At 58.6% G+C, this 54,706-nt stretch carries 59 protein-coding genes and 1 tRNA gene (1 of these 60 cut by a window edge); 31 read left to right on the top strand and 29 right to left on the bottom strand.

Translation table 11 applies throughout. From position 1 onward, the window contains the following. The 8 genes from ACM6JQ_RS12110 to ACM6JQ_RS12145 all read left to right on the top strand — a co-directional run. A partial coding sequence (locus ACM6JQ_RS12110; RefSeq protein WP_414893882.1) for a carboxyltransferase domain-containing protein occupies positions 1-1,307 on the top strand: 1,307 nt, incomplete at its 5' end. 24 nt (positions 1,308-1,331) lie between these two features. Further along, entirely contained in the window at positions 1,332-3,104 is a 1,773-nt protein-coding gene (atzF, locus tag ACM6JQ_RS12115; protein ID WP_414893883.1) for an allophanate hydrolase, read from the top strand. A gap of 384 nt (positions 3,105-3,488) precedes the next feature. Continuing rightward, positions 3,489-4,976 (top strand): diguanylate cyclase, encoded by a 1,488-nt coding sequence (locus ACM6JQ_RS12120; RefSeq protein WP_414893884.1) that lies wholly within the window; start codon positions 3,489-3,491, stop codon positions 4,974-4,976. Continuing rightward, positions 4,969-5,199, top strand: a complete 231-nt coding sequence (locus ACM6JQ_RS12125) for a cysteine-rich CWC family protein (RefSeq protein WP_007911468.1) — start codon at positions 4,969-4,971, stop codon at positions 5,197-5,199. The genes ACM6JQ_RS12120 and ACM6JQ_RS12125 overlap by 8 nt, the downstream gene beginning before the upstream one ends. Positions 5,200-5,232: 33 nt before the next feature. Further along, positions 5,233-5,925 (top strand): pseudouridine synthase, encoded by a 693-nt coding sequence (locus tag ACM6JQ_RS12130; protein ID WP_414893886.1) that lies wholly within the window; start codon positions 5,233-5,235, stop codon positions 5,923-5,925. Between the two features lie 316 nt (positions 5,926-6,241). Next, positions 6,242-7,126: an alpha/beta fold hydrolase gene (locus ACM6JQ_RS12135; RefSeq protein WP_007911470.1), complete on the top strand. Its 885-nt coding sequence runs from the start codon at positions 6,242-6,244 to the stop codon at positions 7,124-7,126. A gap of 157 nt (positions 7,127-7,283) precedes the next feature. Further along, a tRNA-Gly gene (locus ACM6JQ_RS12140) sits at positions 7,284-7,357 on the top strand. Between the two features lie 255 nt (positions 7,358-7,612). Next, a complete protein-coding gene (locus ACM6JQ_RS12145) occupies positions 7,613-7,858 on the top strand; it encodes a hypothetical protein (RefSeq protein WP_007911471.1) in 246 nt (81 codons plus the stop codon). Here the strand turns inward: ACM6JQ_RS12145 and ACM6JQ_RS12150 are convergent. Further along, on the bottom strand, positions 7,814-8,332 hold the full coding sequence (locus ACM6JQ_RS12150) for a BRCT domain-containing protein (RefSeq protein WP_042704881.1): 519 nt from the start codon (positions 8,330-8,332) through the stop codon (positions 7,814-7,816). The genes ACM6JQ_RS12145 and ACM6JQ_RS12150 overlap by 45 nt on opposite strands. Before the next feature lie 366 nt (positions 8,333-8,698). Here ACM6JQ_RS12150 and ACM6JQ_RS12155 point away from each other — a divergent pair, with 366 nt between their 5' ends. The 4 genes from ACM6JQ_RS12155 to ACM6JQ_RS12170 all read left to right on the top strand — a co-directional run bounded on the left by ACM6JQ_RS12155 (position 8,699) and on the right by ACM6JQ_RS12170 (position 11,053). After that, positions 8,699-8,878 carry a type II toxin-antitoxin system HicA family toxin gene (locus tag ACM6JQ_RS12155; protein WP_007911472.1) on the top strand — a complete coding sequence of 60 codons (180 nt, stop codon included), beginning with the start codon at positions 8,699-8,701 and terminating at the stop codon, positions 8,876-8,878. A gap of 36 nt (positions 8,879-8,914) precedes the next feature. Continuing rightward, positions 8,915-9,322, top strand: a complete 408-nt coding sequence (locus ACM6JQ_RS12160) for a type II toxin-antitoxin system HicB family antitoxin (RefSeq protein WP_007911473.1) — start codon at positions 8,915-8,917, stop codon at positions 9,320-9,322. 143 nt (positions 9,323-9,465) lie between these two features. Next, positions 9,466-9,783 (top strand): helix-turn-helix domain-containing protein, encoded by a 318-nt coding sequence (locus ACM6JQ_RS12165; RefSeq protein WP_007911474.1) that lies wholly within the window; start codon positions 9,466-9,468, stop codon positions 9,781-9,783. Continuing rightward, positions 9,776-11,053: a type II toxin-antitoxin system HipA family toxin gene (locus ACM6JQ_RS12170; RefSeq protein WP_007911475.1), complete on the top strand. Its 1,278-nt coding sequence runs from the start codon at positions 9,776-9,778 to the stop codon at positions 11,051-11,053. The genes ACM6JQ_RS12165 and ACM6JQ_RS12170 overlap by 8 nt, the downstream gene beginning before the upstream one ends. A 58-nt stretch (positions 11,054-11,111) precedes the next feature. Here ACM6JQ_RS12170 and ACM6JQ_RS12175 read toward each other — a convergent pair whose 3' ends face one another. Beyond that, positions 11,112-11,474, bottom strand: coding sequence for a DUF6124 family protein (locus ACM6JQ_RS12175; RefSeq protein ID WP_414893887.1), 363 nt, complete (start codon positions 11,472-11,474; stop codon positions 11,112-11,114). Between the two features lie 572 nt (positions 11,475-12,046). Between ACM6JQ_RS12175 and ACM6JQ_RS12180 the strand changes: the two genes are divergently transcribed. Further along, the gene (locus ACM6JQ_RS12180; RefSeq protein ID WP_095113805.1) at positions 12,047-12,775 is read left to right on the top strand and encodes a class I SAM-dependent methyltransferase; all 729 of its coding nucleotides are present in this window, start codon (positions 12,047-12,049) and stop codon (positions 12,773-12,775) included. 160 nt (positions 12,776-12,935) lie between these two features. Here ACM6JQ_RS12180 and tam read toward each other — a convergent pair whose 3' ends face one another. Then, a complete protein-coding gene (gene tam / locus ACM6JQ_RS12185; protein ID WP_095113806.1) occupies positions 12,936-13,706 on the bottom strand; it encodes a trans-aconitate 2-methyltransferase in 771 nt (256 codons plus the stop codon). A 378-nt stretch (positions 13,707-14,084) separates the two neighbouring features. On the opposite strand from tam, the gene ACM6JQ_RS12190 reads away from it, so the two are divergent. Further along, on the top strand, positions 14,085-14,588 hold the full coding sequence (locus tag ACM6JQ_RS12190) for an inclusion body family protein (RefSeq protein ID WP_007911481.1): 504 nt from the start codon (positions 14,085-14,087) through the stop codon (positions 14,586-14,588). Positions 14,589-14,713: 125 nt separating this feature from the next. Next, positions 14,714-15,253 (top strand): AidA/PixA family protein, encoded by a 540-nt coding sequence (locus ACM6JQ_RS12195; RefSeq protein WP_414893889.1) that lies wholly within the window; start codon positions 14,714-14,716, stop codon positions 15,251-15,253. Positions 15,254-15,289: 36 nt separating this feature from the next. Here ACM6JQ_RS12195 and ACM6JQ_RS12200 read toward each other — a convergent pair whose 3' ends face one another. Then, on the bottom strand, positions 15,290-16,375 hold the full coding sequence (locus ACM6JQ_RS12200; RefSeq protein WP_414893890.1) for a type I restriction endonuclease: 1,086 nt from the start codon (positions 16,373-16,375) through the stop codon (positions 15,290-15,292). 213 nt (positions 16,376-16,588) lie between these two features. On the opposite strand from ACM6JQ_RS12200, the gene ACM6JQ_RS12205 reads away from it, so the two are divergent. After that, positions 16,589-16,999, top strand: a complete 411-nt coding sequence (locus tag ACM6JQ_RS12205) for a low affinity iron permease family protein (protein ID WP_095113808.1) — start codon at positions 16,589-16,591, stop codon at positions 16,997-16,999. An 86-nt stretch (positions 17,000-17,085) separates the two neighbouring features. Here ACM6JQ_RS12205 and ACM6JQ_RS12210 read toward each other — a convergent pair whose 3' ends face one another. The 8 genes from ACM6JQ_RS12210 to ACM6JQ_RS12245 form a co-directional block, all read right to left on the bottom strand. After that, entirely contained in the window at positions 17,086-17,589 is a 504-nt protein-coding gene (locus tag ACM6JQ_RS12210) for a DUF4142 domain-containing protein (protein WP_007911484.1), read from the bottom strand. Positions 17,590-17,665: 76 nt separating this feature from the next. Continuing rightward, a complete protein-coding gene (locus tag ACM6JQ_RS12215; protein ID WP_007911485.1) occupies positions 17,666-17,821 on the bottom strand; it encodes a KGG domain-containing protein in 156 nt (51 codons plus the stop codon). A gap of 116 nt (positions 17,822-17,937) precedes the next feature. After that, positions 17,938-19,287, bottom strand: coding sequence for a bifunctional diguanylate cyclase/phosphodiesterase (locus tag ACM6JQ_RS12220; protein WP_007911486.1), 1,350 nt, complete (start codon positions 19,285-19,287; stop codon positions 17,938-17,940). A gap of 79 nt (positions 19,288-19,366) precedes the next feature. Continuing rightward, the gene (locus ACM6JQ_RS12225) at positions 19,367-20,005 is read right to left on the bottom strand and encodes a LysE family translocator (RefSeq protein ID WP_095113810.1); all 639 of its coding nucleotides are present in this window, start codon (positions 20,003-20,005) and stop codon (positions 19,367-19,369) included. A gap of 60 nt (positions 20,006-20,065) precedes the next feature. Continuing rightward, positions 20,066-20,482: a fosfomycin resistance glutathione transferase gene (fos, locus tag ACM6JQ_RS12230; protein WP_414893891.1), complete on the bottom strand. Its 417-nt coding sequence runs from the start codon at positions 20,480-20,482 to the stop codon at positions 20,066-20,068. Between the two features lie 4 nt (positions 20,483-20,486). Next, positions 20,487-21,212, bottom strand: coding sequence for a hypothetical protein (locus ACM6JQ_RS12235; protein ID WP_414893892.1), 726 nt, complete (start codon positions 21,210-21,212; stop codon positions 20,487-20,489). Between the two features lie 29 nt (positions 21,213-21,241). After that, on the bottom strand, positions 21,242-21,976 hold the full coding sequence (locus ACM6JQ_RS12240) for a hypothetical protein (RefSeq protein ID WP_414893893.1): 735 nt from the start codon (positions 21,974-21,976) through the stop codon (positions 21,242-21,244). 20 nt (positions 21,977-21,996) lie between these two features. After that, positions 21,997-22,908 (bottom strand): LysR substrate-binding domain-containing protein, encoded by a 912-nt coding sequence (locus ACM6JQ_RS12245; protein ID WP_176472357.1) that lies wholly within the window; start codon positions 22,906-22,908, stop codon positions 21,997-21,999. 78 nt (positions 22,909-22,986) lie between these two features. Here ACM6JQ_RS12245 and ACM6JQ_RS12250 point away from each other — a divergent pair, with 78 nt between their 5' ends. After that, positions 22,987-23,475, top strand: coding sequence for a DMT family transporter (locus ACM6JQ_RS12250; protein ID WP_414893894.1), 489 nt, complete (start codon positions 22,987-22,989; stop codon positions 23,473-23,475). 167 nt (positions 23,476-23,642) lie between these two features. Here ACM6JQ_RS12250 and ACM6JQ_RS12255 read toward each other — a convergent pair whose 3' ends face one another. Further along, a complete protein-coding gene (locus tag ACM6JQ_RS12255) occupies positions 23,643-24,971 on the bottom strand; it encodes a hypothetical protein (RefSeq protein ID WP_414893895.1) in 1,329 nt (442 codons plus the stop codon). 219 nt (positions 24,972-25,190) lie between these two features. Here ACM6JQ_RS12255 and ACM6JQ_RS12260 point away from each other — a divergent pair, with 219 nt between their 5' ends. Next, positions 25,191-25,796, top strand: coding sequence for a hypothetical protein (locus tag ACM6JQ_RS12260; RefSeq protein WP_007911502.1), 606 nt, complete (start codon positions 25,191-25,193; stop codon positions 25,794-25,796). A gap of 15 nt (positions 25,797-25,811) precedes the next feature. Here the strand turns inward: ACM6JQ_RS12260 and yiaY are convergent, their stop codons facing one another. After that, on the bottom strand, positions 25,812-26,960 hold the full coding sequence (gene yiaY / locus ACM6JQ_RS12265; protein WP_007911504.1) for an L-threonine dehydrogenase: 1,149 nt from the start codon (positions 26,958-26,960) through the stop codon (positions 25,812-25,814). Between the two features lie 156 nt (positions 26,961-27,116). Here yiaY and ACM6JQ_RS12270 point away from each other — a divergent pair, with 156 nt between their 5' ends. Then, a complete protein-coding gene (locus ACM6JQ_RS12270; protein WP_414893897.1) occupies positions 27,117-28,136 on the top strand; it encodes a DUF4917 family protein in 1,020 nt (339 codons plus the stop codon). Positions 28,137-28,199: 63 nt separating this feature from the next. Here the strand turns inward: ACM6JQ_RS12270 and ACM6JQ_RS12275 are convergent, their stop codons facing one another. After that, positions 28,200-28,742 (bottom strand): helix-turn-helix domain-containing protein, encoded by a 543-nt coding sequence (locus tag ACM6JQ_RS12275; protein ID WP_201227620.1) that lies wholly within the window; start codon positions 28,740-28,742, stop codon positions 28,200-28,202. 106 nt (positions 28,743-28,848) lie between these two features. On the opposite strand from ACM6JQ_RS12275, the gene ACM6JQ_RS12280 reads away from it, so the two are divergent. Beyond that, positions 28,849-29,631, top strand: coding sequence for an aldolase (locus tag ACM6JQ_RS12280; RefSeq protein WP_414893898.1), 783 nt, complete (start codon positions 28,849-28,851; stop codon positions 29,629-29,631). Between the two features lie 22 nt (positions 29,632-29,653). Next, the gene (locus ACM6JQ_RS12285) at positions 29,654-30,535 is read left to right on the top strand and encodes a dihydrodipicolinate synthase family protein (RefSeq protein ID WP_414893900.1); all 882 of its coding nucleotides are present in this window, start codon (positions 29,654-29,656) and stop codon (positions 30,533-30,535) included. Between the two features lie 138 nt (positions 30,536-30,673). On the opposite strand, the gene ACM6JQ_RS12290 is transcribed toward ACM6JQ_RS12285, so the two are convergent. The 3 genes from ACM6JQ_RS12290 to ACM6JQ_RS12300 all read right to left on the bottom strand — a co-directional run bounded on the left by ACM6JQ_RS12290 (position 30,674) and on the right by ACM6JQ_RS12300 (position 32,109). Then, positions 30,674-31,018, bottom strand: a complete 345-nt coding sequence (locus ACM6JQ_RS12290; RefSeq protein ID WP_007916316.1) for a YegP family protein — start codon at positions 31,016-31,018, stop codon at positions 30,674-30,676. A gap of 190 nt (positions 31,019-31,208) precedes the next feature. Then, positions 31,209-31,514 carry a ribbon-helix-helix domain-containing protein gene (locus ACM6JQ_RS12295; RefSeq protein ID WP_007916314.1) on the bottom strand — a complete coding sequence of 102 codons (306 nt, stop codon included), beginning with the start codon at positions 31,512-31,514 and terminating at the stop codon, positions 31,209-31,211. Positions 31,515-31,527: 13 nt separating this feature from the next. After that, a complete protein-coding gene (locus ACM6JQ_RS12300) occupies positions 31,528-32,109 on the bottom strand; it encodes a DJ-1/PfpI family protein (RefSeq protein WP_007916312.1) in 582 nt (193 codons plus the stop codon). A gap of 269 nt (positions 32,110-32,378) precedes the next feature. Here ACM6JQ_RS12300 and ACM6JQ_RS12305 point away from each other — a divergent pair, with 269 nt between their 5' ends. Further along, complete coding sequence (locus ACM6JQ_RS12305) at positions 32,379-33,269, top strand: DMT family transporter (protein WP_414893901.1); 891 nt, start codon at positions 32,379-32,381, stop codon at positions 33,267-33,269. 24 nt (positions 33,270-33,293) lie between these two features. Here the strand turns inward: ACM6JQ_RS12305 and ACM6JQ_RS12310 are convergent, their stop codons facing one another. The 4 genes from ACM6JQ_RS12310 to ACM6JQ_RS12325 all read right to left on the bottom strand — a co-directional run bounded on the left by ACM6JQ_RS12310 (position 33,294) and on the right by ACM6JQ_RS12325 (position 36,869). After that, positions 33,294-34,511, bottom strand: a complete 1,218-nt coding sequence (locus ACM6JQ_RS12310) for a class I SAM-dependent methyltransferase (protein ID WP_095113821.1) — start codon at positions 34,509-34,511, stop codon at positions 33,294-33,296. A 329-nt stretch (positions 34,512-34,840) separates the two neighbouring features. Next, positions 34,841-35,458 carry a TPM domain-containing protein gene (locus ACM6JQ_RS12315; RefSeq protein WP_095113822.1) on the bottom strand — a complete coding sequence of 206 codons (618 nt, stop codon included), beginning with the start codon at positions 35,456-35,458 and terminating at the stop codon, positions 34,841-34,843. Between the two features lie 33 nt (positions 35,459-35,491). Then, positions 35,492-36,247 (bottom strand): TPM domain-containing protein, encoded by a 756-nt coding sequence (locus ACM6JQ_RS12320; RefSeq protein ID WP_095113823.1) that lies wholly within the window; start codon positions 36,245-36,247, stop codon positions 35,492-35,494. 13 nt (positions 36,248-36,260) lie between these two features. Beyond that, positions 36,261-36,869: a LemA family protein gene (locus ACM6JQ_RS12325; RefSeq protein ID WP_007916301.1), complete on the bottom strand. Its 609-nt coding sequence runs from the start codon at positions 36,867-36,869 to the stop codon at positions 36,261-36,263. Between the two features lie 261 nt (positions 36,870-37,130). Between ACM6JQ_RS12325 and bglX the strand changes: the two genes are divergently transcribed. Beyond that, on the top strand, positions 37,131-39,422 hold the full coding sequence (gene bglX, locus ACM6JQ_RS12330; RefSeq protein ID WP_095113824.1) for a beta-glucosidase BglX: 2,292 nt from the start codon (positions 37,131-37,133) through the stop codon (positions 39,420-39,422). A 132-nt stretch (positions 39,423-39,554) separates the two neighbouring features. Here bglX and ACM6JQ_RS12335 read toward each other — a convergent pair whose 3' ends face one another. The 5 genes from ACM6JQ_RS12335 to ACM6JQ_RS12355 form a co-directional block, all read right to left on the bottom strand. Further along, positions 39,555-40,712: a phospholipase D-like domain-containing protein gene (locus ACM6JQ_RS12335; RefSeq protein ID WP_414893903.1), complete on the bottom strand. Its 1,158-nt coding sequence runs from the start codon at positions 40,710-40,712 to the stop codon at positions 39,555-39,557. A 1-nt stretch (position 40,713) separates the two neighbouring features. Next, positions 40,714-41,304 (bottom strand): YceI family protein, encoded by a 591-nt coding sequence (locus ACM6JQ_RS12340; RefSeq protein ID WP_095113826.1) that lies wholly within the window; start codon positions 41,302-41,304, stop codon positions 40,714-40,716. A gap of 219 nt (positions 41,305-41,523) precedes the next feature. Beyond that, on the bottom strand, positions 41,524-41,820 hold the full coding sequence (locus ACM6JQ_RS12345) for an amidase (RefSeq protein WP_414893905.1): 297 nt from the start codon (positions 41,818-41,820) through the stop codon (positions 41,524-41,526). After that, the gene (locus ACM6JQ_RS12350) at positions 41,817-42,890 is read right to left on the bottom strand and encodes a serine hydrolase domain-containing protein (protein WP_414893906.1); all 1,074 of its coding nucleotides are present in this window, start codon (positions 42,888-42,890) and stop codon (positions 41,817-41,819) included. The genes ACM6JQ_RS12345 and ACM6JQ_RS12350 overlap by 4 nt, the downstream gene beginning before the upstream one ends. A 166-nt stretch (positions 42,891-43,056) precedes the next feature. After that, a complete protein-coding gene (locus ACM6JQ_RS12355; RefSeq protein ID WP_414893907.1) occupies positions 43,057-43,935 on the bottom strand; it encodes an acyl-CoA dehydrogenase in 879 nt (292 codons plus the stop codon). 153 nt (positions 43,936-44,088) lie between these two features. Here ACM6JQ_RS12355 and olsB point away from each other — a divergent pair, with 153 nt between their 5' ends. Both olsB and ACM6JQ_RS12365 read left to right on the top strand, forming a co-directional pair. Beyond that, positions 44,089-44,844: an L-ornithine N(alpha)-acyltransferase gene (olsB, locus tag ACM6JQ_RS12360; protein WP_007916280.1), complete on the top strand. Its 756-nt coding sequence runs from the start codon at positions 44,089-44,091 to the stop codon at positions 44,842-44,844. Next, positions 44,844-45,635 carry a lysophospholipid acyltransferase family protein gene (locus ACM6JQ_RS12365; RefSeq protein WP_095113830.1) on the top strand — a complete coding sequence of 264 codons (792 nt, stop codon included), beginning with the start codon at positions 44,844-44,846 and terminating at the stop codon, positions 45,633-45,635. The genes olsB and ACM6JQ_RS12365 overlap by 1 nt, the downstream gene beginning before the upstream one ends. Before the next feature lie 124 nt (positions 45,636-45,759). On the opposite strand, the gene ACM6JQ_RS12370 is transcribed toward ACM6JQ_RS12365, so the two are convergent. Beyond that, positions 45,760-46,338: an ACP phosphodiesterase gene (locus ACM6JQ_RS12370; protein WP_007917067.1), complete on the bottom strand. Its 579-nt coding sequence runs from the start codon at positions 46,336-46,338 to the stop codon at positions 45,760-45,762. 170 nt (positions 46,339-46,508) lie between these two features. Here ACM6JQ_RS12370 and ACM6JQ_RS12375 point away from each other — a divergent pair, with 170 nt between their 5' ends. The 3 genes from ACM6JQ_RS12375 to ACM6JQ_RS12385 are packed head-to-tail and all read left to right on the top strand — an operon-like array spanning position 46,509 to position 49,090. Continuing rightward, positions 46,509-46,811 (top strand): ArsR/SmtB family transcription factor, encoded by a 303-nt coding sequence (locus ACM6JQ_RS12375; RefSeq protein ID WP_007917068.1) that lies wholly within the window; start codon positions 46,509-46,511, stop codon positions 46,809-46,811. A gap of 34 nt (positions 46,812-46,845) precedes the next feature. Then, a complete protein-coding gene (locus tag ACM6JQ_RS12380) occupies positions 46,846-48,012 on the top strand; it encodes an MFS transporter (RefSeq protein ID WP_007917078.1) in 1,167 nt (388 codons plus the stop codon). Between the two features lie 28 nt (positions 48,013-48,040). After that, on the top strand, positions 48,041-49,090 hold the full coding sequence (locus ACM6JQ_RS12385; RefSeq protein WP_007917079.1) for an alkene reductase: 1,050 nt from the start codon (positions 48,041-48,043) through the stop codon (positions 49,088-49,090). A 395-nt stretch (positions 49,091-49,485) separates the two neighbouring features. Here the strand turns inward: ACM6JQ_RS12385 and emhR are convergent, their stop codons facing one another. Beyond that, a complete protein-coding gene (gene emhR, locus ACM6JQ_RS12390; RefSeq protein ID WP_007917080.1) occupies positions 49,486-50,118 on the bottom strand; it encodes an efflux system transcriptional repressor EmhR in 633 nt (210 codons plus the stop codon). A gap of 266 nt (positions 50,119-50,384) precedes the next feature. Here emhR and emhA point away from each other — a divergent pair, with 266 nt between their 5' ends. The 3 genes in view from emhA to emhC are tightly spaced (at most 3 nt apart) and all read left to right on the top strand, a layout consistent with a single transcriptional unit that may run on beyond the window. Beyond that, on the top strand, positions 50,385-51,542 hold the full coding sequence (gene emhA / locus ACM6JQ_RS12395; protein ID WP_414893908.1) for an efflux RND transporter periplasmic adaptor subunit EmhA: 1,158 nt from the start codon (positions 50,385-50,387) through the stop codon (positions 51,540-51,542). 3 nt (positions 51,543-51,545) lie between these two features. Beyond that, on the top strand, positions 51,546-54,695 hold the full coding sequence (gene emhB / locus ACM6JQ_RS12400; RefSeq protein ID WP_007917083.1) for an efflux RND transporter permease subunit EmhB: 3,150 nt from the start codon (positions 51,546-51,548) through the stop codon (positions 54,693-54,695). After that, a protein-coding gene (emhC, locus tag ACM6JQ_RS12405; protein WP_007917089.1) for an efflux RND transporter outer membrane subunit EmhC crosses the window boundary here: on the top strand, positions 54,692-54,706 show its start. It continues 1,446 nt past the right edge of the window; the window shows 15 of its 1,461 coding nt (coding positions 1-15); it begins with the start codon at positions 54,692-54,694; the stop codon falls past the right edge of the window. The genes emhB and emhC overlap by 4 nt, the downstream gene beginning before the upstream one ends.

Genomic DNA, 54,706 nt, shown 5'->3' on the forward strand with positions numbered 1-54,706 from the left:
CCATAACAGACACCGCATCACCTACATCGCGAGCAGGCTCACTCCTACAGGGGCTTGTGTCGCCTGTGGTGTTGAGGTTGGGTCAGGGGGATAGGCGACTTGTCGGGCGGGTTTCTGGCGACACTCATTTACTGCTGGAAATCGGCGAGCCTGAACTCAATCTCGTCCTGCGCTTCCGCGCCCACGCCCTCATGCAAGCGCTGGAACACAAATCCCTGCACGGCGTGATCGACCTCACCCCCGGCATTCGCTCGCTGCAAATCCACTACCAGCCCGAGCAACTGCAGCTGGTCGATCTGCTCGGCATCGTCGCCGGTGAATGGGACGCGGTGTGCGCCGCCAACGACCTGCAAGTGCCGTCGCGCATCATCCATTTGCCGCTGTCGTGGGACGACCCGGCCTGCCAGTTGGCCATCGAAAAATACATGACTACTGTGCGCAAGGACGCGCCGTGGTGCCCGAGCAATCTGGAGTTCATCCGCCGCATCAACGACCTGCCCAACCTCGACGAAGTGCAGCGCACGGTGTTCGAGGCGAGCTATCTGGTGATGGGGCTTGGCGACGTTTACCTCGGCGCGCCAGTGGCCACACCACTCGATCCGCGTCATCGTCTGGTCACAACCAAATACAACCCGGCACGCACCTGGACCGCCGAGAATTCGGTGGGCATCGGCGGTGCCTATATGTGCGTGTACGGCATGGAAGGTCCCGGCGGTTATCAGTTTGTCGGGCGCACCTTGCAGATGTGGAACCGCTACCGCGAAGTCACCGCGTTCGACGGCAAACCGTGGCTGCTGCGCTTCTTCGATCAGATTCGTTTCTACCCGGTCAGCGCCGAAGAACTGCTGCGCATTCGCCGCGATTTTCCGCTGGGGCGTTTCGAGCTGAACATCGAACACAGCCAGCTCAACCTCGCCGAGTATCAGGCGTTTCTCAGCCGTGAAGCCGAGAGCATCAACGCGTTTCGTGCTCAGCAACAAGGCGCATTCAACGCCGAGCGCGAACGCTGGATCGCCAGCGGTCAGGCGCATTTCGACAGCGAAGAAGCCGTGGCGGAGTCCAGCGAAGACGCTCCACTGGCCAACGGTGAGCACAGCGTCGACAGCCACATTGCCGGCAATCTCTGGCAGGTGCAGGTCGAGGCCGGCAGCCGTGTCGCGGCGGGTGACGTGCTGGTGATTCTCGAGTCGATGAAGATGGAAATCCCGGTACTCGCGCCGATGGCCGGGGTGGTGCGCGAGATCCGCGTGCAGCCCGGTTCGGCGGTGCGTGCCGGACAACGGGTCGTGGTGCTGGAACTCGACTGAAGCCAATTGGATAAGGATCAACTCATGAATCTGCAACTCGATGTTCTGCGCCAGGCCTATCGCAATGGCGACACAACACCACGTCAACTGCTGGCGAAACTGCGCGAGAAAGCTGCCGCGCTGAACCCGGATTATCACCTGTTCATTCATCTGCTCAGCGTCGTTGAACTGGAGCCCTACCTTGCCGCCCTCGACGGCCGCGACCTCGACAGTCTGCCGCTGTATGGCGTGCCGTTTGCGATCAAGGACAACATTGATCTGGCGGGTATTGCCACCACCGCCGCGTGCCCGGACTTTGCTTATGTGCCGGAGCGCTCGGCGACCATCGTCGAGCAGTTGATCGCCTTGGGGGCGATTCCGCTGGGCAAGACCAACCTCGATCAATTCGCCACGGGGCTCAACGGCAGTCGCTCGCCGTATGGCGCGTGCCCGAACAGCGTGTTGCCGGAGTATCCGTCCGGTGGCTCCAGCGCCGGTTCGTCGCTGGCGGTGGCGTTGGGCGTGGCGAGTTTTGCCTTGGGCACTGACACCGCAGGCTCCGGTCGAGTGCCGGCGGCGCTGAACAATCTGGTTGGATTGAAGGCGAGCAAAGGCCTGATTTCCACGGCCGGTGTGCTGCCCGCATGCCGCACGCTGGATTGCGTGACCACGTTTACCGCGACGGCGCGTGAAGCCAGTCAGTTGCTCGCGTTGACGGCAAAACTTGATCCGCGCGACGAATACAGCCGCCGCAATCCATCGTGGAATGACGGCTCGGCGTTTGGTGCGCCACGCGCATTTCGATTCGGTGTGCCGCGCGCGCAGGATCTCGAGTTTTTCGGCTGCGTCGAAGGCCCGCTGCTGTTCGGCGATGCCATCGACCGGCTCAAGACCTTGGGTGGCGAAGCGGTTGAACTGGACCTGTCGCCATTCCTTGAAGCCGCGCGCCTGCTTTACGAAGGGCCGTGGGTCGCCGAACGCTATAGCGTGGCAGGCGAGTTGATGGAGCAGAATCCCGAAGCGGTTTTGCCGGTGATTCGTGCCGTGCTGGCCAAGGCGCCGGCGGTGAGCGGCGTACAGACCTTCCGTGCGCAATATCGGCTGCAAGCCTTGAAAGCGCTGTGCGATCAGGCACTCGAAGATCTCGACTGCGTACTCACACCGACTATCGGCCGCCCGGTGACACTGGCCGAACTGCACGCCGAACCGGTTTTGCGTAACTCCGAACTGGGTTACTACACCAACTTCATGAACCTGCTCGACTACGCCGCCGTCGCCGTGCCGAGCGGGTTTATGGCCAATGGATTGCCGTGGGGCGTGACGCTGTTTGGCCGGGCGTTCACCGATCAATATCTGCTGAGCGTGGCCGATGCGCTGCAGCGTCAGCAGGACTCGGCATTGCCCACGCCCGCAAACGTTGCGCGCCATGATCGCGCACGCATCGTGGTGTGTGGCGCGCATTTGCAAGGGTTGGCGTTGAACTGGCAACTGACGCAGCGTGGCGGGAGATTGCTGGAGACGACGTTGAGTTCGCCGGACTATCAACTGCACGCGTTGGCCGGCGGCCCACCGCTGCGTCCGGGCATGGTGCGGGTCAAGGCTGGCGGTGTGGCGATTGCGGTGGAGGTGTGGGAATTGCCGAGCAGTGAGTTGGGCTCGTTCCTCAGCGGGATTCCGGCACCGCTTGGGTTGGGCAAGGTGCAACTGGCGGATGGACGTTGGGAGAGCGGGTTTATTTGTGAGCCGTATGGTCTGGAAGGGGCGCTGGACATCAGCCATTTGGGGGGATGGCGGGCGTATCTTGAAACTCGGAGTTGATCCAGAAACCAGCCCTCACCCTAGCCCTCTCCCGGAGGGAGAGGGGACTGACCGAGGTGTCTGTGAGGGGATTGCCATTCAGTGATAATCCGTCGAACTCAGGTTTTGAAATCACCACAATTCAGCCCTCACCCCTGAGGGAGAGAGAACTGACCGGGGTGTCTTTAAGATAGTTGCCATTCGGTGATACCGAGCCGAACACAATTTTTGAAATCACCACAATCTAGCGCCCTCTCCCTCCGGGAGAGGGCTGGGGTGAGGGAGCGATCCTCCAGACACACCCTCAACGTCATATCCCCCGCCATTTCAGGCATAAATCCCGCAGTCTTTTCCCGGCCATCCCACTAGAATGCATGCCATCGGGCCACTGCTAACGGATCTGCCATGCCGCTTCGTTCTCCCCTGTACTCGCAACGCTCACTGGTCCTGACGCTGATCGCCCTGCTCGGCGCCGGGTTCCTTGCCACGTCGTTACTCAGCTACTACGCCTCCCGCGAGTCGATCCGCGACAACATCGTCAACACCGAACTGCCGCTGACATCCGACACGGTCTACTCGGAAATCCAGAAAGACCTCGTCAGGCCGATCCTGATTTCCTCGATGATGTCCCGCGACACCTTCATGCGCGACTGGGTGGTCAACGGCGAGCAAAATCCCGAGCAGATGACCCGCTACCTCGACGAAGTCATGACCCATTACGGCGCCTACACGGCTTTCTTCGTCTCCAACAGCACCCTCACCTACTACCACGCCAAAGGCGTGCTCAAGCAGGTCAAGGTCGATGAGCCGCGCGACGCCTGGTACTTCCGCGTGCGCGACATGAAGGACCCGTACGAGATCAACGTCGACCCGGATTTGGCTAACAAGGACAACCTGACGTTCTTCATCAACTACAAGGTTTACGACTATCACAATCGCTTCATCGGCGCGGCCGGGGTCGGTCTGACCGTGGACGCGGTGATCAAGTTGATCGACAAGTATCAACAGCGCTATCAACGCAGCGTGTACTTCGTCGACACCTTCGGCCGACTGGTGTTGACCGGCGCCGAGGGCGGGCCTGAAGGCGCGCACATCGGTCAGAGCCTGAGTGAACTGGAGAGCATGAAAAGTCTGGTGAGCCAGTTGCCGAAACCGCACAGCGGCAGCTACGAATATTCCGCTCATGGGCAAGGGCATTTCCTCAACGTACGGTTTATTCCGGAGCTGAACTGGTACCTGTTCGTTGATAAACGCGAAGACGGCGCGCTGAGTGAGATTCGCCAGTCGCTTTACCTGAATCTGCTGATCTGCCTGCTGGTGACGCTGATCGTTCTGGCGCTGCTCAACCGCGTGATCAAACGTTATCAAAGCAAAATCCAGGCGCAGGCCATTCTCGACAGTCTCACCGAACTGCCCAACCGTCGTGGCTTCGACATTCTCGCCGCCCAGGCTCTGCACGAAGCCCAACGCGAAACCAAACCGCTGACGGCGTTGCTGCTCGACCTCGATCATTTCAAGGTGTTGAACGACACCTACGGGCACATGGCCGGCGATCAGGTATTGATCGGTTTTGCCCGCGACCTGCAAAGTTGCCTGCGCCACGCCGACATTGTCTGCCGCTGGGGCGGTGAGGAATTTATCGTTTTACTGAAGGACACCGACGGCGACACCGGTCAGAAAATTGCCGAAAAGATTCGCCAACACGTCGAACAACACGAATATGCCTACGATGGCCACCGCCTCAATCTGACGGTAAGCATCGGCGTCACCACCCTGCAACGCGATGACACCTTGCACAGCCTGCTGTCGCGGGCCGATCATGCGATGTACCGGGCCAAACAAACCGGCCGCAATCGCACCTGCGTGGAAATGCCTCACTCGACTTATGCCTGATTCTGACGTTAAACCCGACCATTGCCCGGCCTGCGGCGCCCGCAACGACTGCAGCCTCGCCGACCCGCGCAGCGCCGACCGCGAATGCTGGTGCTATGGTGTGAGCATCGACCCGGCCGTGCTTGAAGCGCTGCCGCCAGAACTGCGCAACCAATCCTGCCTGTGCCCGCGTTGCGCGCAAGTCGAGGCGCAACTGCAAGCGGCCAAGCGGCCGATCCCGTAAGATGCGCGCCCCTTCATTTACTGAAACCTGAACATGCGCGTCGACCGTTTCCTCAGCAACCTGCCCCGCTACAACCGTCAGCAGGTTCGCCTGTTGCTGGTGGAAAAGCGCGTGCGGATTGACGGAAAAGTCGTCAGCGATCCGCACAGCGAAGTGCTGGAATTCAGCCGTGTCGAAGTCGATGACGAAGTGCTACAAGTCGGCAAAGCAGCGCGCTACTTCATGCTGCACAAGCCACCGGGGTGCGTCAGCGCCACCCGCGATCCGCAACATCCGACCGTGCTCGACCTGTTCGATGAGCCGGACAAGGACGATCTGCACATCGCCGGACGCCTGGACTTCAACACCACCGGCCTGATGCTGATCACCAACGACGGCGCATGGTCGCGACGCCTGACCCAGCCGCAGACCAAACTGCCAAAGGTCTACTACGTCGAGACCGAGCAGGAGATTGGCGCGCAATATGCGATCACCTTTGCCGAGGGCATCTACTTCGCCTTCGAAGACCTGACGACGCAACCGGCGCAGCTGGAGCTGCTTGGCCCACGGTCGGCGCGGCTGAGCATCGTCGAAGGTCGCTACCATCAGGTGAAGCGCATGTTTGGTTTCTTCAACAACAAAGTCCTGCGCCTGCACCGCGAATCCATGGGGCTTCTGCACCTCGATAACGCGCTAAAACCGGGCGAGTACCGTGCTTTGCGCACCGAAGAGATCCATTTGTTCTAAGCCGGCGACCGCTCAGCAGAAGTTGTCGAACAATTTACCAACGGCACTTGCGCGATCCCGACTCCCCTGCTTGAATCAGGACGTCGGCCAGATTGTGACCGATGAGTCACAACATGCTTCCAAGAAACTTTTTGCCGGTAGAGAGCCTTCAAGGCTCCGCCTCAGCCGGCAAACTGCCCGCCAATAACAACACCCGTCGACCGCAGTCATGGATCGACATGGGCCAAGCAAATTCCAGGCGTATGCCTACCTGTCACAAAGCTCGTGCAATCTCTATTTGCGCGCATACCCGCTTGCTTGCCAGGAGTCTTATGACATGAGGCCAGAAATCGCTGTGCTGGATATACAGGGTCAGTATCGGGTTTACACGGAGTTCTATCGCGCAGACGCCGCAGAAAAGACCATCATCCTGGTCAACGGCTCGATGGCCACGACTGCGTCGTTTGCACAGACTGTGAAAAACCTGCACCCGCAATTCAACGTGGTCTGCTACGACCAGCCCTACGCGGGCCGGTCAAAAGCCCACAACCGCCACGAGAAACATCTGACCAAGGACGTCGAAGGGCAGATTCTGCTCGAGCTGATCGACCACTTCGCCGCCGAACACGTGCTGTCGTTCTCCTGGGGCGGCGCCGCGACCCTGGTCGCTCTCGCCCACCAGCCACGGCGCATTGAACGGGCGGTGATCAGCTCGTTCTCGCCAGTGATCAACGCGCACATGCTCGATTACCTCGAGCGCGGCGTCGACTACCTCGGCCAGCGCGACGGCGACCGCGTCGGCCATCTGGTCAACAGCACCATCGGCAAACACCTGCCGTCACTGTTCAAGCGCTTCAACTATCGCCACGTCAGCAGCCTCGCCGAGCACGAATACGGGCAGATGCACTTCCACATCAGCGACGTGTTGCACAGCGATCGGCAGTGCTATCTGAACGCAGCGAAAAAGATCAACGTGCCGGTGCTGTTTCTAAACGGCGAATGGGACGAATACACCGCAGCCGAAGACGCACGCCTGTTCGGCAACCACGTGGCGCAGAGCACGTTTACCACGCTACAAGCCACCGGGCACTTCCTCGACATGGAACACAAGGCCGCGTGCCGCGACAGCCAGAACGCCCTGCTCGGCTTTCTGAAACCGGCACAGCAGACCAGCCGAACGCGTTACTCGTTTGTTCAGGATCAACATGCATTGGCTATTTGAAGGGTGTCGTTGCGAGCGAGGCTGTGGAGTTGAGATTTTGCTTTTCTCACCGCAGTGCTCGCCCGCGATTGACCGTTTTCAGTGATTCAAAGCGTTCATGAGTAAAAGAAAAACTTCAAATCCGTGGCCGAGTCTGGTACAAAGTCAGCCGCTCTGAGCGGGTATAGTTTAATGGTAGAACAGTAGCTTCCCAAGCTTCCGACGAGGGTTCGATTCCCTCTACCCGCTCCACTCAATTTTTGTCTCACGTTGTGTGTTTTTGACGGGGGATGCAGCGATAGAAAAAACCGGCCTATAGGGCCGGTTTTTTTGTGGCTGGGATTTGAGGTTGGCCAAATGGGGCAGTTCGGAACCTTTCAGAAACACTCCGCTAGTTGAAGATGCGCTCTCCCCCTGTACGCTTTTGTTCTCTCTAACGACAATCCTTGAGAAGCGTGCGAGGCACGAAATGGTGCCCATGCTCGGGATCTATGAAGGGGCAATTCCATGACAATCGAATTCGAAGGGGAGTACGCAAGCCCATTCGCAGACTTCATCCGTAATGCGAAATCCCATGAAAAAAAGCGTGTTTACCGTGAAGTGCTGACCGCAGCTACCAAGAAGCAGAATGAGGTGATGCTGGCTGCATGTAACAAGCATTCGGCGGTTGGTGCAGTTTCAATGCGCAGGCTGAGCGAAGTGATGACTTCAGGGGATTTCTCCCGTTGTGATCAGATTCAAGAATTGCTCTGAGTTGATGATGAAAGCTCCAGCCTCAAGTGCCTTGGAAACTTTGGTTGGCCCCGCATTTTCACCATAACAAAGAAACGTCAGCGTCTTGCCTGCCGTACTCATGACCTTCAACCCATATTCCACTGCCTTTTGCTCAAGCTCAGCCCGTTGTGCAGCTGCGAACCCAGTGAAAAGAATTTGATTGATCCTACCCGGTGACATTTTCGGATCAGGCGTTTGCGAAGCGGCTTCTGAAGCAACGAGCGCCGGTGGCTTTCGATCGTGCTGAAGCCTCGGAGAAGGAGGAGCGGCCTCCTTTAAGAGCAGCTCAGCCCCAAGCAATACTTCGATGATGCGATCCTTGCGATAGGTTTTAGGAAAGGTATCGCTGGCCGATCGTCCTTGAATGTAAACCGAATTCTCTGACCATTGAATCAACTCCCGCTGACTTAAATCGCCCTTTGCATCTCTATAGCTGAATTTTAGAGTCGACATCCGTTTCACTCCCTTCTGACGATCACATGGGCAAATTCCATGCATAACTACGCTGGCTATATCGAGAGGTGATTTCCTTTCAACAGGCTCGTTGAGGGTCCATGACCTTCGCCCATTAGAGTTCAACGTTAGCAGCCCGAGCAGTGACGTCAGAAAAAGATGTGTTCCATTATTTTGCAGCGGAAGATCGCCACATGAACATAAGCAAAACCCGGTAACACACCCACCTCACCATCGCTTCTGCCTTATCTAGACTGCGCTAAGCGACCCCGCCCGTCAGAGGACCACTACCGACCGGTGGTTATAGTGTTGATCATATTAGTTCAATGGGTATAGTACCCACCAAGCACACCACAGGGAGGTGTTGTGAATAGCCGTTTTTTAATCGGCCAACTCGTCGCAGACGGTTGGTATCTGGTAAGGATCAAAGGAAGTCACCATCACTTCAAGCACCCGAGCAAACCAGGACTGGTCACCGTGCCACATCCAAAAAAGGATCTGCTGAAGAAAACGGCCATCAGTATTTTGCAGCAGGCGCTGCTTTGACTCTCTGAGTCAGTTGCGCTATGGAGGACAACGAATATGCTCTACCCGATTGCGATTTCAATTGGCGATGACCATCACGCCTGGGGTGTAGAAGTCCCGGACATTCCTGGATGCTTTTCCGCCGGAGAGGATCTGGACGATGCCGTCGCCATGGCTCGCGAAGCCATCGAAGGTCATTTCGAGATTCTGGCGGACGACGACGCCCCCATTCCAGCGGCCAGCAAACTGAGCCTGCACGTGGCCAACCCGAAATACGCCGGTTGTGCATGGGCCGTGGTGGATATCGATGTGCTCAAGTATTTGGGCAAAGCCCAAAAGCTCAACATCACCCTGCCGGGCCATTTGCTCAATCGCATTGATGAGTATGTGTTGCATCACCCGGAAGAGAAAAGCCGCTCGGGCTTTCTGGCGTCGGCGGCTCTGAAAGTTTTGCAGCAGGGTTGAACCTTGGCGCGTCAACCCGTGCTGGCCTATCCTACCCATTAAACCTAATTACATTTTCTTGTGAGTTAAAGGATATTTTCAGGTTTAATCCACAGTATATTGCGTACTGAGAATCAAAACTGAACGCCTACGGTACACACGACATGCTGGATTTAAGCCTCACCACCGCAAGCGAGATCGTCAAACGGATTTGCCACCGCCTGCGCACAGAACGATTGGCTTTGGAGATGACACAGGCAGACGTGGCCGCTCGCGCGGGCATTGCGACGAATACGGTGTCAAACCTTGAAGCCGGTCGTAATGTGAGTTTCGACAACATGGTGCGAGTGGCAATGGTTCTCGGGCGCGAAAAGGAACTCGAAGGGTTGTTTCTGCCAAGGCTCGAAACTCTAGACGATATCATTCGCTACGAAAAAACGGCCAAGCGTCATCGCATCAAAAGGAAAGCCGACAATGCTTGAACAAGTGGACGTCTACTACGAGGGCTGGGGTGAACGTTGGCGGTGGGGCACACTTGCTTCGACGAAAGCCCTGACCGGTCGCCCGCAGGTCATGTTTGAGTACAGCGATGAGGCAAAAAACAGAGGGCTGGAACTCTCCTCCTTGAGGCTTCCATTACAGGGAGCCAGGTTAAACCGGGATTTCCCGTCACATCAGTTGGGACTGCCTGGGCCGGTTTATGACTCGCTGCCAGATGGCTGGGGCATGTTGCTGATGGACCGATTGTTCAAACGTCGAGGCCTCAACCCCGCGCGCATAGGCCCCTTGGAGCGGCTAGCCTACATTGGCAACAATGCCATGGGGGCCATGTCGTTTGAACCTGTTGCACCCGAGGCGCTGGAACCGCAAATGCATGTTCCCATCGAGTTGCTCGCGTCCGAAGTGCAGGAAGTACTCAAAGGTAAAGGTGGAGAGCTTCTCCAGAAGCTGCTACTGGTCGGAGGTTCTCCACAAGGCGCCCGACCAAAAGCGCTGGTGTATCGCGATCCGCACACTGACGCCTTTACTACGGCTGCCACTCCCGGTTTCGAAGCCTGGTTGGTGAAGTTTCCGGCTCAGCAAGAACATCCCGAGGTGTGCGCCATCGAAATGGTCTATGCCGAATGTTTACGCTTGTGCGGTATCCAAACCCCTGACACTCGTTATTTCAGCCTGTCTGAAGGAATGGCCGCTTTTGCCACCAAACGCTTTGACCGACAAAACGACTTGCGGGTGCCCATGCAGAGTCTTGCAGCCTTTACCGGTGCGGACTTCAGATCCCCAGGGGCGCTGGACTACGTCAACTTCTTGCGTGCGACTCATAAGTGCAGCAATGACGTACGAGAGAAAGCCGTAGCGTTTGAGCGGGTCGTCTTCAATGTCGCATTCAATAACCGAGACGACCATCCGAAGAACTTTGCTTACATCATGTCGCCTGGCGGAGACTGGAAATTAGCGCCGGCCTATGACGTCACTTTCTGCGAGGGGCCGGGAGGCTATCACCAGATGGACGTGATGGGTGAAGCCTTGGAAATTGGAAGAGAACACCTGCTCAACCTTGCAGTGGAGGCTGAAGTAAACGCCGCTACGGCCGCCGACATCATTGACCGATTTTGCGAGGTGGCTAGCCGATTCACAGCCATGGCTGAAAGTTTGTATCCGGGTGTGATCACCCAGGAAACCTTGCGCACCATTCAACAACGCATCGACCAAAACATCGGGCTACTTGCCGGAAGTCGTGCTGCCAGGTAGCCGTCTCGAGAAACCGGCACTCATTGGCCGGTTTCTTTGGCTTCTTGAAGCGAAAGGGTTAACCCGCCGGCACAACCTTATCCAGCGCCTGATTCACCGCCAATTCCCCCAACATGACGACCTGCGCGATGCCGAGTGCAGTCTTGCGGTGCGAGGTGTCGAGCAGCGCGGCGAAGTTGTTGAGCATGGTGGTGGCCGAGCCGAATGTTTCGCTGGCGTTGGCCAGCAGGGATTCGGTGTCATAGGCAGGGTTGGCGAGGTACATCGGTTCGGGTTCGCGGGAGGAACCCATGATCTGCGCGGTCGGGCTGAGGTAGTGGTCGAGCGCGCGTTCGGCGGCTTCGTGGAATTTCTTGGAATTGGGTGATTCGTAGGGGGATGCCGGATCGGTTTCCGGCGGATTGGGCGTAACTTTGAACATTGGATTGAGACCTTTTAGTAAGGCCGCAACCGATCTCGCTACTAAACGGATGGGTGGCAGCTGTGCGCAAGTTAGTAGACCGGACCCCAATCCAAATCCGGCGCACCCGAGGGCGCCATGCGCACAGCCACCATCAGGTGCAGGCATTCGCCTGACTGAGTGGTACTCATGCAGCTATTTAGATTGAGGATACCGGGCTACTAAACCCGATCACTGGAAATCAGTGACGCGAACCAAGTTACCGACCGCCCTCCAAGCGCACAAGCCGGCGGATTCTGGCGTAGCGGTAGGCAACGGCGCAAGGATTTGTAGGCTTCAGGACGTAACACCGCACGCCTCTAAACACTTCAGTCGGAACATGTTTATGAAGCGATAACAAATAGCGATTTCCCCGACATTACAGATCCACAACACTCCACCGGTTTTCACCTCCCGCCCAACCGACTAGCATTTCCTCATCAACCACCACCCTCCCCCTGCGCGGCCATCGACGAATACGCGCCATCACTTTCGAGGGATTCCAATCGCGGCCACATTGCCGCTGACGACCGAACTCAAAAGAGCACTTCACCATGACCCAAAACATTTACGACGATCCCGAATTCTTCCAGGGTTACAGCCAGATGAACCGTTCCATCGGCGGCCTCGACGCGGCGCCGGAGTGGCCAGCGCTCAAGGCGCTGTTGCCCTCCATGCATGGCCTGAACGTGGTGGATCTGGGCTGCGGTTATGGCTGGTTCAGTCGCTGGGCCATTGAGAATGGCGCGGCCAGTGTCTTGGGGCTGGATGTCTCGGAAAAGATGCTGGAGCGGGCGCGGGAGACCACCACGACGGCGAATATTCGCTATGAGCGCGGCGACCTGGAACAGCTCGACCTGCCCGCCTGCAGTTTCGATCTGGCTTACAGTTCGCTAGCGCTGCATTACATCAAGGATCTGCCGGGGTTGTTTGCGCACCTGTACGCGGCGCTGAAACCGGGTTCGCATTTTGTGTTTTCCATTGAGCATCCGATCTTTATGGCGCCACGTAATCCGGGTTGGTTGATTGACGCTGAAGGCAACAAGCGTTGGCCGCTGGACAGCTATCAGTTGGAGGGTGAGCGGGTGACGAACTGGCTGGCTGAGGGCGTGATCAAGCAGCATCGTACGGTTGGGACGTTGCTCAATTCGCTGATCGATGCAGGATTCACGATTCGACATGTCAATGAATGGGGGCCGAGCGATGCTGAAGTCGCGGCGCAACCGGCTCTGGCAGAAGAGCGAGAGCGGCCGATGATGATGTTGGTGGCGGTGCAGCGCTGAGCCCTCACCCTAACCCTCTCCCAGAGGGAGAGGGGACTGACCGCAGCGCCAGTACGAGCTACGCCGACGTGCGAAATCGAGTCGAACTCAGGTTATGCAAGCAACACCAATCGGCTCCCTCTCCCTCGGGAGAGGGCTGGGGTGAGGGGTCCAATTTATTTCAGCGAGTCGCGACGATAAACAACCGTGGAAATGGCAACAACACCGAGCCATCCGCCAATGCCGGATAAGCCTTCTCAACCTCCGCCAGATATTGCTCCAGGTACTGCGCCTTTTCCGCCTCGCTCAACCGACTCAAAAACGGAATCAACCCGCTGCCCTTGAACCACTCCACCACCCCCGCCGCCCCGCCGGACAGCTGATGGTGATAGGTCGTACGCCACACATCGACCCGCGCGCAGTGTGGTCGCAGCATCGAGAAATAATCACTGGCGCTGGCCATGTCGGTACGTTGCCCCGCAGCGCCGGAAAGCTTGCTCGCCCACGGACCATTAGCAGCGACTTCACGCATCAAGCGGTGTGAGGATTCATTGAGATTGTCCGGCATCTGGATCGCCAGGCTGCCACCGGCCGACAACTTGCTGGCCAACGCCGGCAACAACGTCGCGTGATCCGGCACCCACTGCAACACGGCATTGGCGAAGATCACATCGAACGGCCCGGCATCAGCCCACTGATCAATCTCGGCCACCTCGAACTGCAAATCCGGCAAGCGCTTGCGAGCCGCGTCGATCATGTCTGCCGAGCTGTCCAGGCCGCTGACCTTCGCCCCGGGAAAACGCTGCACCAGCAACTCCGTCGAGTTGCCGGGACCGCAACCGATATCGACTACAGTTCGCGCTTCAGGCGTAGGAATCGCGGCGAGCAGATCGCGGGCCGGGCGGGTGCGTTCATCTTCGAAAGCGACGTATTGTTTGGCGGACCAACTCATTGCGTTCTCCTGTCGGGACATACCAGCGGTTCGTCACGATACAGGCCGCACAGCAAACAGTTCCAGAGCGACTGAATTGCAAAGGGTGTCGGACCAACCCATCGGCTTATCGCCAATGGGTTGGTTCTAATAAATCAGGTGACCGTCCGTCGAGCCAGACAAAAGCGATTTTGACAGCTAAAAAATCATACCTATAGTCAAGGAGCGGCAATCGGAAGGAACCCGAATCAGTCGATTTCGTGCAAGGAGCACGGCCTGTTCATTTCTCGTGATCAGTGGGTTCCCCCCCAGTAGTGTGCTCGCAAAAGCCATACGGCAAGCAAGCGTCGTCGTGCCTGGATTGCAGTCCGACGTTCACTATGAAAAAGGAGCATCACCATGTCTCGAGTGACGGATATTCTGGTTTCCATCGACACCGAAACCATTCTGAAAAAGTATCCAAACATCAGCAAGGATCCGAAGAACCCAACGCTGATTGATTGGAAACATGTGTACATGGTCACCAATCAGGACAACGTCGTCAGTGGTCAGGCCGGTGGCGAACTGGATCTCAAGGCTCAGGTCGGCGATCTGATCCGCTGGCGTGAAACCAGCCTGTCGCAGAGCTTCGAACAGGCGGTAATTTTCTACAAATTCGTCCCCAACGCCGGAGAGAATCTGATCTCGCCGCCCTCGCCGCGCAAGGCCACAGCGTGCGTTGCTGTGCCCAACACGAGCAATCCATCCGTACCAAGCTGCCAGAAAGTCGACAACCACTATTGGTCATCCGAAACCCTCGACTGTGGTCGCGTGACCTATCACTTCCACTTCCTGATCGTCGATCGCAACTGCCAGATCATCGGCTGCTGTTCGTGGGATCCGTTCATCTCCATTCATAACTGATGATGTGTCGAGCCCTTTGGTGACAAGGGGCTCAACCGATCCGCTGCCGCTGCGGCCGGAACAGGAAGTGTTGCCTTGACCGAAGCGGCTGTCGTTTTGTGCCAACATCATGAAAGGAATCCATGATGACCAGCGAACCGATCCCGTCGCCCTCATCCGGCGTTTGCAGCGCACACAACGTGTTGCTGATCGTCGATGCCGAATCAGTACTGAAGCATTACCCAAATCCAAGTCTTGACGCCGCCGCGCCGACGAGCATTACCGATGGTTTTATCTTTTTCGCAACGGGTAACAACCCGAAAGAAATAGTCACAAATGACAGCTCAATAACAATCCAGGTCGAAACTGGCTGCGACCTGCACGTTCGTGGACGCTCCGTCAGCCTGATCGCCGAACACAGTGTGGTTGTGTACCGCATGACCGTGGCTGACAGCGGTGTGCTTTCCGAACCGAACCTGCAAATTCATACCAACCTGACGGTGCCCGCGCCCAACCCGGACGACCCGACCACGCCGGGCAGTCGAAAAGCTGACGACCACTATTGGACCTGCACGCCGAAGAAACCTGGCGATGTGCAATGCGAACTGAGTTTCATGCTGGTCAATCAGCAGTGTGAAGTGGTGGGTTACTTCCACTGGACGTTAGGACTGAAAATCACGAACTAATCGACAAAAAACCGGCCCTCAAGGCCGGTTTCATTTTCAGTCGTAATAGCCGACCGTTTTTTTCAGATGATCCGAATACTCGTAGATATCATCCACAGAGCTGATCGGATGACGGGTCTCATTTTTTTCCTCATCAAATATACCGATGTACTTCTGTGACCGATTGAAATGCAGCCGGCAGATTGGTTTGCGATTGTTGTCATCCAGCAGTATCCCGAAGTAACTCTGCGTATCACGCTGAACGATTCGCTTGGCATCGACCACCGACCGAACTAGCGCACGAACGATGTGATAGCCCTCAAGTTCCTCCAGAGTTGTCAGGACTTTGTCGTCTGACTCATCCCTCGGATCTACTGGATCAGTGCCGCTAGAAGCGGACGGCAACGATGTCAACGCGGGTTGAATAGCCCCACTCATTGCCGATTTGAGGCGATCATTGATCTGGTCATTCAAAAACTGCACAACGGCTTTTCTCGTCAGCTCATGAAACTGCTCACGTACTTTTTGAGTGATCACACCGTCGTAAACACGAGAGGCAAAAACCTTAACGAAGTCATCATCCGGTTTGCTGACCTGAGCAGCGATAACCTTTTTGATTTGGCTGACATACTTCAATTCGCCAGCGGCGTTGATGATCGAGTCCACATCAAAAGCCGACTTCGTCAGTTTGATCAGCTCTGGAACCGAATACTCATCGATATCGAGAAGATCCAGCTCCAGAAATGGCTTTTCATCCATCTTGTTCGGCGCATCCAGGTCGGTAAAAAACTTGTAGACCTGACCGTTGGTGAGGATGGAGATTCGAGCGCTGGTGACGTGAAAGTAACGAAATAACTGGGAGGCATGATTGATATGCAGAGGCTCACCGATCTTTTTGCACTCAATCAAAATCTGTACTTCGCCCTCCTTCATGATGGCGTAATCAATTTTCTCGCCCTTCTTCGTACCGATGTCACAGACAAACTCTGGCGTCACCTCAGTCGGGTCAAAGACGTCGTAGCCCAGCACCGTACTGATAAATGGCATGACGAATGCATTTTTCGTTGCTTCTTCCGTCTGGATTGCTGCGCTCTGCAACCGAACTTTGGCGGCTAGGCTGGCTAACTTTTCGAAGAATTCCATGAGTGGCCTCTTGCGTGATGTCTGTCCGTGTAATGGGCTACTGGCAATTTGATCGCCACTTGATACTAGCCACAAACCTACACAATGAAAGTTTCGCTATCAGGCGGACTTCGCGCGACCGTGTTTTTATCGAAAGGGCATGGATGTAAGTAGAATTTTCATAACGCCGCCAATGTCTGAATTTCAAGCATTCCCCCAATAAGGAACACGGCTATGAAATTCGCAAAAATCTCCCAGAAGCTCGCTCTATGGGCCGGTAGTCCGAAGACCTTCATGGGCGCGTTGATCCTGATCGGGTTGTGGGGTTTGAGCGGGCCGATCTTCGACTACAACGACACTTGGCAACTGATCATCAACACCTCGACCACCATCATCACCTTCCTGATGGTGTTCCTGATTCAGAACACGCAGAACCGCGACACCGACATTCTTCATTTGAAAATCGATGAATTGCTGTTGGTGACCAAAGAAGCGCAGAACGCGATGCTCGGGCTGGAGGCGCTGGATTTGAAGCAGCTGGAGGCGTTGCGCAGACACTACCGCTCGCTGGGCGAGGGTGAGGTGTTCAATCTTGAGGGATTGGGCGATAAGAGTAAGTCGAAGCAGGATTTAAATGAGTGTTGAGGATTGAAAGCAAAAGATCGCAGCCTTCGGCAGCTCCTACAGGGATTGAGTAGGAGCTGCCGAAGGCTGCGATCTTTTGCTCTTGATTAGCGGCTGGCCTGCAACTGGCGAGCCATCTCCAGATGGCTTTGCAGTTTCGGCAAGGTCTCGTCAGCAAACGCCTTGATCTCCGGCACGTCGGTGGTCTGCGCTTCCTGCTGAATCTGCTCAATGGCCTCTTCAGTGGCTTTGACCTGACTGGCGGCGTAGGCCTGATCAAAGGAGGCGCCGTCGGTCACTTGCGGCATCAATTCCTTGGCCTTGTCGGCCAGCTCTTCACGAGGCGCGACGGGCAGGTCAAGTTTCTTGGCGATTTTCGCCAGGTGCTGGTTGGCCGTCGTGCGGTCGTTGATGACGACGATGGTGTAGTCCTTGACCTCTTTCGATTCGGCCTTGCTGTGGGCCAGACGACTGGCCTCGATGTCGGCCATGCCTTTGGCCGAGGCATCGTTGATGAAATCGGCGGGCGACTGGGCAAAAGCGCTGCTGGCACAGAGGCCCAATAGCGATGCAAAACTCATGGTGCGTATACGGGTGGCCATTCGGCTCATGGTCGCGCCCTCCTTACTTGCAAAATTCAAGCGGGAGCTTACGCCCCCGCCTCTCAATCAAAACTACCTTCACCGACTACTTCGATTTCTGAGCGGGCTTGCGGCCCATGTCTGGTTTTGGCTCTTTGTCGACGGTCGTTGTGGTGGTTTTCCCACCTTTGCGACCTGCTTCAGAGGCCTTCGTTCGATCGTTGGCGAAGTTTCCCGAGTTCGAGTTTCTTGAGTTAGGCATGATTCTCTACCTCTTGGTAATGATCGTGGCGAGCAGGTGCCCGCCTAGATTGAGAATTTTCTGGCCGGCAAAGGTTTAGAAAAATTGCAGTCGCTGCGACGAACGGCGGCCCCGGATCAACTATTCAACGCGTGATGGTTCAAGCGTTTGGCGGCGTACATCGCCTGATCGGCATGGCGGAACAGTTGCTGTTCTTCACTGCCGTGCTCTGGATAGCGGGCCACGCCGATGCTTGGTTCGATGTGCAGGTTGTGGCCATCGAGACGCATCGGTTGCACCAGCACCTGTCGGATTTTTTCCGCCACGCCGTCAGCATCTTCCGAGACCTGGACACTGTGCAGCAACACGACAAATTCATCGCCGCCGATTCTGGCCACGGTATCGGTTTCCCGCACGCAGCCCTTGAGGCGATTGGCTACGGTTTGCAGGAGCATGTCGCCGACGGCGTGACCAAAGGTGTCATTGACCTGTTTGAAGCGGTCCAGATCGACATACAACAAGGCCATGTGCCCGGATTGCTCGCGCGCGCTGGCCAACGCAGCCTTCAAGCGATCGCGCAGCAATTCACGATTGGGCAGCTGCGTCAGTTGGTCGTACTGCGCCATACGTCGCAGGCGGGCGTGCAATTGCTGACGCTCGATGGCCGTGGCGACCTGGGCGCAAACGTATTGCAGCAGTTCCTTGTCTTGCTCGGTGTAGCGCTCGCCGCCGGGCAGGCTTTTGACGATCAAGGCGCCGATGGTGCCGTTTTTCGAGTTCAACGGCACACCGAGCCAGCAAGGCGCGTTCTGCCCGGCCACCAGTTCGGCGAAATCGGCTGGGGAATCTGCACTGTCCGGCGTCAGAAGAATCGGCTGGCCGCTACGGATAACTTCCGCGCACAGGCGTCCGGTGACGGTGCCCGGTTGCTCGGGCTGCAATTCGTGATCGTCGACGTGATAAGGAAAATTCAGTTGTGCGCAGTGCTCGTCGTACAGCGCCACGGAGAAATTCATCGCCGGCAGCCATTCGCCGATGATCAGATGAATACGCTTGAACAGCGCCAGCAGATCTTCCGCCGCATGCGCCGCTTCGGAAATCGCGTACAACGCTGCCTGGCGCGATTCGGCCTGTTTGCGCTCGGTGATGTCGCGCGCCACGGCGATGCGCAGTTGATCGACTTCCGACCAACGCGCCGACCAGAGGATATGCACGACGCTGCCGTCCTTGCGCAGGTAACGGTTTTCGAAGTTGAGCTTGGGTTCGCCGCCCATGATTTCGTTTGCGGCTGCGAGAGTGCGCTGCCGATCCGCCGGGTGCACCAGCTCGATCATTTGCCGGCCGATCAACTCTTCAGGCGAATATCCGAAAACACGCTCACAAGCGGCACTGACAAAAACGAAACGACCCTGCTTGTCGACCGCGCAGACGGCGTCCAGCAACAAATCGATAAAACTCGCCAACGGCGCGGAATTTCGGCTTTCCATGGTTCAGCGTGGGTGTCCGGACAATGCAGCACTGATCAACCATCCCTGACCTTTTTATTGCGCCTCCCTGCACACATTTTCAAGCCTTGTTCGGCATCAGCCCCGGCAGTGCATGCACCAGCGCGTTGATGGCAAAACCGATAAACATCACGCCGCACAAGCGGGTGATAAGCAACTCATGACGCTGATACAGCGTGCGTACCCGTTGCGCGCCGACCACGCCAATCAGAATAGCGTAGGCCAGCAGGCCGCCGAGGAAACTCAGGGCAATCAACGCCGGCAGCATCGACCAGTTGAGCAGTTCGGCGCGGCTCGACAACAGCGCGGTGAAGGTCGCGACCGCCACCGGATAGGCCTTGGGATTGGTCAAACCGAACAGAATGCCGTGCCAGAACGGATTGCGCGCCGCGCCCTGCGGCTCGTCACCGTTGCGACGCTGGGCGCGCACCGCGCGCCAGCCGAGCCAGAACAAGTACAAACCGCTGAGCACACCGAGCACATCAAACGCGGTGCTGCCGATTTCCCGGGCGCCGACAATCGCGATCAGCGCCGTGCTGCACCAGACCACATCACCGAGCAGGTGCCCGCAAAGAAACCCCGCCCCGGCCCGTCGCCCGTGGGCTGCACCAATGCCGAACACCGCCAGCACCCCCGGCCCGGGCGTAATGCCATAAATGAAACCCGAGGCCAGCACGGCCATTAGCAACGATGGAGTCATGGAAAACCTGCAAGCGCCAGAACACGTGGCCGCCAGTCTATAACAGACAAATGTGTCTGATCATGACTCGTCGTAAAAACGCATGCCGGCGTACGGTTTTTGCTGACACGCCGACAGCCGTGAAGCGAGATCGCCGACATGCGCTTCGAGCTTGTGGCCATCGGGATCGAGAAAGTAGAACGATGCGCCTTCGCTGCGGTTATCGCGCCACTCTTGCACGTTTGCCGCTTTTAGCTTCTGCACGAACGTTGAGAAATCGGCTGCATTGAGGCTGAAAGCGTAATGGGTGTAATCGGCGCACGGTTCGCTTGAACGCAGCGGATCAAGCGACAGACACAACCACAGCCCCGGCAGCGACAGGTAAGCGCCGGCGTCCCACGTGGCTTCGACGCGCAGTTGCAACACATCGCGATAGAACGCCAGACTGCGATTCAAATCGCTGACCGCGAGGGTCAGGTGGTTGAGGCCGGTGAGCATGCGGTCAGTAACCTCTGAGGTCTTCGGGGACGATGTATTGCTGGCCGTCGTAGGTCAGGGTGATCTGTTTTTGCTTCAGACGTGTGGTATTGGAAACGCACTCTTTACCCGACTGGGTGTTTTTCATTCTGCTGCCGCTGGTCGTGACGATCAAATCGGCCAGACCATGATGACTGGAAGAGCCGATCTCGACGGTTCGGCGAATCGTCTTTGTGTAGCCTTCGCAATCATTCATGAACTCGCCATTGCTCTTGGCAACCACCAAGCCCTCCAGCACCGGACGCAACTCATTGCCTTCGCGAACATACAGCGCCAGATCGGTTTTCTCGTAGGGAATGGCGTGGGAACTGTGCGCGAACTTTGAACGCAAGCCGAAAGCCCGAACCTCCGGCGCCAGTCGATAACGGGCAGTGTCGATGCGCAGATCCTCAAAGCGCACGGCATCGGAGTTGTAAGCCCCCGGTTTACGGTAAGTGACGATGGGGTTGTAAGTGCTCGCATTGACGATCGACAGATCCAGATCGAACACCCCGGCCTCATCGTCGCCGGCGTCGGCAAGGTAAGTGGATTTAACCGAAATCGCCTGGCTCTGCACGGCCGGCCAGACTTTGCAGCGCGACAGGGATTTGCCGTCGAAGTCTTTGGTCTGGCAAGCGGCCTGGGCTTGAGCGGCCATAGTTAAAAGGCCCATCGCGATGAAAGAGCCCAGCAATGTAGTACGCGAGAACATTATTCTTCCTTGAGTAAAAGACATCGGTCTTAGAGGCCTTTGAAATCTTCAGGCATTACGTAGTTTTTGCCGTCATAGCGAAGTGTCGTCAAGACAGGTTTTTGCGTGACGGTATTGGATACACACGCCTCGCCCTCGCCCTCGCCAACGGTCGAGCTACGGATCGTTTTGATCATCAGATCGGCAAAGCCATGGCTGCTGGTCTTGGCCAGAGCCACGGTTCGTGTAGTCTCGTAGCGCTCTCCCGCACAATTGCCATCCCACTCCCCGCCATATTCATAAACCACCAGTCGATTCATGACAGGACGCAATGCGTTGCCGTCTTTCACATAGAGCGACAACCAGGTTTCATCCACAGGATTCACGCGCGAAGAGCCTTTGAACCGTACTCGCACGCCAAAGGCCTGCAATTGCGGCGCGAGCTTATAGCGGGCGGTATCGAATTTCAGTTCGTCCAGCGCGATGGCATCAACAGAGAATGCGGAGGGCTGATAAAAGCTCGCTAACGGCTGCGAGTCTGCGCTCGCCACCAAGGCCAAACGCAAGTCGTAAAGCCCCACAGTCCCTGATGCGCCATGCACCGGATCGGGTGAGAAATTGGCGACGGCGGTAAGCGTCATTCCGGGATACGCCGGCCAGTCCTTACAGACGGAAAAATCCATCTCATGCGCCGTTGGCGCCGGTGTGCAATCGGCCAATGCCTGCCCCGCCAGCAACCACCCGCACAATACCGCACACCCGATCCAGCCAGACTTCACTGTCACTTCCTTCTCCTTGTACCTTTTCAGCCGCGCACTATCCCCTCCTCAATCGTCCGATTCAACCAGTTCAACGCTTGATCCCCGCCCCGCCGCTTATGCCACGCCAGCACAAACGTGAATGGCGCAATCTCGAACGGCGGCGGCACCACGATCAGTTCGCGCTGATCAATCTCGCGCACGCTGCGTGAAGACACCGTAAGAATCAGATCCGTGCCACTGATGAACTGCGGCGCGACGTTCCAGTGCGGCAGGCTGATCGCGACGCGGCGACGCTCACGCAATGACGTCAATGCGCGCTCGATTTCCGGCGTGCCGCTGCCGCGCATTTCCAGCAGTACATGTGGACGTGACAGGTAGGTCGGCAAATCCAGAACACCGTTGCCCGGCAACGTCTGGCGATCCAGCAGGCAGACGTAGCGCTCTTCAAACAGTACCGAGCTGCGCAGTTCGTGGGGCATTTCCGGGAAGACGCCGGCGGCGACATCGATATCGCCATTGAGCACGCCTTCCAGCATGCCTTCGCGACTGGCATGGCTGATTTGCAGGTCGATCCCCGGCGCTTCCCGGCGCAGGGTGCGGATCAGCGTAGGCAGAATGATCGCTGCGCCGTAGTCCGACATCGCCACGCGAAACGTCCTGCGCGCACTCGCCGGATCGAAGGTGTTCGGCGCCAGCAGCGATTGCACCTGAGCCAACGCTTCGGCCAGCGGCGCGACCAGTTCCAGCGCTCGCGCGGTGGGCACCAGCGTCGAGCCGGCACGCACCAGCAGCGGATCGCCGAGCAGATCGCGCAACCGTGCCAGCGCATGGCTGACCGCCGGTTGACTGAGGTGCAAACGCTCGGCGGCGCGGGTGACGTGCTGCTCGCTGAGCAGGGCGTCAAGGATCACCAACAGATTGAGGTCGATACGACGTAGATCATTCATCTGATGCATGTACTGGATGACGAAACGGAATTTAAATCTGCTCGACGAATACCCTAGAGTCCAGCAAAACCTCTTGGAGTGATGAACATGAGTACGTTGCAGTGGGCCGGTTTGCTGGTGCTGGCCGCGTTTGCCGGGGCGGTGGTGCCGTTTCAGAGTGCGATCAACAGCAATCTGGCGCGTGGGCTGGGACATCCGTTGTGGGCGACATTGGCGTCGTTGCTGGTCAGCGTGATCGTGTTGCTGCCGGTGATTCTGGCGTTGCGTTTGCCGTTGCCGTCGTTGGCGTTTATCAGCAAGGCGCCGTTGTGGATGTGGGCCGGTGGTGCGTTTGGTGTGTGTTTTGTTGCGTTGGCGGTAGCGTTGTTGCCCAAGCTTGGCGCTTCAGGGTTTGTCGCGCTGGCGTTGGCAGGGCAAGTCATTGCGTCGATGGCGCTGGATCACTTCGGGTGGTTCGGGCTGATTGAAAAACAACTGACGGTATCGCGGGTATCGGGCGCGCTGTTGTTGATTGCCGGAGTGGTGTTGATTCAGTTTGGCGGGGTGTTTGAGAAGAATACAGTGGCTGCTGGATGATCGTTTGAATCGATGTTTTTCAGTGTCTGGAAGTCAGTCTTCGCGAGCAGGCTCGCTCCCACAGGGGATCGAATTTCAATGTGGGAGCGGGCTTGTTTGCGAACGCGTCACAGCAGGCCACCGATCTCGGAGGATTGCCGTTCTGCCAATCAACCGACGGGGGGATTTCACAGATCACTGACCGATGCGGTTAGCAAGCGAATCAGTTGCACCCTGCCATTTCTGTTCCCCAAGACCAGCACCGATGAATTCTGCATACAGGCACTCTTCGCAGGCCACTCGATCTGCGCCGCACCCTCGACGTTGAATGCCGGATCCACGGCGCCATTTGCCAAAAAGCCTCCCGTCAGTAAACCTCGTGTGCCCCCCGAGGTTTGTCCAACCGTGACGATTCGATGGCCGGCGCTGTCATCCAGGGCGAACCCTTCCGTCCAGCTCCTGAGATCGAGGGTCCCTGTCGCAGGGGTGATAACCGGATATTTGCCATTGAATGCTTCATCCTTTTCGCCGGTGTGGGTGATGCCGCTGATAAACGCGTGCTGGAATTTGTCCCCTGCCGACGCTTCGACCGCCGAACCGAGCAAGAGCAAGCGCTCTGACGTTTGCACAATGACCTGCTCGACCGAGCTTTCGAGCGGCTTGTCATCCTGTTCAAGGTTCAACAGCAATGTCCCCTTGTTGCCAAACGCCTCTGCGACGTTTCCGCTGCTGTCGAACGCCATGACCAATCCCTGATTGGTTATTTCCGTTTTGCCATGCACCAGAATAAGCCCATCGTCGAGTTGGATGATCCCTCGCAATGAAATTGCCACCTCCTTAAGCGTCAGGACAATCCAGCCGTTGGCAGCGAACGATGAGTCGTCGGAGCCATCCAGTAGGAAGCGCGTCAGCAAGCCACTGCCCTTTTGCGAGGTCACGAAAAGCAGCCTGTCCGGCTCCGCCGCCAGGGGCGTGGACTTCGCCAGAATCAGACCGCCACCCGTGGCGCCTGTCAGCAGAGGAATACGCGTGGGCACAACCCGATAACCGCTTTTATGGTCATGGTCATCGTCATCGTCGCCGAACCCGGTATCCGGCGAGCCGTCGGGCATGAATCGAGCGATGACCTGTTGGTATTCGATGGCTGTGTCTTTGCTCTCGCCAATCACGCCGCACAGGTAGATCCGGCCGGTTGCATCCACGATCAACTGTCCGGCTTGCGAGAGCAGACCATTGCCAAATCGGCCGCGAAGATAGCCGCCATTACCAAAGCCCGGATCTGGATTGCCATTGGCATCCAGACGCGCCAGGCCGTAGTACGAAAGGTCTGATACCTCAACGGTTGCGCTGACCATGATCTGCCCTGACGGCGTTATCGCCACCCCATGACCAATGGTCTTGCTCGCTCCGGGAAAATTCAGCGTGCGCAGGCCAAAGCGATCATCCAGCTCTCCTGCTGATTGTGCTTTTGCTGTTTTGGGGGCTTTCGATACTGTGGGTGCTGTGGCTTTCGGCATGTTCGCGTGCTCCTTGAGAGATCGACGTCGACCCCCGTTGTCAGAGCATTCGATCCGAAGTAGCCACGCCGGACAACTGACAGAAATGACAGTTTTTTAGAAGAAAATGAAATTGCGTATCAAGCAAAAAAAGCTAAAAAACTGGTAGTTCTTACAGGTTCTAAACGGGACACGCCGTGCCAGTGTTTCGTTTCAAATCAGCCTGAAACGAGAAACACAATGAGCACTCCCGACAAGCCCAACACGCAACCTGTCCCGCCCCCAACCATCACGTACCCCGAAAAGGACAAGAACACGGGGGTAGCAACACTGTTTCTCGGCAGCGGTATACCGGGTGCTCTGGTGCAGGTTTGGGACATTGAAGAGACGCATTCGCTGGGTGGAGGACAGGTCAGCAAAAATGGACGATGGGCGTTCAGCTTCAGCGGAGCCCAGTCCTCGGGGGAGCATGGGATTAAAGCCCGCCAGGAGGTGGAAGGCGTCGAGTCAGGTTGGAGTGAGGAGCGCAAATACAAGGTGCACTTGCGGCCCCCCATCAACATTCCGGTCGTTATGGAACCGGAGGAAGAAGCCGAGGTAGATGCCGTTCCGGACTTTTATGGCGATGTCACGCAGCCCACTGGCATCGTTAGCATTATCGATTTGGACAACGACCTGGAGATTGCCAGAGCCGACGTCGACAGCGAAAAGCAATGGCATACTCAACCTACCCTCCCCCTGAAGGAAGGCAGGTATCGAATATCCGCCATTCACAATATCAATGGAAAATTGTCAGATTGGGGCCGTGTTCGAACGTTTACGGTGACCTCTGAGGGCAAGGGCTGACCCCGTCGTAACCGCTCAAAACGCGTTACGAAAAATCTCCTCGATCTGGCGCTGATCCGCCGCCCGAGGATTGGTCAGACCGCAGGCGTCTTTCAGCGCATTGCTGGCGAGCAGCGGAATGTCACTGAGTCTGGCGCCCAATTCGCGCAGGCCATCGGGAATCTCGACATCTTTGGCCAGGCAGCGGATCGCATTGATCGCCGCCTGCGCCCCCTCTTCGGCGCTGAAACCGCGAATATCGGCGCCCATGGCGTGGGCAACATCGGTCAGCCGATCGGCACACACCAGCGCGTTGAACGTCTGCACATGAGGCAGCAGCACCGCGTTGCACACGCCATGGGCCAAGTCGTAGAACCCGCCCAATTGATGCGCCATCGCATGCACGTAGCCGAGCGAGGCATTGTTGAAGGCCATGCCGGCGAGGAACTGCGCGTAAGCCATATTTTCCCGCGCGGCGAGGTCGCTGCCGTCACGCACAGCCAGGCGCAAATTGTTGCTGATCAGGGTCATGGCTTTCAGCGCACAGGCGTCGGTGATCGGATTGGCGGCAGTCGAGACATACGCCTCGATGGCGTGGGTCAGCGCATCCATGCCGGTGGCGGCCGTCAGACCTTTGGGCATGGCGACCATCAGCTCGGGGTCATTGACCGACAGCAGCGGTGTGACGTTGCGGTCGACGATGGCCATTTTCACGTGCCGTGATTCGTCGGTGATGATGCAGAACCGGGTCATCTCGCTGGCGGTGCCGGCGGTGGTGTTGATCGCGATCAGCGGCAGTTGCGGCTTGCTTGATTGATCGACACCTTCGTAATCACGGATCTGCCCGCCATTGGTCGCGCACAGGGCAATGCCTTTGGCGCAGTCGTGCGGCGAACCGCCGCCCAGCGAGACGACGAAATCGCAGCGACTTTCCTTTAGCAGCCCCAGACCCGACTCGACATTGGCAATGCTCGGGTTCGGTTTGGCGCCGTCGAAAATCACCGAATCGATGTCCTGCATCGCCAGTTTCTCGGCAACCATCGTGGCCACGCCAGCCTTGGCCAGCCCCGTGTCAGTGACGATCAACGCTTTGCGAAAACCGTAGTTGCGAATGGCGACCATAGCTTCATCGAGGCAGCCGTTGCCCATGATGTTTACCGCCGGAATGAAAAAGGTGCTGGTCATGCGCGCATCTCCTGACAGGGGCCGAATCGACTGCTCCGGTTCGGCGGATAGACACAGCATCGACCGATCGGTCACGAGCGATGTTGATCTGGCTCAATGCCCGCTCGTGATAAAGTCGCCGTCCATCAGCCCCTTTGTTTTGAGACCGCCTACGCAATGACCGATTTTCTCGATGTCGACGCCAGCCTCGAAGACTGGAACACTCTGCGCGCCGCGACCGACTTCAACGGTCTGTTGGTAGGCAATGGCGCCAGCCGTGCGGTGTGGGACGACTTCGGCTACGACTCGCTGTTTGAAAACGCCCGCACCGTCGAAGAAAAACCGCTGAGCCCGTCGGAACTGGCGGTGTTCGACGCGATGCAGACGCGCAGTTTCGAGCAGGTACTCGGCGCACTGAAAACCACCAGCCGGGTCAACAAGGCGTTGGCTGTCAGCTCGGCGGCGCCGCGCAATCGTTACTACGCGATCAAGGAAGCGCTGATCAACACCGTGCACGCCGTGCACATTCCGTGGCGACTGGTGAAGCCTTCGACGCTGGCGACGTTGAACGAAGAACTGGCGCGCTATCGCACCGTGTTCACCACCAACTACGACTTGCTCAATTACTGGGCGCTGCAACATCAAGGCGACGCCATCGACGACCTGTTCAACGGCGCCAATGCGAGTTTTGATCTGAGCGAAACTGCCACCGACAAACCGCGCCTGTTGTACCTGCACGGCGGTCTGCATCTGGTGCGCAATCAGGACGGCACGGCGCGCAAACTGACTTCAACCGAGGGCACGTTGCTCGGTAGTTTTGCGATCAACAACACGATCAAGACACTGGATGACGTGCCGCTGTTCGTCACCGAAGGACCGAGTGCGGACAAGCTCAAGACTATTCGCAGTTCGGATTACCTGTCGTTCTGTTATGAGCAGTTGCTCGGGCATGGCGGCAGTCTGTGCATCTTTGGCCATGCCTTGGGCGAGCAGGATGCGCACATCGTTCGGGCGCTGCGGTTGGCGAAACCTGCAACGGTGGCGATCTCGATTTATCCGCGCAGTGCGGCGTTCGTTCAGCATCAGAAGCGGCATTACGCGCAGGTGTTCGAAGGCACGGGCGTTGAGTTGCGGTTTTTTGATGCCAAGAGCCATGCGCTCGGCAGCCCTAAGTTGTCGGTGCCGGTCGAGGTTTAAAGCAAGATCAAAAGATCGTCCGAACGCGGCCCGAGCCTTCGGACGATCTTTTGACTCTAAGGTTCATTCTTCGGCGCTGTGTACCACCACCAGCAACTGCGCCTGCACCTCGCCAACCGAGCGGATCCGGTGAGGTTTCTGCGCATTGAAGTGCAGCGCGTCGCCGCGCTCCAGCAGCACCTTCTCGTTCATGAAATCCACTTCGACCTGCCCTTCGTGGACGAACAGAAACTCCTCGCCCAAATGCTCCTTGAAGGTTTTGTCAGTGAACTCGCTCGGCGGGTAGATGATGAACGGCAGCAGGTTGCGCTCGCTGACCTGATGCGCGAGCACGGCATATCCCGGACTCTGGTCATTGGCCGCCAATGACTGGCGCTCATGGCTGCGCACCAGGCTGTAGCTGTCGAGGCTGACGTTGTCTTCGGAGAACAATTCCTCGACTTTCACGTTCAACGCCTTCGCCAGTTTCAACGCGGCAGCAATCGACGGGGTGTTCAGCCCGCGCTCGACTTTCGACAGATAACTCTTGGTCATGCCGGACTTTTCGGCCAGTGCCTCAAGGGTTACGCCAAGTTTTTTTCTTAACAATTTCAAACGGATAGACATGCGCGACAGTTATTCCAGCAAGGAAGCGACGATTTGTGCTTGCCAATGACACTTTGTGTCATATAGCCTCTTTCGTGTCATTTGCAATCACCCAAAGGACACAGACATGGCCAAGACATTAGCACTACCCAAAGACCAACTGGTCAAGCAAGCACTGACCCAGATGCAAAAAAGCCTGGCGGATAATACGTGGACAGACCGGCAAAAGCTGGCCCTGACTTGTCGGATTCTCTTCGAGAACGGCCACGACTCCGGCCTCGCCGGCCAAATCACCGCCCGTGGCCCGCAGCCCGGCACCTATTACACTCAGCAATTGGGCCTGGGTTTCGACGAAATCACCGCGAGCAATCTGCTGCTGGTCAACGAGGATCTGGAAGTCCTCGAAGGTCACGGCATGGCCAACCCGGCCAACCGTTTCCATAGCTGGGTGTACCGCGCACGCCCGGATGTGAATTGCATTATCCACACCCACCCGACCCACGTGGCGGCGTTGTCGATGCTGGAAGTACCGCTGCAGATTTCCCACATGGACCTGTGCCCGCTGTACGACGACTGCGCATTTCTCGAGGGCTGGCCGGGTGTGCCGGTGGGCAACGAAGAAGGCGAGCTGATTGCCGGTGCGGTGGGCGACAAACGCGCGATCCTGCTTTCGCACCACGGTCAGCTGTCGACCGGTACGACGATTGAAGAAGCCTGCGTCATCGCTCAATTGATCGAACGCGCGGCCAAACTGCAACTACTGGCGATGGCCGCCGGCACGATCAAACCGATCATCCCTGAGCTGGGCCGTGAGGCGCACGACTGGATCGCCAAGCCGAAGCGCCACGCCGCTGCGTTCAACTACTACGCCCGGCAGAACCTGCGCCAACACGCCGATTGCCTGAACTGAAACCTGTTACGGAGAGATTCCCATGTCCACTATTCACGGCATCATCGGCTACACCATCACCCCGTTCGGCGCCAATGGCGAAGGGCTGGATTTGCCAGCGCTCGGGCAATCGATCGATCGCCTGATCGACAGCGGCGTCCACGCCATCGCCCCACTGGGCAGCACCGGCGAAGGCGCTTACCTGAGCGACGCGGAGTGGGATCAGGTCGCCGAGTTCAGCATCAAGCATGTGGCCAAACGCGTGCCGACCATTGTCAGCGTGTCCGACCTGACCACCGCCAAAGCCGTGCGCCGCGCGCGTTTCGCCGAAGCCCATGGTGCCGACGTGGTGATGGTGCTGCCGGCTTCGTACTGGAAACTCAGCGAAGCGGAAATCCTCGCCCACTACCGCGCCATCGGCGAGCGCATCGGCGTGCCGATCATGCTCTACAACAACCCGGCCACCAGCGGCACTGACATGTCGGTGGATTTGATTCTGCGCATCGTCAATGCCGTGGACAACGTGACCATGGTCAAGGAGAGCACCGGCGACATCCAGCGCATGCACAAGCTGCAATTGCTCGGTGAAGGTCAGGTGCCGTTCTACAACGGCTGCAATCCGCTGGCGCTGGAGGCGTTTGCGGCCGGGGCGAAAGGCTGGTGCACGGCGGCACCGAACCTGATCCCGCAGTTGAATCTGGATCTTTATGACGCGGCCATGGCCGGCGATCTGGATCGCGCGCGGGATTTGTTTTACCGCCAGTTGCCGCTGCTGGATTTCATCCTCAAGGGTGGGTTGCCGGCGACGATCAAGGCCGGATTGCGTCAGACCGGGCTGGAGGTGGGTGATCCGCGCTTGCCGGTATTCCCGTTGAGTGAGGCGGGCCAGACGCAGCTGCAAGCAATCCTGAAAACCCTGCGCTGATCCACTGACAACGCAAAAACCTGTGGGAGCTGGCTTGCCAGCGATGGCGGTGAATCATTCAACATCAATGCTGAATGAAATGGCCTCATCGCTGGCAAGCCAGCTCCCACAGGAATGGTGTTGGATTTGAAAGCGGGTTTAGAGAACCGGCAAAGTCTTGTCCTTGATCACTTTGCTCGGCCCGTTCACCTTGACGCTGGCAATGCCTTTATCGCACGCCGCATCCGATGAATACGCTTCGCTGCTGCCGATGACCTGATGATTGGCCGCTTTCAGGTTGAAGTACGGGTGGCCGTCCTTCGTCGATTTCTTCTCGTAGCGCTCATCGAGCGGGCTGTTGGTTTGCACCGCCGCGATGCCGCCGTCGGCCGCTGCGCGAGTGGTGTACAGCTCGCTGGTCAGAATCGTTTCGGCATTCGCCGCTTTCAACACGAACCTGAACTGGCCGTTGCTGCTTTTACTGAGTTCGTACCATCCGGACATGTTCGTTGCTCCTTGGCGATTGAGAGATTTCGCGCAAATGAGTAAAGACCAGCCCCAGCCTTCTGTCGCCTGTACCGGCCCAATCGCTGGCAAGCCAGCTCCCACAGAGGTCTGGTGTGCCCTATAACTGTGCCGCATCACAATACCTGTGGGAGCTGGCTTGCCAGCGATGGGGTCAACCCGGTCTGGCCTATTTCACCACCGCCCGCACCACCGACAACTCCGGCGCACTCACCCGCCGCTGACTCAGATAGCGCATACAACTCACCCGCAGGAACGAGGCAAAATTCACCACCTCACCGCGATAATCCATCACCTCTTCATACAGCTTGGCGATCAGTTGGTTGGTGGTCATGCCGTCGACCTCGGCGATTTCGCTGAGGATGTCCCAGAACTGATTCTCCAGGCGCAGCGTCGTCACCACGCCGCAGATGCGCAGCGAACGCGAGCGTGACTCATAAAGAATCGGGTCAGCCTTGACGTAGAGCTCGCACATCAGCGGATCCTCGTTACAGGGTGATTTTAGTGCCGAGCAAGCCGAGGAAACCCGCCAGCCAGTTCGGATGCGCCGGCCATGCCGGCGCCGTGGCCAGATTGCCTTGAACGTGGCCGTCCGTCACCGGAATATCGATGTACGTCCCGCCCGCCAGTCGCACTTCCGGCGCGCAGGCTGGATAGGCGCTGCATTCGCGACCTTCCAGAATGCCCGCTGCTGCCAGCAGTTGCGCGCCGTGGCAAACGGCAGCAATCGGTTTACCGGCCTTGTCGAAGGCACGCACCAGGTCGAGGACTTTTTCGTTCAGGCGCAGGTATTCCGGGGCACGACCGCCGGGGATCAACAGCGCGTCGTAATCGGCTTCGCTGACCTTGGCGAAGTCGAAGTTGAGGGCGAACAGGTGGCCGGGCTTTTCGCTGTAGGTCTGATCGCCTTCAAAGTCATGGATCGCGGTGCGCACGGTTTTGCCGGCAGCCTTGTCCGGGCATACGGCGTGGACGGTATGACCAACCATTTGCAGGGCCTGGAATGGCACCATCACTTCGTAGTCTTCGACGTAATCGCCGACCAGCATCAGGATCTTTTTCGCGGCCATGGGGAGGTCTCCTCTGGGGGAATGCTTGGGAGTATTCAAGGTAGACCTATTCGACAGTGACGGGTAACAACGGGCTACTACCGAGTTGACGCCATCGCGAGCAGGCTCACTCCTACAGGGGTACGCATCTCAACTGTAGGAGTGAGCCTGCTCGCGATGGCGTCAGCAAACTGTACGGATAAGTCTGTGCCTAGCTGTAACAGCCCGCAACGCCCGGTTTATGGCTTGATGAAGGTCATTCCCAACCACCTTCAATTTCGGTCCCCATCATGTCCTCGCGCGAAAACACCGGCATGGCCCTCGGCCTGCTCGGCGTGGTGATCTTCAGCCTCACCCTGCCCTTCACCCGCATCGTGGTGCAGGAACTGCATCCGCTGCTCAACGGTTTGGGCCGCGCATTGTTCGCAGCGATTCCGGCGGCGCTGCTTCTGTTATGGCGGCGCGAAAAGTGGCCGACCTGGCAGCAAATCAAAGGCCTGAGCATGGTGATCGCCGGGGTGATTCTAGGTTTTCCGGTGTTGTCGGCGTGGGCAATGCAAACCTTGCCCGCGTCCCACGGTGCACTGGTCAACGGCTTGCAACCATTGTGCGTTGCGCTCTATGCCGCATGGCTGTCCCACGAACGTCCATCGAAAGCCTTCTGGGCCTGTGCGGCGTTGGGCAGTGCATTGGTGCTCGGTTATGCGTTGTACACCGGGGCCGGCAGTATTCAGGCCGGTGATCTGTTGATGCTCGGCGCGATTGCCGTCGGCGGCTTGGGTTACGCCGAAGGTGGCCGGTTGGCCAAGGAGATGGGTGGCTGGCAGGTGATCTGCTGGGCGCTGGTGCTGTCGACGCCGTTGTTGATCGGGCCGGTGCTGTATCTGGCGCTTCAGCATCAGGGCGCGGTATCGGCCAAGACCTGGTGGGCGTTTGGGTATGTGGCGTTGTTTTCGCAGTTTCTTGGGTTCTTTGCGTGGTACGCCGGTCTGGCCATGGGTGGGATTGCCCGGGTCAGTCAGATCCAGTTGTTGCAGATCTTCTTCACCATTGCGTTTTCGGTGCTGTTCTTTGGCGAACATGTCGAGCCGATTACCTGGCTGTTTGCGTGTGGCGTGATTGCAACGGTCATGCTCGGTCGTAAAACCGCGGTGCGCCCGACGCAACCTGCCACAGCTTGAACACATAACCTTGTAGGGACCGAGTCAGGCGAGATAGCCATCCGCGCGCAGCAAGGTTTCCAGGCAGTGTTCGCTGATGTTGTAGAACGCTTTCAACTCTTCGATCTTCACCAACAACTGCGCTGGGTCGACCGGCTCGGCGCGTTTCACCGCCAGAATCATCTTGTTCTTGTTGGTGTGCTCCAGCGAGATGAACTCGAACACCTTGGTCTCGTAACCACAGGCTTCAAGGAACAACGCACGCAGGCTGTCGGTGACCATTTCCGCCTGCTGACCCAGGTGCAAACCGTATTGCAACATCGGTTTGAGCAGCGCCGGGCTCTGGATCTGCAGGCGAATCTGTTTGTGGCAGCACGGCGAGCACATGATGATCGACGCGCCTGAGCGGATGCCGGTGTGGATCGCGTAGTCGGTGGCGATGTCGCAGGCATGCAGGGCGATCATCACATCCAGCTCGCTCGGCGCCACGCTGCGCACGTCACCGCACTTGAACACCAGCCCCGGATGATCGAGTTTCGCGGCGGCAGCGTTGCACAGGTTGACCATCTCTTCGCGCAACTCGACGCCGGTGACTTCGCCTTCCGCCTTAAGCGTGTTGCGCAGGTAATCGTGAATCGCGAACGTCAAATAGCCCTTGCCCGAACCGAAATCCGCCACGCGTACCGGTTGGTCCAGCGCCAGCGGTGACGAGGTCAGGGCATGGCTGAATACTTCGATGAACTTGTTGATCTGCTTCCACTTGCGCGACATCGCCGGAATCAGCTCATGTTGCGCGTTGGTCACGCCCAAGTCTTTGAGGAACGGTCGGCTCAACTCAAGAAAACGGTTTTTCTCACGGTTGTGCTCGGCGGACGGCGCCTCGCGCAATTGCTGAGGTTTGCTCTTGAACAGCGAAGGCTTGCCCTTTTTGCTGTATTCCAGCTGAGCTTCGTCAGTTACCGCGAGTAAATGCGCATTCTTGAACGAGGCCGGCAACAGCGCGGCAATCGCCGCCACGCCGTCGACCAGGGTCAGGTTTTTGGTGATGTCGCGGGTTTTGTAGCGATAGACGAACGACAGATTCGGCTGCGCTTTGACCGTCACCGGTTTGATGATGACTCGCTGCAAATCCACTTCTTCGCCGACGTACTTGGCCAGCACCAGTTTGATGAAGCCGTTCTGGTCGAGGCTGGTTTGCAGCAGCTCGATGAACTGGGCGTGGTGATCGGGCGCGGGCTTGGTGGCAGGTGCAGTAACGGACATGGAAAAGCGGCCTCGGACGGGCGAAATCGGGAATGGCGGGTATTTTAGGGGGGATGGGGGTTGGGGACACGCTCTTATTTACCCAAAGGTTGTCAGAAGCACCCTCACCCTAGCCCTCTCCCGGAGGGAGAGGGGACTGACCGAGGTGTTTTCACGAGTTACGCCGACCTGAAATACCGAGCCGAACTCAGGTCAGAACGAGTTGCTTTGAATCCATGATCGACTCGTTCTTTCAGGTCGATGTCGAGCACCAGACACCTCGGTCGGCCCCCTCTCCCTCTGGGAGAGGGCTGGGGTGAGGGTTTGGATCTAAAACAGGAAGAAAGTATTCAGCCCAACACCACCAACCGATTCGGCAACTCATTCCTCACCTGCGTCACCGGCACATGAACCTTCAGCAATTCCCCACACGCCTCGATACACGTCACAAACCCCTCCAGCGTGCGCCCGTGCCTGACCTGCTCGGTAAACGCCGCGACAATCGCATCCCAGGATTTATTATCGAGCCGTTTGGAAATCCCCTCATCCACCAGAATCTCCACATACCGCTCCGCCTCACACACAAAAATCAGCATTCCCGTGCTGCCCACAGTGTGGTGCAGGTTCTGCTCGAGAAACTGCCGCCGCGCCAGGTTCGACGCGCGCCAGTGCCGTACGCGGCGGGGAATCAGATGGGTGGTGATTTTCGGCAAACGAAACAGCAGGCACAGCACGATAAACGCGCCCCATTGCACCAGCAGCAGACTGCGCAGGGTCAGCCAGCCGGTCAGGTAGTGCACGACGCCCGGCACCACCAGCGCCAACAGGCTCGCCCACAGCAGCGGGATGTACGCGTAGTCATCAGCGCGCGCCGCGAGCACCGTTACCAGTTCGGCGTCGGTGTCGCGCTCGACCCGGGCAATCGCCTCGGCGACTTTGCGTTGTTCGTGTTCGGTCAGTAGTGCCATGTTGAAAAGTGCCTGCTCATTATTCTTCTGATTTCACCAGCCGCCGGACGAACCACCGCCGCCGAAACTGCCCCCGCCGCCGCTGAAGCCCCCGCCTCCACCGCCGCCGCCAAAACCGCCACCACCGCCGAAGCCGCCCCCTCCTCCGGAGCCACCCCGGCCGGCAGGCAGGATACCGAGCATCTGGCAGACAAACACCGTCAGGATGAACAACATAACCAAAAACACGAACAATCCCGGGTGCCGCGAGATGAAATCATCGGACGGATCACCACTGGACTCATAAACCGTCGATGGCTCATCCAGCGGATTACCACCGAGCACCACCAGCATCGCCGCGACGCCGTCGCTGATGCCTTTGCTGAAGTTGCCGCTTTTGAATGCAGGAGTGATGACTTGATGAATGATCACTGAAGTCTGCGCGTCGGTCAGCCGGTCTTCGAGGCCATAACCGACTTCGATGCGCAGTTTGCGCTCGTCACGGGCAACGATCAGCAGCGCGCCGTTGTTCTTGTCCTTTTGACCAATCGCCCAATGACGCCCGAGCTGAACGCCGAAGTCCTCAATGGTCGTGCCTTGCAGATCCGGCAGCGTGACCACGACTAACTGCTCGCCGGTCGCCTGCTCGTGGGCCTGCAACTGCTGGCTCAGTTGCGCGCGCACCGACGGCTCGAGCATCTGCGCTTCGTCCACCACCCGCCCGCTCAGCGCCGGGAACGTCAACTCGGCGTGGGCGCTGAAGGCTAATACCCACAGCACCAACACCAGGCCCATTTTCAACACGCGCATGGACAACCTCGAATCAGAATTTCACTTCCGGGGCCTTTTCCGCGCCGGGCGTGGTGGCTTCGAAGGTTTCGCGGATCGGCAGATCGCTGTACATCACGCTGTGCCAGAGGCGACCGGGAAAGGTGCGGATCTCGGTGTTGTATTTCTGCACCGCCAGAATGAAATCGCGGCGTGCCACGGCAATGCGGTTTTCCGTGCCTTCCAGTTGCGATTGCAGGGCGAGGAAGTTCTGGTTGGCTTTCAAGTCCGGATAACGCTCGGAGACCACCATCAAACGGCTCAATGCGCCGCTCAGTTGATCCTGCGCCTGCTGGAACTGCTTGAGCTTCTCGGGATTGTCGAGAGTGCTGGCGTCGACCTGAATCGACGTGGCTTTCGCCCGCGCCTCAATCACTGCCGTGAGAGTTTCCTCTTCATGCTTGGCGTAACCCTTGACCGTCTCCACCAGATTGGGGATCAGGTCGGCACGGCGCTGGTACTGGTTCTGCACCTGGCCCCATGCGGCTTTGGCCTGTTCATCGAGGGTCGGGATATTGTTGATGCCGCACGCGGTCAACAGCGTGGCCAGCACCAGCAGTGTGGCGACCTGCAAACGTGAGCGATTGGTTGGGCTTACATTCATCGCGGTGATGCTCCTTGGCACATATCATTATAAAAACCGAGCGCGAAACATTCTCAGCGGGCTCTTGGGGCATAATCGGCCGCGTCGCTGGATTACGACGGGGCAATGGGCTAAAAAGTGCCCTGCGTGATCATGCGGCCAAGTGTCGGCTGCCGTTTTTGGCTCTGTTTCTTTGAGCCTGTACCCGAACAACAATAGTAGCTCCCTAAATTTTGGCTGGCCGGCGTTGCATCGCCGCTTGGGCCCTTGAGAAAACTATTCATGAAGAAGCTGTGTTTGCTGGGTCTGTTCGTCAGCCTGGCCAGTCATCAAGTATTGGCCGCCACGACCCCGGTACCCCTGGAAAACAAGGATGCGTTCATCAGCAACCTGATGAACCAGATGACCCTCGATGAAAAGATCGGCCAGTTGCGCCTGATCAGCATCGGCCCGGAAATGCCCCGCGAGCTGATCCGCAAAGAGATCGCTGCCGGCAATATCGGCGGCACGTTCAACTCGATTACCCGCCCGGAAAACCGGCCGATGCAGGACGCTGCCATGCGCAGCCGCCTGAAGATTCCGATGTTTTTTGCGTACGACGTGATCCACGGTCACCGTACGATTTTCCCGATTCCGCTGGCCCTCGCGTCGAGCTGGGACATGGATGCCATCGGCCAATCCGGTCGCGTGGCCGCCAAAGAAGCCGCCGCCGACAGCCTCGACATTACCTTCGCGCCGATGGTCGACATCTCCCGCGACCCGCGCTGGGGCCGTAGCTCCGAAGGTTTCGGTGAAGATACCTACCTGACCTCGCGCATTGCCGGCGTCATGGTTCGCGCCTATCAGGGCGCCACCCCGAGTGCGGCCGACAGCATCATGGCCAGCGTCAAGCACTTCGCCCTGTACGGCGCGGTCGAGGGCGGTCGCGACTACAACACCGTCGACATGAGTCCGGTGAAGATGTACCAGGATTACCTGCCGCCGTACCGCGCTGCGATCGATGCTGGCGCCGGTGGCGTGATGGTTGCGTTGAACTCGATCAACGGTATTCCGGCCACCGCCAACACCTGGCTGATGAATGATCTGCTGCGCAAGGACTGGGGCTTCAAAGGCCTGGCGGTCAGCGACCACGGCGCGATCTTCGAACTGATCAAGCACGGCGTGGCCCGCGACGGTCGTGAAGCGGCGAAGCTGGCAATCAAGGCCGGCATCGACATGAGCATGAACGACACCCTGTACGGCAAAGAGCTGCCGGGGCTGCTCAAGTCCGGCGAGATCGAACAGAAAGACATCGACAACGCCGTGCGTGAAGTGCTCGCGGCCAAGTACGACATGGGCCTGTTCAAGGACCCGTACCTGCGCATCGGCAAGGCTGAAGATGATCCGGCCGACACCTACGCCGAGAGCCGTCTGCACCGCGCCGAGGCCCGCGAAGTGGCGCGTCGCAGCATGGTGCTGCTGAAGAACCAGAACGAAACCCTGCCGCTAAAGAAAGACGCGAAAGTCGCGCTGGTCGGCCCGTTGGCCAAAGCCCCGATCGACATGATGGGCAGTTGGGCGGCCGCCGGGCGCCCTGCGCAATCGGTGACGCTGTTCGATGGCATGAGTTCGGTGATCGGCAACAAGTCGAACCTGATCTACGCCCGTGGCGCCAACATCACCAGCGACAAGAAGGTGCTCGACTACCTGAACTTCCTCAACTTCGATGCCCCGGAAGTGGTCGACGATCCGCGCCCGGCCAACGTGCTGATCGACGAAGCAGTGAAAGCTGCCAAGGATGCTGACGTGATCGTTGCAGCGGTAGGTGAATCCCGTGGCATGTCCCACGAGTCCTCCAGCCGCACCGACCTGAACATCCCGGAAACCCAGCGCGAGCTGATCCGCGCACTGAAAGCCACCGGCAAACCGCTGGTGCTGGTGCTGATGAACGGCCGCCCACTGACCATTCTCGAAGAGAACCAGTCGGCTGACGCGATTCTGGAAACCTGGTTCAGCGGCACCGAGGGCGGCAACGCCATCGCCGACGTGCTGTTCGGCGACTACAACCCGTCGGGCAAACTGCCGGTGACCTTCCCGCGCTCCGTGGGCCAGATCCCGACTTACTACAACCACCTGAGCATTGGCCGGCCGTTCACGCCGGGCAAACCGGGCAACTACACCTCGCAGTATTTCGATGACACGACTGGCCCGCTGTTCCCGTTCGGGTATGGCCTGAGCTACACGCAATTCGCCCTGAGCGACATGGCGCTGTCGTCGACCACCCTGAACGCCACCGGCAAGCTCGACGCCAGCGTCATGGTGAAAAACACCGGCAAGCGCGACGGCGAAACCGTGGTGCAGTTGTACATCCAGGATGTCACCGGTTCGATGATCCGCCCGGTGAAAGAACTGAAGAACTTCCAGAAAATCATGCTCAAGGCCGGTGAACAGAAAGTCGTGCACTTCACCATCAGCGAGGATGACCTGAAGTTCTACAACGCCCAGCTCAAGTACGCGGCGGAGCCTGGCAAGTTCAACGTGCAGATCGGCCTGGATTCCCAGGACGTGACGCAGCAGAGCTTTGAACTTCTGTAATTTTTCAGGCAACACATAAACCTGTGGGAGCTGGCTTGCCAGCGATGAGGCCGGCACATTCAACATCTCTGTTGACTGATACTCCGCCATCGCTGGCAAGCCAGCTCCCACAGTGTTTTTTTGGTGTAGCAACTATCCCCGGCGATCCAGCAGATTGACCACCACCCGATCCACCCAGCCCCACACCCGCTGCTTGACCCGCCGCCACAACGGCCGGCGCCGCCACTCTTCCAGACTCACTTGCTGACTCAGCCCGAAGTCCTTGACGAAACTCGCCTCTACCGCTGCCGTTAATGACGGATCCAGCGCCTCCAGATTTGCCTCCAGATTGAAGCGCAGGTTCCAGTGATCGAAGTTGCACGAACCGATGCTCACCCAATCGTCGACCAGCACCATTTTCAAATGCAGAAAGCACGGCTGGTATTCGAAGATCCGCACCCCGGCCTTGAGCAGTCGTGGGTAGTAGCGATGCCCGGCGTAGCGCACTGACGGATGATCGGTGCGCGGCCCGGTGAGCAGCAGCCGCACATCGACACCGCGCGCAGCAGCCTTGCGCAGGGAACGGCGGATTTTCCACGTTGGCAGGAAGTACGGTGTGGCCATCCAGATGCGTTTTTGTCCGCTGTTCAAGGCGCGAAACAGCGATTGCAGAATGTCGCGGTGCTGGCGGGCATCGGCATACGCCACACGGCCCATGCCCTCGCCCTTGTCCGGCACCCGAGGCAGGCGCGGCAGACCGAAATGCGCGGCCGGGCGCCAGGCGCGGCGATAACGGTTGGCGATCCACTGACGGTCGAACAGCAATTGCCAGTCGATCACCAGCGGGCCGCGGATCTCGACCATCACTTCGTGCCATTCGCTGGTGTCATGGCCCGGCGTCCAGAACTCATCGGTGACACCGGTGCCACCGACCACCGCGAGACATTGATCGACCAGCAGCAATTTGCGGTGATCGCGATAGAAGTTGCCGACCCAGCGCCGCCAGTTCAGCCGATTGTAGAAACGCAGTTCGACCCCGGCATGAGTCAGACGCTGACGCAGATTGAGGGTGAAAGCGAGGCTGCCGTAATCATCGAACAAGCAACGCACACGCACGCCACGTTCGGCCGCCAAAACCAGCGCCTGCACAATGGTTTCGGCACAAGCACCAGCCTCGACCAGATACAACTCCAGCTCGATCTGCTCCTGCGCACCAGCAATCTGCTCGAGCATGCGCGGAAAGAAATGCGGGCCGTCGATCAACAGCTCGAAACGGTTGCCATCCCGCCACGGGAACACCGCGCCGCGCATGTCAGCGCGCCGTGAAGATCAGCACCGCACCCACCGGCACCGACAGACTGATGGCCGACAGATCGGCGAGTTTGCGCAGGCTTTCCAGCCCCGGCACGAGGTCGAAATCCTCGGCGTTGATCACCAGCGGCTCTAGCGTGACCACTTGAAAACGTCGATCATCGAGACGCGTCGCCAGCAGTTCGGCGGGATATTCGTGTTGTTTGCCGTGCAAATTGACGGTGAGTGGCAGGCGCAATTCCAGCTGCGCACCGGGGGCCAGATCGTTGATCGGGCGCAAATCAATCTGCGTAGTGATGGTCGCTTCGGGGAATTGCTCGATCTGGAACAGCTCCTTGCGCATGCGTTCGTCGCGCAGCGGGATACCGCTGTTGATCGAGTCCAGCTCGACTTCGACTTCGGCGCGCCCATTGGGGTCGACCTTGCCATGCAGCACCAGAAAGCGCTGCACTTCGGAAATGTGGGCGTTTTTCGTGCTGACGAACGACAGCCGCGACGACTCGCCGTCCAGATACCAATTGGCCTGCGCCGGCAGCGCGACGGCGGCGAGCAGCAGGCTGGACAGGGTTGCACTGAGGGAGCGGTTGAACATTGAACACTCGTGGGGCCGATAAACCTGCACGAACCTTAACCGCCTATGCCGTTATTGCAAACTCGGTCGCCGCAAATCTATCAATTGATGAAAATCCCTGTGGGAGCTGGCTTGCCAGCGATGGCGGTGTATCAGTCACACAAATATTGCCTGTGCCGACGCAATCGCTGGCAAGCCAGCTCCCACAGGGGCCTCTGTTCACAGGAGGATTGCGGGTTTTCAGGGGTTCAAGCGGCAGCCCAAGCGTTCGCTCAACCACTGGGCGCGGTGGCTGCGGCCCATGCCGCTGACCGTGATGGTTTTGCTGGCAGGGTCATCGGTGAAACCGCTGGTCGGCAGCCACTGCTTTACGTAGCCACGGCAGTATTGCGCGTCGTTATTCATCACATAGCGGCACGAACAATATTCCTTGGCGGTGTACGCGCTGATGATGTCGGGGAAGGCCCACAGATTTTCGCGCTCGTAGACGACCCAGCCGAGCAGCAAAACCAGCAGCAACAGCAAAAAGCGCTTCATGGCCGCACCGCCTTCAGCACGCGTTTGAGCAATTCGTTGTGCCGATAACTGCCGTCGCGGTCATCGGCGTAGCGCACGATCACCAGGTTGGCGCTGGGGATTACGTACAGCGCCTGGCCCCAATGGCCAAGCGCGGCGAAGGTGTCGGGCGGTGCATCGGGCCACGGTGACAAGGCGCCATCGGCCGGACGATTGAGCCACCATTGTCCGCCGGGCACCGCTTCGTCCTGATGAGCCTTGTAACCGGCGAAGGGCTGCCGATTGAAGTCGACCCAATCCTTGGGCAGCAATTGCCGATCGTTCCAGCGCCCGTCACGGGCCATCAACAGCCCGACGCGCGCCAGATCCCTTGCCGTCAGGTAAGCGTAAGACGACGCGACAAACGTGCCGCTGGCATCGGTCTCCCAAACAGCGTGGCGAATGCCCAACGGCTCGAACAACGCCTCCCACGGATAATCCGCATAACGCTGCGGGCCGACGATCGTTTTCAACGCTGCCGCCAAGAGATTGCTGTCGCCACTGGAATAGCGGAAGGCCTGCCCCGGTTCGGCGTAGGCATCGTGATCGGCGGTAAACGCAGCCATGTCGCGATGACCACGGGTATAGAGCATCGCCACCACCGAGGATTTCAGCGGGGCGTATTCGTAGTCTTCCTGCCAATCGATACCAGAGGCCCAGTGCAGCAGATCGGCGATTTTTATCGCCGGGTATTTGGTCAGTAACGGGTAAAACTTCGCGGCCGGATCGTCGAGTTTGAACAGGCCCTCGCCGTAGGCCACACCGAGCACGCTGGCCATCAGGCTTTTGCTGATCGACCAGGTCAGGTGCGGGGTTTGTGCTGTGGTCGGGCCGGCGTAGCGTTCGTAGATGATCTGGCCGTCGCGGATGATCAGCAGCGCGTCGGTGCGGATGCCTTGGCGGGTGCTGTCATCGCGGGGCGGGAAGGCGTAATGATCCAGCGCCTCTGTATCGGTGACCTTCGGGCCGGTTGGCCACTCTTCACCCGGCCATTGTTCGGCGTGAACGGTGAAGGTGATCAGCAGCAGAAACAGCGACAGGCCTTTGCACATGGTGGAGGCTCATGGAAAGAACCTGCTGAGACTAGTCGGGGTTTATGACAAGTATGCGGTGTTATTTAGATTGCTATCGCGAGCAGGCGAAGGCCTACAGGGGATCGCATTTCAACTGACGAAACTCGATCAACTGTAGGCCTTCGCCTGCTCGCGATGAGGCCCTTCAGCCCGCCACCAAAGCCTTGGCCAAGCGCTTGGCCCTGGCCCCTGCGGCCAACTGCATCAACCCTTGATCGCGCTGCCACATCTGCGCCCATTCTGCCGGCCCGTCAGCCAAGGCCTGACTCACCTCCCCCTCCAGCGCCGCAAACTGCGCAAACAACCCACCCAGCAACACATGTCCGGCGGGATTGTTCGGCGGTTGCCGGCTCGCCTCGGCACACCCGGCCAACAGCGCCAGCAAACGCAATTGCAGCGCTTGCGGCCAGTCGCTGTCCTGTCCGACGCCATACAGCCACGCGGTCATCGCGCTCAGCACATAAACGTCCTCCAGGGTGCGGAACGGTTTGACGTAAGCGTCCCAACCATCGCCGGCCAACAACTCGCACAACGCGTTATCAAGCTGCAGCCGACCATGGCTGATGTCCGGCATCAATGGCAGCGCCGGCAGTTTCTCTACCGTCACACCGGGCTCGCCGGGATACACCACCGCCAGACTCAAGCGCGGCGTTTCACCGGGTGCTTCACTGCGCGCAGCGATCAGCAACCAGTCCGCCGCATCGCCGGCCGTAACGAAATCCTTGCGCCCACTCAGGCGCAAATCGCTCAGCCGCGTGAGCATGTCCGCCGGACGCAGACTGCGCTGTTCGGTCGCACACAATGCACCGAGGCTCAGCGGCGCACTCGGCCACAACATGCGCAAGGCCGCTTGGTAACCGACCAGAAACGCCAGCCCCGGGGTGGCCATCCGCCGCCCGCCCGCGACCGCCAATTCGAACGGCGTGACGTTGCCCAGTTGCTGCAACAACGTCGCAAAACCCTCGGCCAGGTCAGCAACGGCGGGCAATCGGTCAGGGCTGTGCAGCAGATCTGGCCAGGGCATAAGAGGCTCCTTGTGGGCTGTCATATAAGCATCACCAAAGGTTCATGGCGATGACACCGGGGCTACATAGCCTGACTTTGCACAACACGGCTGCATAAAGAAAGTCGATCGGCTGCAACCCACGACGGGTTAAAGGCCCGTACGGAGATTCACATGACTCAGATCGCCCGCATCAGCGACACCGGCAATGAACGCCGCCTGCAAGCCGAACGCCTGATCGGCGCCGAGGCCTTGCAGCAAGCCCAGGCCCTGCGCTTCAACGTCTTCAGCGGCGAGTTCAACGCCAAATTGAAAGGCGCGGAGCTGGGTCTGGACATGGATGATTATGATGTTCACTGCAGCCACATCGGCGTGCGTGATCTGAACACCGGCCGTTTGGTCGCGACCACGCGTTTGCTTGATCACACCGCCGCCAGCAGCCTCGGCAAGTTCTACAGCGAAGAAGAATTCAGCCTGCACGGCCTCGCCCATCTGCAAGGCCCGATCCTCGAAATCGGCCGCACCTGCGTCGACCCGGCGTACCGCAACGGTGGCACCATCGCGGTGTTGTGGGGCGAGTTGGCCGAAGTGCTGAATCAGGGCGGCTACAGCTATCTGATGGGTTGCGCGAGCATCCCCATGCAGGACGGCGGCATCCAGGCCCACGCGATCATGCAGCGCCTGCGCGAACGTTATCTGTGCACCGAACACCTGCGCGCCGAGCCGAAAAATCCGCTGCCGACGCTGGATATTCCATCGAACGTGATCGCGGAAATGCCGCCACTGCTCAAGGCTTATATGCGTCTGGGAGCGAAGATCTGCGGCGAGCCGTGCTGGGACGAAGATTTCCAGGTCGCCGACGTGTTTATCCTGCTCAAACGCGACGAACTCTGCCCGCGCTACGCCAAGCACTTCAAGGCGGCCGTGTGATGAGCCGGTTGCGCGTATACGCGCGGATCGCGCGGGTGCTGCTGGTGGTGGCTCTGGGGTTGACCATGGCCAGCGTCTTTGGCGTGTTTGAACGCATTGGCCTGGCGCATTCGATGGAGCGGCGTCAGCGCTGGTCGCGCTTCTTCATGGCGCGCCTGAGCAACGCCCTGCCCTTTCGGGTGACGGTGCACGGTGAGCTGCCGAAGCAGCCGATGCTGTGGGTCAGCAATCATGTGTCGTGGACCGACATTCCGCTGCTCGGCATGCTCACGCCGCTGTCGTTTCTGTCCAAGGCCGAAGTGCGCACCTGGCCGGTGGCTGGTTGGCTCGCGGCGAAAGCTGGCAGCCTGTTCATCCGTCGCGGTTCGGGCGACAGCCAGTTGATCCGCAAGCAGATGACCCGTCATCTGCAAACCGAGCATGCGTTGCTGATGTTTCCGGAAGGCACCACCACCGATGGCCGTTCGCTGCGCACCTTTCACGGCCGTTTGCTGGCGGCGGCGATTGATTCCGACGTGATGCTGCAACCGGTGGCGATTCGTTATCTGCGTGACGGCGAAATCGATGCGCTGGCGCCGTTCATTGGCGACGATGATCTGCTCTCGCACCTGATGCGCCTGTTCAGCAATGATTGCGGCGATGTTGAAGTGCACTTGCTCAAGCCGATGGCCTGTCAGGGACGAGAGCGTGCTGCGCTGGCGTTTGAAGCGCAGCAGGCGGTGCAGAAGGCGTTGTTTGGCGCAATTCCGGAAACCCTACAATCCCCAATGCGTCCGGCAATCGCTGCCTGAAATACAAATCCTGAAATCGCCTTGGCCCCTGTGGGAGCTGGCTTGCCAGCGATAGCGGTAGACCAGCCGACACGAATGTTGAATGTGCTGACGCCATCGCTGGCAAGCCAGCTCCCACAGGGATTCAGGGTGTTGGTGGGGATTGGGCGAAGTCCTGGAGTTGCGGGTAGAAGAGCCGGAAGTCTTCACTGAGCGGCTCATACAACCGCCGCAATTCCTGCATCGCACCCGCCAGTTCCTCCGGCCGGCTCAAGCGCCGCGAGATCCCGCGCAACACCTGCTCCAGCACTTCAAATTCCTGATACGAACCCAGCCAGTCATTGGCGACCATGTGCGGGGCAATCTTCGCCAGTCGCTCGGGCAGTTGCCGCTCGCGGGTCAGAACCCGATAAACGTCAGCGGTGAAAACCTCCAGCGGCTGATCGGCATACAGCCGCCAGTCCCGCGCCAGGCAATGATCGAAAAACACATCGAGCACAATCCCGGCATAACGCCGGCGCGTGTCGGAAAACCGCCCCAGGGCGATATCCACCAGCGGATGGCGATCGGTGAATACATCGATCCGTCGATGCAATTGAATGGCCGCCTCGACCTCGGGCGCAAACTGCCCTTGCAGCCGGCCTTTGACGAAGTCGCCATACAGACTGCCGAGCAGTTGCCCGGGGCGCTGGCCACCGAGGTGTAAATGTGCGAGATAGTTCATGGGCGCAGCTTAGCACTGCGGCCCATAAGCCATACACCCATGTATCGTTATAACGCGATATACCAATTTATGCTGGCGTCAGATCAAAATCATATTGGTGTATCGCGATCTAACGATTTATATTTCGTCACATCGCGATATAGCGTTGTACACATTGTGAGCACCCTGCCATGAACCTCGACCTCGACGAAATAATAAAAGCCCTGGCGCACCCAGTACGGCGAGACATCCTCAACTGGCTGAAAGACCCGAAGAACGAATTTCCGGAACAGTTGCACAACCACGAGTACGGCATCTGCGCCGGGCAGATCGATCAGCGCTGCGGTTTGTCGCAGTCGACCGTTTCTGCACACCTCGCGACGTTGCAACGCGCCGGTCTGATCAGCAGCCAGAAGGCCGGTCAATGGCACTTTTTCAAACGAAACGAGGACGTGATCCAGGCGTTCCTCAGCACCCTCAGTAAAGAGCTCTGACCCTTAACGTCAGCCAGCCGACAAGGAAACCTGCATGCCCCTCTCGCTCCTCATCCTCGCCTTGAGCGCCTTCGCCATCGGCACCACCGAATTCGTCATCATGGGCCTGCTGCCCAATGTGGCGGCTGACCTCGGTGTGTCGATTCCCGGCGCCGGCTGGCTGGTGACCGGATACGCCCTCGGCGTGGCCATCGGTGCGCCATTCATGGCAATGGCTACCGCCAAACTGCCGCGTAAAGCAGCACTGGTGGCGTTGATGGGCATCTTTATTGTCGGCAACCTGCTCTGTGCGATTGCCAGTGATTACAACGTGCTGATGTTCGCCCGGGTGATCACTGCGCTGTGCCACGGTGCGTTCTTCGGCATCGGTTCTGTCGTCGCGGCCAATCTGGTGCCAGCGAATAAACGCGCTTCGGCAGTGGCCTTAATGTTCACCGGCCTGACCCTGGCCAACGTCCTCGGTGTGCCGCTGGGCACTGCGCTGGGTCAGCAATACGGCTGGCGCTCGACCTTCTGGGCGGTGACCGTCATTGGTGTGATTGCGCTGATCGGCCTGATCCGTTTCCTGCCGGCCAAACGTGACGAAGAGAAGCTCGACATGCGCGCCGAGCTCGCCGCCCTCAAAGGTGCCGGAATCTGGCTGTCGCTGAGCATGACCGCGCTGTTCGCCGCGTCCGTCTTCACCCTGTTCACCTACGTTGCCCCGCTGCTCGGCGAAGTCACCGGTGTGTCGCCGCGTGGCGTGACCTGGACGCTGATGCTGATCGGCCTGGGCCTGACTGTCGGCAACATCATCGGCGGCAAACTCGCCGACAAGGGCATGGCCGCGACGCTGATCGGCGTGTTCATCGCCATGGCCGTGGTCTCGACCGTACTGACCTGGACCAGCGTCGCGCTGATCCCCACCGAAATCACCCTGTTCCTCTGGGCCACCGCGTGTTTTGCCGCCGTACCGGCGCTGCAAGTCAACGTGGTGACCTTCGGCAAAGCCGCACCGAATCTGGTCTCGACCCTGAACATCGGCGCCTTCAACGTCGGCAACGCCCTCGGCGCCTGGGTCGGCGGCAGTGTCATCGCTCACGGCTACGGCCTGACCAGCGTGCCACTCGCAGCCGCCGCGCTGGCCGTGCTCGCTCTGCTGGTGACCCTGATTACTTTCCGTCAGAACGGCAATGCCGATCTGGCCCCTGCTACCAACTGATTAACTTTCACCTACGAGGGTTGTAGACATGGCAACTATTTTTGATCCGATCAAACTGGGCGACATCGAACTGGCCAACCGCATCATCATGGCCCCGTTGACTCGCTGCCGCGCCGACGAAGGCCGTGTGCCGAACGCGCTGATGGCTGAATACTATGTACAGCGTGCTTCCGCTGGCCTGATCCTCAGCGAAGCCACGTCGGTGACGCCGATGGGCGTTGGCTACCCGGACACCCCGGGCATCTGGTCCAACGATCAAGTGCGCGGCTGGGCCAACGTGACCAAAGCCATTCACGGCGCTGGCGGCAAGATCTTCCTGCAACTGTGGCACGTCGGTCGCGTCTCGCACCCGTCGTACCTCAACGGTGAAGCACCGGTGGCACCTAGCGCGATCCAGCCGAAAGGTCACGTCAGCCTGGTGCGCCCACTTGCCGACTACCCAACCCCGCGTGCCCTGGAAACCGCTGAAATTGCCGACATTGTCGACGCCTACCGCACCGGTGCCGAGAACGCCAAGGCCGCCGGTTTCGACGGCGTGGAAATCCACGGCGCCAACGGTTACCTGCTCGACCAATTCCTGCAAAGCAGCACCAACCAGCGCACCGACAACTACGGCGGCTCGCTGGAAAACCGTGCGCGCCTGCTGCTGGAAGTGACTGACGCCGCGATCGAAGTCTGGGGCGCCGGCCGTGTCGGTGTGCACCTGGCACCGCGCGCCGACTCCCATGACATGGGCGACGACAATCTGGCGGAAACCTTCACTTACGTGGCTCGTGAGCTGGGCAAACGCGGCATCGCGTTCATCTGCTCCCGTGAGAAAGAAGGCGCCGACAGCCTCGGCCCGCAACTGAAAGAAGCCTTTGGCGGCCCGTACATCGCCAACGAACGCTTCACCAAGGACAGCGCTAATGAGTGGCTGGCCAGCGGCAAGGCTGATGCCGTGGCGTTTGGTGTGCCGTTTATTGCCAACCCGGATCTGCCGGCGCGCTTGAAGGCGGATGCGCCGTTGAATGATGCGCGTCCAGAGCTGTTCTATGCCAAGGGTCCGGTCGGCTACATCGACTATCCGACGCTGTAAGGCATACCGCAGAAACGCGAAAGCCCCCGACTTGTAAGAGTCGGGGGCTTTTTTTGTGTTCGCCTGGAGAGCTATTGCGCGGCTGAGTACGTAGCCCCTCATCGGAACGCCGCCCGCCCAGCCCTCTCCCGAGGGAGAGGGAGCCGATCTGTGTGCTTTTCAAATCTGGAGTTCGACCTGATATCTCAGGTCGGCGTATCTCGAAAGAACACCTCGGTCAGTCCCCTCTACCTCTGGGAGAGGGCTAGGGTGAGGGCAAGCGGCTCACACTCATTCACACAGAAGACACAAATTCCCTACAAAATGCGTAGCTCGCTACGTTTAAACTCCCCCCGCTACGAAGCTATATAAAGGCAGGCCAATTGACATAGGCTGTGCCAATTACGCATTTTGTTTCATTTGCGCAGGCTGGGGCTCAGGCGCAGCATATCCAACCCTGTATCGACCCAACGTTCGGCCTCGGCATGCAGCTCAAAGCTGTCCGGCGCCAGAAGCCATCCATACAGAAGGCCATCGATATAGCTGTGAATGCTGATGGCCGCACGGGCAGTGTCGAGATCTTCCGGCAATTGGCCGCGATTTACCGCATTACGCAACGTCAGAGCGATGCGCTCATTGCAATCGAGACTGACGTCCCTGCGCTGCTGGCGCAAATCGCACATTTCATCGGTGAACTCGCACTTATGAAACAGAATTTCGTTGATACGCCGGGTTTTCGGGTCCAGCGCAACTTGATGAAACAAATGAATCAGCAGTTGGCGCATGCAGCCCAGTGGATCGAGTTCATCTTCGCTTTCGCTGGCCCTCGCCAACTCATCCAGCGGCTCACGCAGCGAATCCAGCATGGCCTGGACCAGGTCGGCCTTGTTGCTGAAATGCCAGTAAATGGCACCGCGCGTGACCCCGGCCAAGGCCGCGATGTCGGCCAACGTCGTACGAGCGACGCCCCTTTCATAAAAGGCTTTCTCCGCCGCTTCCAGAATCTGGCTACGGGTTTCTTGAGCTTCCTCTTTGGTACGACGGACCATGACAGTAAAACCTCAAACAGGATGTTTCAGGGATGGCTGAATATCCGCTGAATAAAGAGGGGGCGATCTCTCACGGATCAGCTCCCCGGCCTACAATTTCAAACCTTGCGACGAGTTTTGTAACAGGGTGGATACGACGCCAAGGTATTTACAAACAACCATGAACGTAAGTATATTCCTTAGCAAGCTACTTATCCACCCGGTATCCTTTTTTTACCCTTACACACTTCTTGTGCGCTTTTTGCGCGCCTGACCCGAGGATTTTCATGCAATTCAAGCCAGCTGTTACCGCTCTGGTCACTGCCGTCGCCCTGGCATCGCTGCTCAGCGGATGTAAAAAGGAAGAAGCGGCACCGGCCGCTCCTCCGCCTCAGGTCGGCGTCGTCACCCTGCAACCACAAGCCTTTACCCTCACCTCCGAGCTGCCGGGTCGCACCAGTGCGTTCCGTATTGCGGAAGTTCGACCGCAGGTCAACGGCATCATTCTCAAGCGTCTGTTCAAGGAAGGCGGCGATGTCAAAGCCGGCCAACAGCTGTATCAGATCGATCCGGCGGTCTATGAAGCGACCCTGAAAAGCGCCGAAGCCAGCCTGCGTTCGACCAAGTCGATCTCCGACCGCTACAAGCAACTGGTCGACGAGCAGGCCGTGAGCCGTCAGGAATACGACACCGCCGTGGCCAACCGCATGGAATCGGAAGCGTCGCTGCAGAGCGCGCAGATCAACGTGAAATACACCAAGGTCTATGCGCCGATCTCCGGCCGCATCGGTCGTTCTTCGGTCACCGAAGGCGCACTGGTCAGCAATGGTCAGGCCGACGCAATGGCGACGATCCAGCAACTGGACCCGATCTACGTTGACGTTACCCAGTCTTCGGTTGAACTGCTGGAACTGCGCCGTGAGCTGGAAAGCGGTCGTCTGCAAAAATCCGGCGAAAACTCGGCAGCAGTCAAACTGACCCTGGAAGACGGCAGCCAGTACAAGCTCGACGGTAAGCTGGAATTCTCCGAAGTCACGGTCGACCCGACTACCGGTTCGGTGACCCTGCGTGCAGTGTTCCCGAACCCGGATCACACCCTGCTGCCAGGCATGTTCGTCCGCGCCCAGTTGCAGGCCGGTGTCAACGCCGCCGCCATTCTGGCACCGCAACAAGGCGTGACCCGCGACCTCAAAGGCACTCCGACCGCACTGGTCGTCGGCCCCGACAACAAGGTTGAACTGCGTCAGCTCAAGGCCAGCCGCACTGTCGGCAGCCAGTGGCTGATCGAAGACGGCCTTAAGGCCGGCGATCGCTTGATCACCGAAGGCCTGCAGTACGTGCGCCCAGGTGTTCAGGTCAACCCGTCCGAAGCCACTAACGTAGGCAACAAGAACCCGGCCCCCGCTCAGGCAGCTGACAAAGCCGCCGGCGGCAAAGGGGAGTAATCCATGTCAAAATTCTTCATCGACCGTCCGATTTTCGCTTGGGTAATTGCCCTGGTGATCATGCTGGTCGGGGCACTTTCGATCCTGAAACTGCCGATCAACCAGTACCCGAGCATTGCGCCGCCAGCCATTGCGATCTCCGTGACCTACCCGGGTGCTTCGGCGCAAACCGTGCAGGACACCGTGGTCCAGGTGATCGAGCAGCAGCTCAACGGTATCGACAACCTGCGTTATGTGTCCTCGGAAAGTAACTCCGACGGCAGCATGACCATCACCGCGACCTTCGAGCAAGGCACCAACTCCGACACCGCGCAGGTACAGGTTCAGAACAAGCTGAACCTGGCCACCCCGCTGTTGCCGCAGGAAGTGCAGCAACAAGGTATCCGCGTGACCAAGGCAGTGAAAAACTTCCTCTTGGTCATCGGCGTGGTATCGCGTGACGGCAGCATGACCAAGGACGACCTGTCCAACTACATCGTGTCGAACATGCAGGATCCGATTTCGCGGACCGCCGGTGTCGGTGACTTCCAGGTCTTCGGTGCCCAGTACGCGATGCGCATCTGGCTCGATCCGGCCAAGTTGAACAAGTACAACCTGACCCCGGCTGACGTCAGCTCCGCCATCTCGGCGCAGAACGTTCAGGTGTCGTCCGGTCAGCTCGGCGGTTTGCCGGCGCTGCCAGGTCAGCAACTGAACGCGACGATCATCGGCAAGACCCGTCTGCAGACCGCCGAGCAGTTCAAGGCGATTCTGCTCAAGGTCAATCAGGACGGCTCGCAAGTGCGCGTCGGCGACGTCGCCGATGTCGGTCTGGGCGGTGAGAACTCGACCATCTCGGCACAGTTCAACGGCAAGCCATCGTCCGGTCTGGCGGTGAAACTGGCCAACGGTGCCAACGCCCTCGACACCGCCAAAGCCCTGCGCAAGACGATTGACGAACTCAAGCCGTTCTTCCCGCAAGGCATGGAAGTGGTGTTCCCGTACGACACCACCCCGGTGGTAACCGAATCGATCAAAGGTGTGGTTGAAACCCTGGTCGAAGCGATCGTGCTGGTGTTCCTGGTGATGTTCCTGTTCCTGCAGAACTTCCGCGCCACCGTCATCACCACGATGACCGTGCCGGTGGTATTGCTCGGTACGTTCGGCATCCTCGCGGCGTTCGGTTTCAGCATCAACACCCTGACCATGTTCGGTATGGTGCTGGCCATCGGCTTGCTGGTGGACGACGCCATCGTCGTGGTGGAAAACGTCGAGCGGGTGATGAGCGAAGAAGGCTTGTCACCGAAGGAAGCGACCAAGAAGTCCATGGGCCAGATCCAGGGCGCACTGGTCGGTATTGCTCTGGTTCTGTCGGCGGTACTGTTGCCGATGGCGTTCTTCAGCGGTTCCACCGGTGTGATCTACAAGCAGTTCTCGATCACCATCGTCTCGGCCATGGCCCTGTCGGTACTGGTCGCGCTGATCTTCACCCCGGCGCTGTGCGCAACCATGCTCAAGGCGATTCCGAAAGGCGAGCACGGCACACCGAAAAAAGGCTTCTTCGGCTGGTTCAACCGTAACTTCGACCGTGGCGTTCGCAGCTACGAGCGCGGCGTTGGCAACATGCTGTCGCGCAAAGCCCCGTATCTGCTGGCGTATCTGCTGATCGTTGTTGGCATGATCTGGCTGTTCACCCGTATTCCGACCGCGTTCCTGCCGGAAGAAGACCAGGGCGTACTGTTCGCCCAGGTGCAAACCCCGGCCGGTTCCAGTGCCGAACGTACGCAAGTCGTGATCGACGAAATGCGTTCCTACCTGCTGGAGAAAGAATCCGGCGCGGTCGCCTCGGTGTTTACCGTGAACGGCTTCAACTTCGCCGGTCGCGGTCAGAGCTCGGGTCTGGCGTTCATCATGCTCAAACCGTGGGACGAGCGTGACGCGAGCAACAGCGTGTTCGCCCTCGCCCAGCGTGCGCAGCAACACTTCTTCAGCTTCCGCGACGCGATGGTGTTTGCTTTCGCCCCGCCAGCGGTACTGGAATTGGGTAACGCCACCGGTTTCGACGTGTTCCTGCAGGACCGCGCCGGTATCGGTCACGAAAAACTGATGGAAGCGCGCAACCAGTTCCTCGGTCTGGCAGCGCAGAGCAAGGTGCTCTATCAGGTGCGTCCGAACGGCCTGAACGACGAGCCGCAATACCACCTGGAAATCGACGATCAGAAGGCCCAGGCCCTCGGCGTGAGCATTGCCGACATCAATAGCACGCTGTCGATCTCCTTCGGTAGTAGCTACGTCAACGACTTCATCGACCGTGGTCGGGTGAAGAAGGTGTACGTGCAAGGTCAGGCCGGTGCTCGCATGAGCCCTGAAGACTTGAAGAAGTGGTACGTGCGCAACAGCGCCGGGACCATGGTGCCGTTCTCCGCGTTCGCCAAGGGCGAGTGGATCTACGGATCGCCGAAACTGGCGCGTTACAACGGTGTAGAAGCGATGGAGATCCTCGGTTCTCCGGCGCCGGGTTACTCCACCGGTGATGCGATGGCCGAAGTCGAAGCGATTGCCAAGAAGCTGCCGGCGGGTGTCGGTATCTCCTGGACCGGTCTGTCTTATGAGGAACGTCTGTCCGGCTCGCAAGCGCCGGCGCTGTACGCCCTGTCGCTGCTGATGGTGTTCCTGTGTCTGGCGGCGCTGTACGAAAGCTGGTCGATTCCGATCGCGGTTATGCTCGTGGTGCCGCTGGGGATCATCGGTGCGCTGCTGGCCACCAGCCTGCGCGGTCTGTCCAACGACGTGTACTTCCAGGTGGGGCTGTTGACGACCATCGGTCTGGCAGCTAAAAACGCCATTCTGATCGTCGAGTTCGCCAAGGAACTGCATGAACAGGGACGCAGCCTGCGGGATGCGGCGATTGAAGCCTGCCGCATGCGTCTGCGACCGATCATCATGACCTCGCTGGCCTTCGTCCTCGGTGTTGTACCGTTGGCGATCTCCACCGGCGCCGGTTCAGGCAGTCAACATGCGATCGGTACGGGCGTGATTGGCGGTATGCTCACGGCCACGATCCTGGCGATCTTCTGGGTCCCACTGTTCTTCGTTACGGTTTCGTCCCTGGGCCAGCGTAAAATCGCTGACGAGGATGAGGCTACTGAAACTCCTAAAGAGGCTGGCCAATGAGCAAGTCGCTA

Origin of the sequence: Pseudomonas sp. IT-232MI5 (assembly GCF_949767845.1) — a bacterium.
GTDB lineage: Bacteria > Pseudomonadota > Gammaproteobacteria > Pseudomonadales > Pseudomonadaceae > Aquipseudomonas.

Bases quoted from the DNA above. Each gene is read 5' to 3' on its own strand.
- ACM6JQ_RS12125 (WP_007911468.1), top strand. From the start codon at position 4,969: ATGCCTGATTCTGACGTTAAACCCGACCATTGCCCGGCCTGCGGCGCC.
- ACM6JQ_RS12245 (WP_176472357.1), bottom strand. From the start codon at position 22,908: ATGCATCAGATGAATGATCTACGTCGTATCGACCTCAATCTGTTGGTG.
- ACM6JQ_RS12135 (WP_007911470.1), top strand. From the start codon at position 6,242: ATGAGGCCAGAAATCGCTGTGCTGGATATACAGGGTCAGTATCGGGTT.
- emhR (WP_007917080.1), bottom strand. From the start codon at position 50,118: ATGGTCCGTCGTACCAAAGAGGAAGCTCAAGAAACCCGTAGCCAGATT.
- ACM6JQ_RS12295 (WP_007916314.1), bottom strand. From the start codon at position 31,514: ATGTGCGAGCTCTACGTCAAGGCTGACCCGATTCTTTATGAGTCACGC.
- ACM6JQ_RS12145 (WP_007911471.1), top strand. From the start codon at position 7,613: ATGACAATCGAATTCGAAGGGGAGTACGCAAGCCCATTCGCAGACTTC.
- emhA (WP_414893908.1), top strand. From the start codon at position 50,385: ATGCAATTCAAGCCAGCTGTTACCGCTCTGGTCACTGCCGTCGCCCTG.
- ACM6JQ_RS12190 (WP_007911481.1), top strand. From the start codon at position 14,085: ATGTCTCGAGTGACGGATATTCTGGTTTCCATCGACACCGAAACCATT.
- ACM6JQ_RS12380 (WP_007917078.1), top strand. From the start codon at position 46,846: ATGCCCCTCTCGCTCCTCATCCTCGCCTTGAGCGCCTTCGCCATCGGC.
- ACM6JQ_RS12205 (WP_095113808.1), top strand. From the start codon at position 16,589: ATGAAATTCGCAAAAATCTCCCAGAAGCTCGCTCTATGGGCCGGTAGT.
- ACM6JQ_RS12195 (WP_414893889.1), top strand. From the start codon at position 14,714: ATGACCAGCGAACCGATCCCGTCGCCCTCATCCGGCGTTTGCAGCGCA.
- ACM6JQ_RS12225 (WP_095113810.1), bottom strand. From the start codon at position 20,005: ATGACTCCATCGTTGCTAATGGCCGTGCTGGCCTCGGGTTTCATTTAT.
- fos (WP_414893891.1), bottom strand. From the start codon at position 20,482: ATGCTCACCGGCCTCAACCACCTGACCCTCGCGGTCAGCGATTTGAAT.
- ACM6JQ_RS12370 (WP_007917067.1), bottom strand. From the start codon at position 46,338: ATGAACTATCTCGCACATTTACACCTCGGTGGCCAGCGCCCCGGGCAA.
- ACM6JQ_RS12345 (WP_414893905.1), bottom strand. From the start codon at position 41,820: ATGAAGCGCTTTTTGCTGTTGCTGCTGGTTTTGCTGCTCGGCTGGGTC.
- ACM6JQ_RS12290 (WP_007916316.1), bottom strand. From the start codon at position 31,018: ATGTCCGGATGGTACGAACTCAGTAAAAGCAGCAACGGCCAGTTCAGG.
- ACM6JQ_RS12270 (WP_414893897.1), top strand. From the start codon at position 27,117: ATGACCGATTTTCTCGATGTCGACGCCAGCCTCGAAGACTGGAACACT.
- ACM6JQ_RS12170 (WP_007911475.1), top strand. From the start codon at position 9,776: ATGCTTGAACAAGTGGACGTCTACTACGAGGGCTGGGGTGAACGTTGG.
- ACM6JQ_RS12315 (WP_095113822.1), bottom strand. From the start codon at position 35,458: ATGGCACTACTGACCGAACACGAACAACGCAAAGTCGCCGAGGCGATT.
- yiaY (WP_007911504.1), bottom strand. From the start codon at position 26,960: ATGACCAGCACCTTTTTCATTCCGGCGGTAAACATCATGGGCAACGGC.
- ACM6JQ_RS12210 (WP_007911484.1), bottom strand. From the start codon at position 17,589: ATGAGCCGAATGGCCACCCGTATACGCACCATGAGTTTTGCATCGCTA.
- ACM6JQ_RS12365 (WP_095113830.1), top strand. From the start codon at position 44,844: ATGAGCCGGTTGCGCGTATACGCGCGGATCGCGCGGGTGCTGCTGGTG.
- ACM6JQ_RS12310 (WP_095113821.1), bottom strand. From the start codon at position 34,511: ATGTCCGTTACTGCACCTGCCACCAAGCCCGCGCCCGATCACCACGCC.
- ACM6JQ_RS12350 (WP_414893906.1), bottom strand. From the start codon at position 42,890: ATGTGCAAAGGCCTGTCGCTGTTTCTGCTGCTGATCACCTTCACCGTT.
- ACM6JQ_RS12220 (WP_007911486.1), bottom strand. From the start codon at position 19,287: ATGGAAAGCCGAAATTCCGCGCCGTTGGCGAGTTTTATCGATTTGTTG.
- ACM6JQ_RS12165 (WP_007911474.1), top strand. From the start codon at position 9,466: ATGCTGGATTTAAGCCTCACCACCGCAAGCGAGATCGTCAAACGGATT.
- ACM6JQ_RS12385 (WP_007917079.1), top strand. From the start codon at position 48,041: ATGGCAACTATTTTTGATCCGATCAAACTGGGCGACATCGAACTGGCC.
- ACM6JQ_RS12275 (WP_201227620.1), bottom strand. From the start codon at position 28,742: ATGTCTATCCGTTTGAAATTGTTAAGAAAAAAACTTGGCGTAACCCTT.
- ACM6JQ_RS12130 (WP_414893886.1), top strand. From the start codon at position 5,233: ATGCGCGTCGACCGTTTCCTCAGCAACCTGCCCCGCTACAACCGTCAG.
- ACM6JQ_RS12150 (WP_042704881.1), bottom strand. From the start codon at position 8,332: ATGTCGACTCTAAAATTCAGCTATAGAGATGCAAAGGGCGATTTAAGT.
- bglX (WP_095113824.1), top strand. From the start codon at position 37,131: ATGAAGAAGCTGTGTTTGCTGGGTCTGTTCGTCAGCCTGGCCAGTCAT.
- ACM6JQ_RS12285 (WP_414893900.1), top strand. From the start codon at position 29,654: ATGTCCACTATTCACGGCATCATCGGCTACACCATCACCCCGTTCGGC.
- ACM6JQ_RS12180 (WP_095113805.1), top strand. From the start codon at position 12,047: ATGACCCAAAACATTTACGACGATCCCGAATTCTTCCAGGGTTACAGC.
- emhB (WP_007917083.1), top strand. From the start codon at position 51,546: ATGTCAAAATTCTTCATCGACCGTCCGATTTTCGCTTGGGTAATTGCC.
- ACM6JQ_RS12250 (WP_414893894.1), top strand. From the start codon at position 22,987: ATGAGTACGTTGCAGTGGGCCGGTTTGCTGGTGCTGGCCGCGTTTGCC.
- ACM6JQ_RS12175 (WP_414893887.1), bottom strand. From the start codon at position 11,474: ATGTTCAAAGTTACGCCCAATCCGCCGGAAACCGATCCGGCATCCCCC.
- ACM6JQ_RS12260 (WP_007911502.1), top strand. From the start codon at position 25,191: ATGAGCACTCCCGACAAGCCCAACACGCAACCTGTCCCGCCCCCAACC.
- ACM6JQ_RS12200 (WP_414893890.1), bottom strand. From the start codon at position 16,375: ATGGAATTCTTCGAAAAGTTAGCCAGCCTAGCCGCCAAAGTTCGGTTG.
- ACM6JQ_RS12120 (WP_414893884.1), top strand. From the start codon at position 3,489: ATGCCGCTTCGTTCTCCCCTGTACTCGCAACGCTCACTGGTCCTGACG.
- ACM6JQ_RS12320 (WP_095113823.1), bottom strand. From the start codon at position 36,247: ATGCGCGTGTTGAAAATGGGCCTGGTGTTGGTGCTGTGGGTATTAGCC.
- olsB (WP_007916280.1), top strand. From the start codon at position 44,089: ATGACTCAGATCGCCCGCATCAGCGACACCGGCAATGAACGCCGCCTG.
- tam (WP_095113806.1), bottom strand. From the start codon at position 13,706: ATGAGTTGGTCCGCCAAACAATACGTCGCTTTCGAAGATGAACGCACC.
- ACM6JQ_RS12335 (WP_414893903.1), bottom strand. From the start codon at position 40,712: ATGCGCGGCGCGGTGTTCCCGTGGCGGGATGGCAACCGTTTCGAGCTG.
- ACM6JQ_RS12375 (WP_007917068.1), top strand. From the start codon at position 46,509: ATGAACCTCGACCTCGACGAAATAATAAAAGCCCTGGCGCACCCAGTA.
- ACM6JQ_RS12355 (WP_414893907.1), bottom strand. From the start codon at position 43,935: ATGCCCTGGCCAGATCTGCTGCACAGCCCTGACCGATTGCCCGCCGTT.
- ACM6JQ_RS12160 (WP_007911473.1), top strand. From the start codon at position 8,915: ATGCTCTACCCGATTGCGATTTCAATTGGCGATGACCATCACGCCTGG.
- atzF (WP_414893883.1), top strand. From the start codon at position 1,332: ATGAATCTGCAACTCGATGTTCTGCGCCAGGCCTATCGCAATGGCGAC.
- ACM6JQ_RS12340 (WP_095113826.1), bottom strand. From the start codon at position 41,304: ATGTTCAACCGCTCCCTCAGTGCAACCCTGTCCAGCCTGCTGCTCGCC.
- ACM6JQ_RS12325 (WP_007916301.1), bottom strand. From the start codon at position 36,869: ATGAATGTAAGCCCAACCAATCGCTCACGTTTGCAGGTCGCCACACTG.
- ACM6JQ_RS12255 (WP_414893895.1), bottom strand. From the start codon at position 24,971: ATGCCGAAAGCCACAGCACCCACAGTATCGAAAGCCCCCAAAACAGCA.
- ACM6JQ_RS12215 (WP_007911485.1), bottom strand. From the start codon at position 17,821: ATGCCTAACTCAAGAAACTCGAACTCGGGAAACTTCGCCAACGATCGA.
- ACM6JQ_RS12300 (WP_007916312.1), bottom strand. From the start codon at position 32,109: ATGGCCGCGAAAAAGATCCTGATGCTGGTCGGCGATTACGTCGAAGAC.
- ACM6JQ_RS12280 (WP_414893898.1), top strand. From the start codon at position 28,849: ATGGCCAAGACATTAGCACTACCCAAAGACCAACTGGTCAAGCAAGCA.
- ACM6JQ_RS12305 (WP_414893901.1), top strand. From the start codon at position 32,379: ATGTCCTCGCGCGAAAACACCGGCATGGCCCTCGGCCTGCTCGGCGTG.
- ACM6JQ_RS12235 (WP_414893892.1), bottom strand. From the start codon at position 21,212: ATGTTCTCGCGTACTACATTGCTGGGCTCTTTCATCGCGATGGGCCTT.